This window comes from Giesbergeria anulus, assembly GCF_900111115.1.
GTDB classification, from domain to species: Bacteria; Pseudomonadota; Gammaproteobacteria; order Burkholderiales; family Burkholderiaceae_C; genus Simplicispira; species Simplicispira anulus.
Window position 1 is genome coordinate 1 of the sequence record NZ_FOGD01000015.1, and the last position, 44,820, is coordinate 44,820.

The following is a 44,820-nucleotide window of genomic DNA, read 5'->3' on the forward strand; positions in this document are numbered from 1 at the left end:
CACGGCTACCGCATCAAGGACTTGGTGGAGCAGTTCAACGCCAAGCCGGCTGAAATCAAAGCCCTGTTCGCCAACCAGCTCGATCCCACACGCACAGCCGAGCTGCGTGCAGAGCTTCAGATGGCTGGACTGCCGATTTAAAGGAGGCGTTCAAGGCGGGTTGGTGAAGGCTCGGTAGTTGCACTTAATGTTGGCCGGCGGCCATGCAATGCAGGCCTGCACCGTCAAACGCAAGTTCAGTTGCACTTAATGCTGGCCTGAGGGCGCTGATAGACGCAGTTAATGTTGGCCCAGAAATGCGCTGAATGCAGGCCTGACGCTTTTCAAATGCAAGTCCCTACACCTACCCGTTGATAGAGGCCCCAGCCTTTACCACTAACCCCGTAGAAATGGAACGGCTGTGGAATGTGCGTAAAGGCACCTTTCCGGCGGTGGGGGCAGTGCGCAAGCCGGGCACCACGGTCATCATTGAAGATGTGGCCGTGGCGGTGGCCGATTTGGCCGCCTGCTGTTTGGATTTGCAGCAACTCTTTGCACGGCATGGCTACCACGAGGCCATCATTTTCGGCCACGCACTCGAAGGCAATGTGCATTTTGTCTTCACGCAAGACTTTGGCATCGAGGCTGAAGTGGCCCGCTATGCCGCTTTCATGGACGACTTGTGCCACACGCTGGTGCGCAAATACGATGCCTCCCTGAAAGCCGAGCACGGCACGGGGCGCAACATGGCCCCGTTTGTGGAGCTGGAATGGGGCACCCAAGCCTATGCCCTGATGCAAGAGATCAAGCAGCTTTTTGATCCGCAAGGGCTGCTCAACCCCGGCGTCATCATCAACAGCGATGCGCAAGCCCACTTGCAGAACCTCAAGCCCATGCCCGCTGCCGGGCAACTTTATGCACCAGTAGACCGCTGCATTGAGTGCGGTTTTTGTGAGCCGCAATGCCCATCGCACGGCCTGACGCTGTCACCGCGCCAGCGCATTGTGGGTTGGCGCGAACTGTCGCGCCGCGAGGCCGCAGGCGAGGCACCCGGTGCATTGGGCCAAGATTACCTTTACATGGGGCTGGATACCTGCGCCACCTGTGGCCTGTGTGCCACGGCCTGCCCGGTGGGCATTGAAACTGGTGCGTTGACCCGTGCCGTGCGCGGCGAGCAGTTGTCTGGGGTGGCCCGCAGCTTGGGCCATGTGGCGGCCAATCACTTTGGGGCTACCCAAGCGCTGGCGCGCACCGCGCTCAAGGCCGGCCATTGGGCCGAAGCCATTGTTGGCACGCAAACCCTGTCGCGCCTGACCGGCGGTGCTTGGAAAGAGGGCATGCCCTCCCCACAGCCGCTGGGCCGGGCCACCCGAACCCAAGGCGACAAGGTGGTGTATTTCCCGACCTGCGCGGGCCGCATGTTCGGTGCCGATAGCCCAGAGCAAGCCCTGTCTACCACCGTGATTCGGGTGTTGGAGCGCGCCGGTTACGCCCCCATCGTGCCCGACAACGTCAATAGCCTGTGCTGCGGCCAGTCTTTTGCCAGCAAGGGCTTGGCGCAAGACGCTGACCACAAAGCCGCCGAGCTAGAAGCCGCCTTGCTCAAGGCCAGCAACAACGGGGCTTACCCGGTCATCTTGGACGCCAGCGCCTGCTCATTGCGCATGAAAACCTTTTTGGCCGAGCGCCTCAAGGTGTATGACTTGGTGGAGTTTGCCCACGACGCGCTGCTGCCCCGCCTGATGCTGCACAAAAAGGCCGAGCCGGTGCTGATCCACCTGAACTGCTCGGCGCGCCGCATGGGCTTTGAGGGCAAGTTGCGCCAATTGGCCGCTGCTTGTGCCCACCAAACCGTGCTGCCCGCTGAAGTCAAGTGCTGCGGCTTTGGCGGCGACCGAGGCTTTGTTGTGCCCGAACTCAATACCCATGCCTTGCGCAAGCTGCACGCCGAGGTGCCTGCTGGTTGCTGCGGTGGCTACTCCAGCAACCAGACCTGCGAGGTTGGCCTGACCAACGCCACCGGATTGCCTTACCGCTCCATCGTTCATTTGCTCGATGAGTGCAGTGCCGAGGCCGCCCGCCTTGCCACCTGCTGATACCGATTACCCCTTCCCCCGTATCCCTACCCTAGGAGAACACACCACCATGCAACCCTGGACGCAAATCTACGACCCCTTGGGCAACCTCTGGTTGTCCTCGCTGATTGCCGCGCTACCCATCATCTTCTTTTTTATCGCGCTGGCTGTGCTGCGCATGAAGGGGCATGTGGCTGGCACCATCACTGTGGCGATTTCGCTGGCGGTGGCTATTTTCTTCTACAAGATGCCAGTGCCCATGGCGCTGGCCTCCGCCGGTTACGGTTTTTTGTATGGGTTGTGGCCCATTGCGTGGATCATCATTGCAGCGGTGTTTTTATACAAAATCACCGTCAAAACCGGGCAGTTTGACGTGATTCGGGCCTCGGTGGTGTCGATCACCGATGACCAGCGCTTGCAAATGCTGTTGGTGGGCTTTTCCTTTGGTGCCTTTTTGGAAGGTGCCGCCGGTTTTGGTGCGCCAGTGGCTATCACCGCCGCCTTGCTGGTGGGGCTGGGCTTTAACCCGCTCTATGCGGCGGGCCTGTGCCTGATTGCCAATACCGCCCCGGTGGCCTTTGGCGCGATGGGTATTCCAATCATTGTCGGCGGCCAAGTCACGGGCATTGACCCGTTCAAGATTGGTCAGATGGCAGGCCGCCAACTGCCCTTGCTGTCAGTGATTGTGCCCTTCTGGCTGGTTGCGATGATGGATGGCTGGCGCGGTATCAAAGAAACCTGGCCTGCCATTTTGGTGGCTGGCCTGAGTTTTGCCGTTACCCAGTATTTCACCGCCAACTTTATTGGCCCTGAGCTGCCAGACATCACCTCGGCCTTGGTCAGCTTGATCTGCCTGACGGTGTTTTTGAAGAACTGGAAGCCCAAGCGCATTTTCCGCTTTGACGACCAGCAACCCACCGCTGCAGACCTGCAAAGCCACCACAGCTTTGGTCAGATTGCCAAGGCGTGGTCGCCGTTTGTGATTTTGACCATCATGGTCACGATTTGGAGCCTCAAGCCCTTCAAGGCGCTGTTTGCCAAGGGTGGGGAGCTGTATTCGCTGGTGTTCCAGTTTCCGGTACCCATGCTCGACCAGTTGGTCATCAAGATGGAGCCTATCGTGGCTAAGGCCACGCCCTATGCGGCGGTATACAAGCTCGATATTTTGTCGGCCACCGGCACCGCCATTTTTATTGCTGCGCTCATCAGCATGATCGTGCTGGGCATGAAAACCAGTGAGGCCGCCAAGGCGCTCAAAGAAACCGTGGTGGAACTCAAGCGCCCCATCTATTCGATTGGCATGGTGCTGGCGTTTGCCTTTGTGGCCAATTATTCTGGCCTGTCGGCCACCTTGGCGTTGCTGCTGGCAGGCACTGGGGTACTGTTTCCGTTCTTCTCGCCCTTCTTGGGCTGGCTGGGCGTGTTCTTGACCGGCTCGGATACTTCGTCCAACGCACTGTTTTGCTCGTTGCAAGCTACCACAGCACACCAAGTGGGCGTTTCTGACACCCTGTTGGTGGCGGCCAACACCACAGGCGGCGTGACTGGCAAGATGATCTCGCCCCAATCGATTGCTGTGGCCTGCGCTGCGGTAGGCTTGGTGGGCAAGGAGTCTGATTTGTTCCGCTTTACCGTCAAGCACAGCCTGATGTTTGCCACGATGGTGGGCATTATCACTACGCTGCAAGCGTATGTGTTTACGTGGATGATTCCGTAAGGTTCATCTAGCTCAGGTGCCGGGCTGCTCGTACAAGCGCCAGCCGTTGCGCCCGGCGTTTTTGGCTTGGTACAGCGCGGCATCGGCACAGGCGATCAAGCCGTCCACATGGTCGGCATGGTCGGGAAACAGTGCAATGCCAATGCTGGTGCCAATCGAGGCAATGCCTGCCGCAAGGGCAAAGGGTTGCGCTAGGTTGTATACCAAGCGCCCCGCCAGCGCTTGGGCATCGGCCACCGTGAGCATATCGGGCAGGATGCACAAAAACTCATCGCCCTCCAATCGGGCCACGGTGTCTACTGCGCGCACAGCATCGCGCAGGCGCTGCGACACTTGGCGCAGCAGCTCGTCACCGGCGGCATGGCCCATGTTGTCGTTGACCCACTTGAAGCGGTCTAAGTCCATGTAGAACACCGCCAGCGGCAAGTTGCTGCGCCGCGACTGCTCCATACCCTGTTGCAGCCGGTCGCGGGCAATGGCCCGGTTGGCCAAGCCCGTCAGTGGATCGTAGTTGGCCAGCTCCAGCTCTTGCTTAGTGCGTTGCAGGTGGTCAATGGTGCATTGCAGTTCAAACTCCTTGACCTCGTGCTGCACCACCAGTTTGGCAAACGCCTCGGCCAGTGCGGCCAGCGTGGGCGATTCGGGGTGCTCAGAGACCATGTCCAGCAGTTCGGGCACGGCTTGCATGTCCCCTTGGTGTGCTATGCGCTCGGCCACCGCCAACAGTTGGGCCAGCAAAACAACATCAGAGGCTGCTGCGTTGGGAGAAGGTAGGTCGGTGGACATAGGTTCCTGAGCTTCATACTGCTAGACGGCGATGCCCCGCCGCAAGAATGTTGCGTGCTGCATTCACATCGCGGTCGTGTACCGCCCCGCAATCGCTGCACGTCCATTCTCTTATTCCAAGTCCTGCTCTACCTTTCGGACTGCTGGCGGGAATACTCCCGCAGCACGAGCAAGCCTGGGTTGTGTAGCTTTCGCCCACTACCTCGAAGACAATACCAGCCTGATGGCCCTTGTATTCCAACATCTTCTTGAGCGATGACCAGCCCGCATCTAGCGTGGACTTGGCCATCTTGGTTTTAACCAGCTTGGCACTGGCTACGTTGCCCACGAAAATGGCGGTGTTTTCTTGCACCAGCTTGCTACTGAACTGGTGCATATCATCTTTGCGCTGGTTTCTGATCTTGGCGTGAATGGCCTTGACACGCTTTTTCTTGTTTGCGCGCTGTGCTTTAGCTAAGACCAGCTCATGCTGGCGATACCAGCGCCCATGCAGTTTTTTCTCGTCTGAAGCGCTCAGGCCCAAGTCGATACCCACGGCGGCGGTACCGGGTGAGGCTTGAACTTCAACTTCTACCGCTACATTGAAATACCAGCGGCCCCGGCTATCCTCGGTGAACGAACCGCCGCACAGCTCATATTTAGACAGACCATAGCTATCCCAAAGACTCAATTTTTGGCCTGCAAAGTGGATTTGTCCGGCTTTGTATTTAGCGTGCCCGCCTTTGAAGGGTATCCAGCCCAGCGAATACTTGGATGATTTTGGATTGGAGACACGCCAGTTCAGTCGCGTTTTTTTGAACTGCTTGCGCCGCGTGGCGTATTCCACGCACACCCGTTGCACCGTGCCACTGCCCACGCTCACATCGTCGCACTTGCTATAGCCAGCGGTGCATTTTTGCAGGTCGTAGCCGGACAAGAATTTGGGCTTGCCGTGGAAAAGGCGCGCAGCTTTGGCTGAGACCTCGTTGATGTGGTTCCACACCTGATTGACCTCACGTGCCATCTGACGCAGCACTTTGGTGTGCTTGTCTTTGAGGCGCAGTTGGAGGGTTTTGGTGCTGGTACTCACGCCAAAGATCATAGGCTATGCTGCAAAAAAAACCACAGGCTGTACCAGCCTGTTCGCTCGAACCCCAAGGCTTGCCACGAAGATTGCGGTCAATCTCTGGGATTATGGCTGCGCTGGCGCAGACCCGAAAGCCATGCTGGCCGCCCCTTCGATTTGGGCGGTCAGGTGCAGGATGTGCTGCACCTGCCGTTGCAATGGCGCAGGCACTGGCAGACGGCCTTGCAGTACCTCTTGGGTGTAGTGGGCTGTGCTGATGGCGTCAATCTCGGTGGGCAGGCCGGGCACCTCGTTGGCCGTGCCTGCTTGCTGCTCCTCTAGCAACTGGTGTTGGCCCTGCACAAAGCCATCGTAGCGCGGCCAGCGGCGTGGGTCGGCGGCCACTTCGCCTTCCAGTCCGCGTGACAGCAGAGCATGGGCATCCAGCAGGCCAAAGGTGGCGCAAAGCCGGTCTAGGTATTCTGGATGGGTGTAGCTGGTCACGATCAAGGCTGGCCCCGCACAAGGATTCATCAGCTTGACCACGCTGTGGCCGGGGTTGCGCAGGCCAATGATTTGGCGCGCCGCCAACAACCGCGCCAAACCGGGGTGCAGGCTGGCGGTGTCGATATGGGCCACGCGGCCCGGTGCAATCGCTTCGGGGGCTGTCAGCGTGGCAATACCCAGTGTCTGCAACACTTCGGAGGCCAATACCCGGCGTGCCTCGGTGCGCATACCGTGCAACAGCACCGGCAAGCCTTCACGGGCCAGCAGCAACGCCAACAACGGCGTGAGCACCGGCAGCTTGCGTGCGCCGTTGTAGCTGGGCAACACCACCAGTGGCCGGGTGCTGGCCGGAAACAGCGCCAGCCGTGCCTGTGTGGCATCTAAAAAACCGGCCAGCTCGTCGGGGGTTTCGCTTTTGATGCGCATGGCCAGACAGAAGGCACCGATTTCTAAATCGCTCACTGTGCCGTCGAGCACTTGGCCGAACAAATCGGCCGCTTGCTCGCGGTTGAGTGGCTTTGCGCCGCGCGGGCCTCGCCCGATCTCTTTGATGTAATGGCCTATGCCCATGAGATGTCCTAGCCCCGCTGGGCGATGTTGAAAAGGGCCATTGTCTTTCAATCCGCATGGCCCAAAAATAGACGAATGCGGATAGCATGGGGCTTGCGCAAACCGGGTGGATTCTCCACACTGCACCGGGCGTTGTTGTGTTTTCTGGAGAATTTTTATGACTACTGTTGCTGATATTCTCAAGACCAAGGCTGACCCGGTGGTACACACCATCACCCCGACAGCATCGGTGTTGGTCGCATTGCAGCTTATGGCCGACAAGGGCATTGGTGCTTTGCTGGTGGTCGATGCCACCGATGCCATCATCGGCATCGTCACTGAGCGCGACTATGCCCGCAAGGTGATGTTGAAGGGGCGCACCTCTGTCGAGACCCGCGTCAATCAGATCATGACCAGTGCAGTGCTGTGCGTGCGCCCAAACCAGACGGTGGCCGAATGTATGGCTATCATGACCGAGCGCCACCTGCGCCACTTGCCGGTGGTTGAAGAAGAGGGTGCGCTGGTTGGGCTGGTGTCGATTGGCGATTTGGTCAAGAGCATCATCTCTGAGCAGCAATTCACGATTGCACAGTTGCAGCATTACATCCACGGCCAAAACGGCTAAAGGCGCAGTATGGGCAACCCCTAGGGGGCTGGCCTACACTTGCACGCATGAGTTCACTGATTTTAGGAATTGAATCTTCGTGCGATGAGACCGGGGTGGCCCTCGTGCGCAGTACCCCCGGCACAGCGGTACCCACGCTGCTGGCCCACGCCCTGCACAGCCAGATCGACATGCACCAAGCCTATGGCGGTGTCGTACCTGAACTGGCCAGCCGCGACCATATCCGCCGCGTTCTGCCTTTAACCAGCACTGTGCTGGCCGAGGCTGGGCACACGCTGGCCGATGTCGATGTGGTGGCCTACACCCGTGGCCCCGGCTTGGCGGGGGCGCTTTTGGTGGGCGCGGGGGTAGCCTGTGCGCTGGGGGCTGCGCTGGGCAAGCCGGTGCTGGGCGTACACCACCTAGAGGGGCACCTGCTGTCGCCATTCTTGAGTGCTGACCCGCCAGAGTTTCCATTTGTTGCACTGCTGGTGTCGGGCGGGCACACGCAATTGATGCGTGTGGATGGCGTCGGCCAGTATGAACTGCTGGGCGAAACCATTGACGACGCCGCTGGCGAAGCCTTTGACAAATCGGCCAAGCTGCTGGGCCTAGGTTACCCCGGTGGGCCAGCGCTGTCGCGCTTGGCCGAGCAGGGCCAGCCCGATGCCTTTAAGCTGCCACGCCCGCTGCTGCACAGTGGCAATTTGGATTTTTCGTTTGCGGGCCTGAAAACCGCTGTGCTCACGCAGGCCAAAAAGCTGGGCGGTGATCTGGAGGCGCGCAAGGCCGATTTGGCCGCCAGCACGCAAGCGGCGATTGTGGATGTGCTGGTCAAAAAATCCCTCACTGCACTCAAAGAGACTGGGCTGCGCCGTTTGGTGGTGGCGGGGGGTGTGGGGGCTAACCGGCTGCTGCGTGAGCAGCTCAATGCCGCCTGCCAGCGCCAGCAAATTCGGGTGCATTACCCAGAACTGCACCTGTGTACCGACAACGGTGCCATGATCGCCTTGGCCGCCGCCATGCGCTTGCAATCGGGCCAGCAACAGGCCACCACCACCTACGCTTTTGACATCAAACCCCGCTGGCCGCTCGATGCCTTGGGAGGAACCACGCCTTGACCGATCCCACCCCGATGCAACTGGTGGGCACAGCACTGTTTGCGCTGGCGGTGCTGCATACCTTTTCTACCAAGTTCTTTGAGCATCTGGCGCACACGCAGCCACGCCATGCCGGCATTTGGCATCTGCTGGGCGAGGTGGAGGTGGTGTTTGGCTTTTGGGCGATGGTGCTGATGGTGTGTATGTTTGCCATGAGCGGCAAACAAGAGGCCACCCATTACCTCGATACGCGCAACTTTACCGAGCCGATGTTTGTGTTTGCCATTATGGTGATTGCGGGCACGCGGCCCATTTTGCAGTGTGCCGCCGTTGTTGTGCAGCGGGCTGCACGCCTGCTGCCCTTGCACCCGCAAATGGCGATGTATTTTTTGCTGCTGGCACTGGTGCCCATGCTTGGCTCGTTGATTACCGAGCCTGCCGCCATGACGCTGGCCGCGCTGATGCTGCGCGATACCGTGTTTGTGCGCAATGTATCAACCCAGCTTCAATATGCCACGGTGGGGGTGCTGTTTGTCAATGTCTCTATCGGCGGCACCCTGACTCCGTTTGCCGCGCCGCCGGTGCTGATGGTGGCTAGCCAGTGGAACTGGGATTTGTGGTTCATCATCAGCCACTTAGGCTGGAAGGCTGCCGTGGCCGTGCTGATCAATGCGGGCTGCGCCATGCTGCTGTTTGGCCGCGAGTTGCGTGGCTTGGGCAAGCTCACTGCATCCACTACACCCCAAGTGCCTTGGCCGGTGATGTTGGTGCATTTGGTCTTTTTGGTGGGCGTGGTGGTGTTCTCGCACCATCCGGCGGTGTTTATCGGGCTGCTGCTGTTTTTTCTGGGTTTTACCACCGCCTACCAGCGCCACCAAGACCCGCTGATTTTGCGTGAGTCTTTGCTGGTAGCCTTCTTTTTGGCTGGGCTGGTGGTGCTGGGCGGCTTGCAACAGTGGTGGCTCAAACCCGTGCTGATGGGTATGGACGCCACGGCGGTGTTTTTTGGTGCCACCGCCCTGACCGCCATTACCGACAATGCCGCCCTGACCTATCTAGGCTCGTTGGTGGATGGTTTGAGCCAAGAGTTTAAGGTGGCGCTGGTGGCCGGTGCGGTGACGGGCGGTGGCTTGACGGTGATTGCCAATGCCCCCAACCCGGCTGGGGTGTCTATTTTGCGTGGCTATTTTGAAGACAATGCCATTCACCCACTGGGTTTGCTGGTGGCCGCCTTGCCGCCGACGCTGGTGGCGGTGTTGGCCTTCCGGGTGCTTTAGTCTGCGTTGGCCTTGGCACGGCTCGTCATAAAGCCGTGCTTTACCACCGGTTTATCTGGCGGTGGTGCAGCCGACAATGCGGCACTGCACAATGGGCGTTCTTGCCACGGCTGCACACACCTCCATGAACTTGTTTTTTTTCAACTCTGTTTCTCGTCCTGTGGTGTGCTGGGCGGGGGCGGCGTTGTTGTCGGCCACGCTGGCAGGTTGCGCTAGCCACCAGACAGCACAACTAAACGGCCTGCCAGATACCAGCGTGCCCGCCGCTTGGAGCGCGGCCCCAGCCAGCACAAGGGCAGACGCCGCTGCTCTGGCTGGGTGGTGGCAGCACTGGGGTGACGCCCCACTGCAAACCCTGATAGAGCAAGCCTTGCAGGCCAACCCCGATCTGCGCCAAGCACAAGCGGCGCTGCAACAAGCTCGCGCCCAAGTAGCAGTGCAAGCGGCCCATTTGGCCCCCACGGTCGATGCCAGCGCTTCGGCACAGCGCAGTCGCGCCAATAACAACACCAGTAACCGTTTTCAGGCCGGGCTAGATGCCAGTTGGGAGTGGGATATTTGGGGCCGACTTGATGCGGGCCTAGGTGCCAGCCAAGCCGATGCCCGTGCCAGCCAAGCCAGTTTGGCCCAAACCCAAGTCACGCTGGCTGCCGAAGTGGCACTGCAATACATCAGCGTGCGCAGCTTGCAGGCGCGGCTCGATATTGCCCAGCGCAACCTGACCAGCCAGCACGAAACTTGGCAACTGACCGATTGGCGCGTGCAGGCGGGCCTGAGCAGCTCGCTGGTGTTAGAGCAAGCCCGTGCCAGCACCGAGCAAACTGCCGCGCAAATCCCGCAACTCCAGACCAGCTTGGCCCAAGCGCGGCACGCGCTGGCGGTACTGACCGGCCAAGCCCCGGCAGCGCTGGATGTCCTGTTGGCACAGACCCGCACAGTGCCGCAACCCGCCGCCGATTTGGCATTGGCCCTGCCCGCCGAAACCCTGCGCCAGCGCCCCGATGTGCGCGTGGCCGAAGAGCGCATCCGCGCTGCTTTGGCGCGGGTGGCACAGGCTGATGCGGCCCGCTACCCCGGCTTTCGCTTGGGCGGCTCGATGGGTTTGAGTGCGCTCACTTTGGGCACGCTGGGCACGGGTGCCGCCGTAGCCAATGCGCTGCTGGCCAGCGTCTCGGTGCCCTTGCTGGATGGCGGCGCGGCCCGCGCCCAAGTGCGGGTGCAAGAGGCCGCTTTAGAGCAGGCCCGCATCGCCTATCAGGCCACGGTGCTCACGGCGCTGCAAGAAGTAGAAGATGCCCTTGTGGCCCTGCGTGGTGACCGCGAGCGCCTGCAACGCCTGCAAGCTGCTGCTGACGCTGCCCAAAACGCCGCCCTGCTGGCGCAGCAGCGCTACCGCAGTGGCCTGATCGACTTCCAATCGGTGCTAGAGACGCAGCGCACGCTGCTATCCACCCAAGACAGTGTGGCCAGCACCACCGCCAGCCTTGCTGCTGACCATGTGCGCTTGTACAAGGCACTGGGTGGCGGCTGGAAGCCCTCTTGATGCGCGCGCTCCAACCGTGCCTTGTCTGCTGCCCTGCACCGCCTCTTTTTGAATGCCGCTATGACCGCCCCTGACGCCCACACTCCCACCACCCCTTCGGCCCCCGCTACTGCCCCTGCGGCGGGCCTGCAAGCCCTGCTCGGCACTGGTGCCAGCCGCCGCTGGTGGCAGCGCGCCCCGCTGTGGCTAGGCTTGATCGCCATCGTATTGGCCGTACTGAGCTACCAATACTGGCAGCAGCGCCAGCAGGCCCAAGCCGCGCCGCGTTTTGTCACAGAAGAGCTGCGCCGGGGTGACATCACCTTGAGCGTAGCGGCCAACGGCACCTTGCAGCCCACGCGCTTGGTCACCATTGGCAGTGAACTGTCGGGCACGGTGCGCCGGGTGCTGGTGGATGTGAACGATCAGGTTAAAAAAGGCCAGTTGCTGGTAGAGTTAGACACCGCCAAGCTGTCGGCCCAAGTGCTGCGTTCACGCGCTTCGCTGGCCTCGGCCCATGCCCGGCTGGCCCAAGCCGCTGCCACGGTGCAAGAGGCCCGCGCCAATCTGGCCCGCCTCGAAGAGGTGGCACGGCTTTCGGGTGGCAAAGTGCCCTCCGAGGCTGAACTGGACACGGGCCGCGCCAACCTGACCCGCGCCCAAGCAGAAGAAACCAGCGCCAAGGCCAGCGTCGAAGATGCCAAAGCCGCCCTCTCTACTGACGAGACCAACTTGGGTAAAGCCTCCATCCGCTCTCCCATTGATGGCGTGGTGCTGTCACGCACCGTAGAGCCGGGCAATGCCGTGGCCGCCTCTTTGCAAGCCGTCACTTTGATGACCGTGGCTGAAGACCTCAAGCAACTCGAATTGCAAGTCAATGTGGATGAGGCCGATGTCGGTGCCGTGCAAGTAGGCCAGAAAGCCAGCTTTACTGTCAGCGCCTACCCCTCGCGTAAATACCCGGCCAAAATCACCCGCGTGGCTTATGGTTCCACCAAAACCGACAACGTTGTCACCTACATCACTTGGCTGGATGTAGACAACCAAGACCTGAGCCTGCGCCCCGGCATGACGGCAGCAGCCACCATCACCGCCACCGAGCGCACCGGGGTGTTGCTGGTGCCCAATACGGCTTTGCGCTTTACCCCCCGCAGCACGGACAGCGCCGACAAGCCCGCTGGTAGTGGTGGCGGTTTGGTGTCGCAACTGATGCCGCGTGCCCCGCGCACCCCAGGTCAAGGCGGGCGCAAAGCAGGCGAGGCGGGCAGCAGCGCGGGCAAGATGCGCCAAATTTGGCTGCTCAAAAACGGCGTGCCCGAAGCGGTGCAGGTGCGCGTGGGCATCAGCGATGGCCGCTTGACGGAAGTCAGCGCCGAGGGCTTAGAACCCGGCCAAGCCGTGATTACCGACCAGCGCAGCACCAAGGCCGCCCCATGAACACCAGCAGCACGGCGGCGCAGCCCCTGATCCGGCTGCGCGGCGTTACCAAAGTCTATGGCGAAGGGGCGCTGGCCTTTCAGGCCCTCAAAGGCGTGGATTTGGACATTGCCCAAGGCGATTTTGTGGCCATCATGGGGCCAAGTGGCTCCGGCAAATCCACCGCCATGAACACCCTAGGCTGTTTAGACCGGCCCACCACTGGCGAGTATCTGTTTCGGGGCGAGCATGTCGAGGCCCTGACCCGCGACCAGCGGGCGCTGCTGCGGCGGCGTTATTTTGGCTTTGTGTTCCAAGGCTTTAATTTGCTGGCGCGTACCTCAGCCCAAGAAAATGTCGAGCTGCCGCTGCTCTACCGGGGCGAAAAGGCCATCACCCGCCATGCCGCTGCACAGCGGGCGCTGGCCTCGGTGGGGCTGACTGGCTGGGAGGGCCACACCCCCGCCGAGTTGTCGGGCGGGCAGCAGCAGCGCGTGGCGATTGCGCGGGCCATCGTCACGCAACCAGCGGTTTTGTTGGCCGACGAGCCTACCGGCAACCTCGACACCCAGCGCAGCCACGAAATCATGGAGCTGCTTTGGCGGCTGAACCACGAGCAGGGCATTACGGTACTGATGGTGACGCACGAGCCAGACATGGCCGCCTATGCCCGGCGCATTGTGCATTTTGTCGATGGTCTGGTCGATAGCGATACGCCCAACGCACACCCGGCGGGGCTGCACGCCACAGAGAGTTCTTAATGCTGTTTAACACCTTGCTGCTGGCGCTGCGCTCCATCCGGCGCAACCTGATGCGCTCTTTTCTGACCATTCTGGGCATCGTGATTGGCGTCAGTGCCGTGATTACGATGGTGACGCTGGGCAATGGTGCCACGCTGGCGGTACAAAACCAAATTGCCGGGCTGGGCACCAATTTGCTGCAAGTGCGCCCCGGCCAGCGCATGGGGCCGGGTGCTGGCTCTGGCGGCGCGCCCTCGTTCAAAGATGTAGATGCCGATGCCATCGCGCAGCAAATTGGCGGCATTTTGGCCGTGGCCCCCGAAGGGCGCACCAACACCACCGTGGTAGCAGGCGGGCGCAACTGGACGAGCAGCGTGATTGGCAGCACCAACGCTTGGCTGCAAACGGGCAATTGGAGCGTGCGCTTGGGCCGAGAGTTTTCTGCCGACGAGCTGCGCGCCGGGGCAGCGGTTTGCCTGATTGGCGAAACCATCCGGCGCGAACTGTTTGGCAGCGGCGACGCTGTGGGCGGGCAATTGCGCGTCAAGCAAATGTCGTGCGAAATTGTCGGCGTGCTAGCCGCCAAAGGCCAAGGCGCTTTTGGCAATGACCAAGACGAGGTGGTGCTGCTGCCACTCAAAACGCTGCAACGGCGCGTCACGGGCAGCACGCGCGTGCAAACCTTGCTGGTCTCTATGCAAGATGACAGCGACCCGGAGCGCGTCAAGGCCAGCCTGACGCAACTGCTGCGTGAGCGGCGCAAGCTGGCCGCCGCCGACGAAAACAACTTCAACATCTTGGACACGCAGCAACTGGCCGAAACCATGTCGGGCACCACCAAGGTCATGACCATGCTGCTGGGCGCAGTGGCCGCCGTCAGTTTGCTGGTGGGGGGCATCGGCATCATGAATATCATGCTGGTGAGCGTGACCGAACGCACCCGCGAGATTGGCCTGCGCCTCGCCATTGGCGCACTGGAGCGCGAGGTGCTGTTGCAATTTTTGATCGAGGCCGTGGTGCTGGCCTGCTTGGGCGGCATCATCGGCATTGTGCTGGCTACCTGTGCTTCGGTGCTGCTGGCCGGGATGATGGATGTGCCCTATGTGTTCAACTTGGGCGTCAATGTGCTGTCGTTTGTGTTCTCGGCGGGCATTGGGGTGATATTTGGCTATTTTCCGGCCCGGCGTGCAGCGCGGCTCGATCCGATTGATGCCCTGCGCCACGAATAGGCACCGTATTGGCACAAAATTGCCCCCGCTGCCGGGCTAACATCGCACCACCTTTCCCCGTGGCCGCTGTAGGGCGGCCCGTCTCTTCTGATTGCCAAGAAAGCCCTTCCCATGCCTGCTTCGGTTCGTGCGCCCTTGTCTTCGTCTGTTGCCGCCTTGCGTGGCACCGTTGCCTCAGTGTTGGCAGCGTTGAGCCTAGCGGTCACTCCTGCCGCCTCTTGGGCGCAAGCAGCCCCCGCTCGCCCCGTGGCCCCGGCCAGCACGGCAGCCCCGATCAAGTTGGCGCTGATCGAAAGCCTCTCTGGCCCCTTTGCCAACACTGGCGAGGCCGTGTTCCGCAACATCGTTTGGGCGACCGAGCGCGTCAATGCGCGCGGTGGCGTGCAACTGCCAGCCAAAGCCGGTGGCCCGCGCCCGTTGGCCGTGCAACGCTATGACAGCAAAGGCCAGAACGAAGAAGCCCTGTCGGCCCTGCGCGCTGCCATTGACGATGGTGCCCGCATCATTTTGCAAGGCAACTCCTCGGCCACCGCTGCCGCGCTGATTGACGCCATCAACAAGCACAACAGCCGCGAGCCAGACAAGCGCGTGCTGTTTCTGAACTACTCTGCCGTCGATCCCGTTCTGACCAACGAAAAATGCAGCTTTTGGCATTTCCGTTTTGATGCCCATGCCGATATGCGCATGGCTGCTTTGATGGATGTGGTGCGTGCCGACACCGCCCTGAAAAGCGTGTACTTGATTGGTCAAGACTACAGCTTTGGTCAAGCCGTGCTGCGCGAGGCCAAACGCCAACTGGCCGCCCAACGCCCCGACGTGGCTATTGCCGGTGACGAGCTACACCCGGTGGGCCGCGTGAAAGATTTTGCCCCCTACGCCGTCAAAATTAAATCCAGCGGTGCCCAAGCGGTGATTACCGGCAACTGGGGCAACGACTTGACCTTGCTGGTCAAGGCGGCGCGCGAAGTCGGTTTTAACGGCAGCTTCTACACCTTTTATGGCAATGCCTTGGGTGCCCCAGCCGCCTTGGGCGATGCCGGTGTGGGCAAAGTGGTAGCCGTGGCCGATTGGCTTCCCAACGTGCCCGGTGCCGCCAGCGAAGGCTTTTACCAATCCTTCCGCCAGCGCTTCCCGCAGCCGCAAGATGATTATGTGCACATGCGGATGCAACTGATGGTCGAGACGCTGGCCCAATCCATTGAGCGTGCCACCAACACCGACACCGTGGCCGTGGCCCGGCAGATGGAAAACGCCAGCGTGCAACTGGCCGGGCGCAGCGGCACCATGCGCGCTGCTGACCACCAATTTCAGCAGTCGCTGGTGGTGGGCCTGATGGACAAGCAAGGCAGCCCCGGCGTTAAGTTTGATGTCGAAGGCTCAGGCTACGGCTTTCGCGTGCTGCGCGACATCCCCGCTGCCCAAACCCAGCAGCCGCACCACTGTACGATGCAGCGTCCCTGATGCCTGCATTTTCTTATAAGGCGGATAGTGATTTCTTATAGTGAAAAAATAAACGTGCTATGGCAGAAAAATTCTTCCATATCACGAAAATGTCATACCACTATGAGAAAAATAAACCCAAGCTATTGATTTTTATTGGCAAATTCTTATGTCTTGTATAAGACATAAGAATTGCGCAAGTCTTCTATAAGACTTAAAGTAAACCCCAATGGCCCAGCAATGCAAGCCAACCCTTTTTAACCCGTTTCAATCAACCCTTGGAGTTCACTCATGTCCCAAAACCTGACCCGCGAACAGCAAATTGCCGCCCTGGAAAAAGACTGGGCCGAAAACCCCCGTTGGAAGGGTGTCAAGCGTGGCTACAGCGCCGCTGACGTCGTGCGCCTGCGCGGCAGCCTGCAACCAGAATACACACTGGCCCAACGCGGTGCCAAGGTTCTCTGGGACAAGGTCAACGGCGGTGCCAAGAAGGGTTACGTCAACGCTTTTGGCGCTATCTCTGCTGGTCAAGCCATGCAGCAAGCCAAGGCTGGCCTCGAAGCCGTGTACCTGTCGGGCTGGCAAGTCGCCGCTGACGGCAACACCTCTGAGACCATGTACCCCGACCAGTCGCTGTACGCTTACGACTCGGTGCCCACCATGGTGCGTCGCATCAACAACACCTTCAAGCGCGCTGACGAAATCCAGTGGGGCCGTGGCATTAACCCCGGCGACGAAGGCTTCATCGACTACTTCCTGCCCATCGTGGCCGACGCTGAAGCCGGTTTTGGTGGCGTGCTCAATGCGTTTGAGCTGATGAAGAACATGATCAGCGCTGGTGCTGCTGGCGTTCACTTTGAAGACCAACTGGCTGCCGCCAAGAAGTGCGGCCACATGGGTGGCAAGGTGCTGGTTCCTACCCGTGAAGCCTGCGAAAAGCTCATCGCTGCCCGTTTTGCCGCTGACGTGATGGGCGTGCCCACCCTGATCTTGGCCCGTACCGACGCAGAAGCCGCCAACCTGATCACCTCCGACTACGACGAGAACGACAAGCCCTTCCTGACTGGCGAGCGCACCCAAGAAGGCTTCTTCCGCGTCAAGAACGGTCTGGAGCAATCCATCAGCCGTGGCGTCGCTTACGCTCCCTACGCTGACTTGGTGTGGTGCGAAACCGGTGTGCCAGACATCGGCTTTGCCCGCGAATTTGCCCAAGCTGTGCTGGCCGCCAACCCCGGCAAGCTGCTGTCGTACAACTGCTCGCCTTCCTTCAACTGGAAGAAGAACCTCAACGACAGCCAAATTGCTGCCTTCCAAGAAGAACTGTCGGCTCTGGGCTATAAGTACCAGTTCATCACGCTGGCTGGTATCCACATCAACTGGTACAACACCTTCCAGTTTGCCAAGGCCTACGCTGGCGGCGAAGGCATGAAGCACTACGTTGAAATGGTGCAAGAGCCAGAATTCGCAGCCCGCGAACAAGGTTACACCTTCGTGTCGCACCAACAAGAAGTGGGTACTGGTTACTTCGACGATGTGACCACCGTGATCCAAGGCGGCTCGTCCTCCGTCAAGGCTCTGACCGGTTCTACCGAAGAAGAACAGTTCCACTGATCTGCTAACTTCAAGCCTTCGTAAGGGGGCTTGAAGTGCAATGACAGTCAGCCACCCTGCGGGGTGGTTTTTTTTTGTGGAGTGTGTGTGCCGATATGGGTGGTTTGCAGAGTCCGGGAGTGGCATCGATAACCCCTAGACAGCAGCGGCGGTAGACATTGCTAGCGGTGGGGTAGGCGGGTTTGCGCACATAGCGCAGTTTGGGGGCTACAACAAAAATTTATAATCCCGGCCAATATGGCAGTCTGGGCTTTAGGCATCAACCACACCACCGCACCGCTCGACCTGCGTGGTCGCTTTGCGTTTGCGCTCGATCAGATCGCCCCCACCCTGCACGGCCTGCGTCAAGCGCTGGCCCCCGACAACCCCCAGCAGGGCATTGAGTCGGCCATTTTGTCCACCTGCAACCGCACTGAAATCTACTGCGCGGGTGATGCTCGCGTTTTAGATCGCACGTTTGGCTGGCTGGCCCACAGTGGTGGTGTCAGTCCAGATGTGCTGCGCTCACACTCCTATGTGCTGCAAAACGGCCCAGCGGCCCGCCATGCCTTCCGCGTGGCTAGCGGATTGGATTCGATGGTGCTGGGCGAGCCGCAAATTTTGGGCCAAATGAAAAGCGCCGTGCGCGCTGCTGAAGATGCAGGTGCTTTGGGCTCGACGCTCAACCAATTGTTCCAGCGCAGCTTTGCTGTGGCCAAAGAGGTACGCACCTCTACCGAAATTGGTGCCCATTCCATCAGCATGGCTGCTGCCGCTGTGCGGCTGGCTAGCCAGTTGTTTGAGGATTTGGCCCGCACCAAGGTGCTGTTTGTCGGCGCTGGTGAGATGATTGAACTCACGGCTACGCACTTTGCTGCCCGCAGCCCGCAAGCCATCGCCATTGCCAACCGTACGCTAGAGCGTGGTGAAAAACTCGCCACCCGCTTTGGTGGCGAGGTGATGCGGCTGGCTGACCTGCCTGAGCGCCTGCACGAGTTTGATATTGTCGTCAGTTGCACCGCAAGCAGCTTGCCCATTGTCGGTTTGGGTGCAGTAGAGCGGGCCTTAAAAAAGCGCCGCCATCGCCCGATGTTCATGGTCGATTTGGCAGTGCCACGCGACATTGAACCCGAAGTCAAAGCGCTGGAAGATGTGTACCTCTACACCGTCGATGATTTAGCTACCGTGGTGCAAACCGCCCAAGCCAACCGCCAAGCGGCGGTAGCCCAAGCCGAAGCCATCATTGATGCGGGGGTGCTTAGTTTCATGCACTGGCTCGATGAGCGCGACCCGCAGCATGGCGTGGTGCCCTTGATCCAGCAAATCCAAGCCCAAACCGAAGCGTGGCAGGCGGCTGAGATTGCCCGCGCCCAAAAGCGCCTAGCGCAGGGCGAAGATGTCCAAACAGTGCTTGATGCCTTGGCGCGCGGTCTGACTAACAAGATGCTGCACGGCACCTTGGCCGAACTGCACGCCGGAGATGCCGCTACCCGCGAGCAAACGGCGCGCACCGTCTCGCGTCTGTTTCTGCGCCAACAGCAAGGCCCTAGCCGCCGTTAGCGGCGTTGCTTGCGCCACCGTGGCGGCACTTTCTGTTGGTGTTGGCGGCCACCCTTTCCTGATACTGCAAGCGTCCTCGATGGCGCTGCCCCTTCAAATTTTCCCATGAAACCTTTTCTGAGAAGCCAGTTGGAGCGTTATGCCCAGCGCCTAGGCGAGCTGGACTTTTTGCTCTCGCGCGATGACATCATGGCCGATATGGCCCAATACCGCGTGCTCTCGCGTGAACACGCCGAAGTGACAGCCATTGCCGGACGTTACCGGCGCTACCAGCAGCGCGAAAACGATCTGGCCGGGGCGCAAGAGATGCTCTCTGACCCGGATATGGCCGAGATGGCGCAAGAAGAAATCACCAGCGCCCAAGCCGAGTTGGTGCAACTTGAAGACGAATTGCAACGCCTGCTGCTGCCCAAAGACCCGGACGATGCCCGCAACGCCTTTTTAGAAATCCGCGCCGGTACCGGCGGCGACGAGTCGGCGCTGTTTGCCGGGGATTTGGCCCGCATGTACATGCGCTATGCCGCCAATGTCGGTTGGAAAGTCGAGACCGTGAGCGAAAACGCCGCCGAACTGGGCGGCTACAAAGAAATTGTGTTGCGCATGGTGGGCGATAACGTCTATGGCGCGCTCAAGTTTGAATCGGGCGGCCACCGCGTGCAACGTGTGCCTGCCACCGAAACCCAAGGCCGCATCCACACCAGCGCCTGCACCGTGGCGGTAATGCCTGAGCCAGATGAGACCGAAGCCATCAAGCTCAACCCGGCTGATTTGCGCATCGATACCTTTCGCGCCAGTGGTGCGGGCGGCCAACACATCAACAAAACCGATTCTGCCGTGCGTGTGGTTCACTTGCCCACCGGCATCGTTGCTGAATGCCAAGATGGCCGCAGCCAGCACAGCAACAAAGCCAAAGCCTTGCAAGTGCTGCAAGCGCGTATCCAAGAAAAAGAACGCAGTGAGCGTGCCGCCAAAGAAGCCGCCTTGCGCAAGGGCCTGATTGGCAGCGGCGACCGCAGCGACCGCATCCGCACTTACAACTTTCCACAAGGCCGCCTGACCGACCACCGCATCAACCTGACGCTGTACAAGCTGCTCTATGTGATGGAAGGCGACTTGGGCGATGTGCTGCAAGCCCTGCAACATGCCCACGAGGCCGAGCAGTTGGCCGAATTAGAAGCTGCTCATTTGGGCTGAAATGGTAGCCGTAGCCATGTCTGCTTTGCCGCTGCCAACTCTGGTCGATGCCCTGAACTATGCCCGCACCCAAGGGCTGGCGCGCATTGATGCCCAAATGCTGCTATTGCACACGCTGGGCCGCCCGGTGCATGATCGGGCTTGGCTGCTGGCCCACGACACCGACGTTTTGCCAGCAGCCGTTAGTGCTGCGTTTCAGGCCCTGTGCCAGCGCCGCGCTGCGGGGGAGCCGGTGGCCTACCTGACTGGCATCAAAGAGTTTTACGGCCTGCCTTTGCAAGTGGATGCGCGCGTGCTCGATCCGCGCCCCGATACCGAAATTTTGGTCGATTGGGCCTTGGAAGTGTTGCCGACCAGCACCGTCGCCCCCCAAGTGCTGGATTTGGGCACTGGCAGCGGTGCCATTGCCTTGGCGCTGCAACACCAGCGCCCTGATGCCCAAGTGCTGGCGCTGGATGCCAGCCAAGACGCCTTAACCGTGGCCCAAGCCAATGCCCAGCGCTTGGGGTTGGCGGTGCAGTTTCAGCAGGGCCACTGGCTGCAAGGGGTGAGCGGCCTGTTTGATGCCATCGTTTCTAACCCGCCCTATATTGCCAGTGCTGATCCGCATTTAGCGGCCTTACAGCACGAGCCGCTGCAAGCCTTGGCCAGTGGCCCCGATGGGCTGGACGACATCCGGCAGATTGTGGCCCAAGCACCTGTACACCTGCTCCCCGGTGGCTGGCTGCTGCTAGAGCATGGTTGGGATCAGGCCGCCAGCGTGCGTGCCTTGTTGGCGGCAGTGGGGCTGTGTGAGGTGCAAACGCGCTGCGATTTGGCAGGCACCGAGCGTTGCACTGGCGCACGGCGTGCTTTGGCCTAGTAGACAAAAGAGTCACCGTTGCCAGCGGCTGGCTTGATCTGGCCGTGATTCTCGATTGGTGCGTGCCAGCCCTAGCCAGGCCTGTTCATTGCCGACTACATCGTGAACGTCTACAACGCCCAGCGGTTGCATTCGAGTCTGGGCTACGTTGCACCCAGCGAGTTTGAAAAACTTCGCACTACAAGTTTCCTGCAAACACACTGGTCCACTTTTTTTCTTATCCGTTTGATCTAAGAAACTCGACCCTGACAATGTGTGGTGGCCCAAGGTAAAAAGCCATATTGGCTCCGAACAGATAATGGGAGCGCGCTCTAATGAGCCGGTTTCCGATACGATTTTCCACCTTTTGTTCCATGCCACCTCCTGTTTTGCCTTCGTCGGTGCCTTCTCTTGTCACTGCGGTAACGACCATGGCACGTTGGCATCAGGCATGGACTGGCTCCTTGCGCTTTCGGTTGTGGGTGCTGGGATTGGTGCCGCTGCTGGTGGTGTTTCCGATTGTGATTGGTGTGCTGGTGTGGGTGGGCGGTGCACAGGCCAACCACTTGCTGCTGTTAACTTTGCGTGGCAATTTGGCGGGTAGCCACAATTATCTCAACCAAGTGAAAACCGATGTCGGCTGGCGCGTAGAGCAACTGGTCAAGACAGAGCGGCTCAACCAGCTCATCCGCGATCATGCACCGCAAAAAGACATCAACGAAGCCTTGACCACGGCAGCCAAGGGCGGCAGGTTGGATTTTTTACTCATTGCCAGTGCTGATGGCACGGTACTTGGCTCCAGTAGCGGGGTAGCCAGAGGCAGCGTGCTGCCACCATCGTATGTGGTGCGTCAGGCCCAGATGGGGGTGGCCAGTGCAGCTTATGAGCACTTTAAATGGGCGGCATTGGCCGCTTTTTCCACCGAATTTTCTGACCGATTGTTCTTGCCTGCACCATCACCGGAGCGAGCACCGGCCCTGCTGCAAGGCTTGCTTATCAATGCGGCAGCCCATTTTCCGCTGGCCGTCAATGACCCAGACGTGATACTAGTAGGCGGCATTTTGCTCAACCAGAACGCAGCGTTGATGGAGCATATGCGCGAGTTGATTTTCCCGGTAGGGATGTTGCCCGACGACACCCAAGGCATAGTTACCCTTTTTATGGATGGGGTGCGTATTGCCGCTAGTGCGCACCGTGGTGCCGATGCCGCCGGGGCCGTAGTCCAACCCGAAGTGCTAGAACGGGTGCTCCAGCAAGGCGAGACTTGGCTGGGCCAAGTAGTGTTAGCCGACCAATCGTATTTGGCCGGATATGACGCCATCCTCGATGGCCACGGCCAACGCATTGGCCTGATTGGTGTGGGCTTTCCCTATCACCCCTACCAGCGGGTGATGAGCGTGTTACTGATGCTCGTCGCTGGCCTGCTGGCGCTAGCCATGTTGGTGTTGTCTGTGCTGTTTTTGCGTGCGGGTCGGATGCTGACGACGCGCTTGCGCGCCATCACTAGCACGATGGTGGCTGTGGGTCAGGGAGATCGCACTGCCCGGGTCGGAGTGCCCCAGTACGACGATGAACTGGGTCAGCTCATGCGCCATTTTGATGCCTTATTGGACACCATCGCCCGCCAAGCGGCCGAGCAAGAGGTGGCCCAGCACCATATTGCCGAAGAAGCCTCGCGCCGCCGGGCGCTGTTTGAGCATGAGCGCGATGGCGTGCTGGTGCTCAACCCCGATGGCAGCGTATTTGAGGCCAACCCACGGGCAGCGGCCTTGCTGGGCTGTAACACTGCCATGATGCAGCAGATGCACCTGCACGACTGGGATGCCCATTACAGCCGTGCAGAAGTAACAGCCTTGCTCAATGAGGTCGGTGAGGATGGCCGGTTTCTTGAAACCTTGCTGCGTCGCAGTGATGACAGCACCTTTCCGGCAGAGTTGAGCATCAGCCGAGTGCGTTGGAGTGATCGCACCTTTGTGCTGGTGCTGCTGCGTGATATTACCGAGCGCCACGCCATCCAGACAGAACTAGAACTGTACCGGCTCGATCTAGAGCGGCTGGTGGTGCATCGCACCAAGGAGCTACAAGACCGCTCTGAGCAGCTCAATACCATTTTTGCCCTCAGTCCCGATGGCTTTGTGCTGTTCAACCGGCGGCGCAAGGTGGCTTTTGCCAATCGGGCTTTTTTGCATATGCTGGGTTTAGAGTCAGAGCAGGTCATTGGCTTGGATGAAGACGATTTTTCTACCTTACTGGCGCAAAAATCATTGGCCCAAGCGCGTTTTCCGACCGTGGCTGCGCTGCGGGCAGCATACAAGAGCCGTCGCCAGTCGGAGGCACAGCACCAAACCAGTAACGACCACGAACTGCACCGATTGTTTGAGCTGGCCGCTCCAGCCCACCGGATGATTGAGGTGCTCATTCGCTTGTCAGAGACCGCCACAGTCTCGCAAATTTTGTATTTCCGTGATGTCACCCATGAGACTGAGGTGGATCGCATGAAAAGTGAGTTTCTGTCTACGGCGGCCCATGAGTTGCGCACGCCCATGACCAGCGTTTATGGCTATGTTGAATTGCTGCGCATGCGTGAGTTTGACGCGCCCAAGCGCAACCAGCTACTAGAGACTGTTTCGCGTCAGTCCGAGCTGATGTCTTCCATCATCAATGAGTTGTTGGATTTGGCACGCATTGAATCGCGCCGAGGCAAAGACTTTGTGGTGGAGCGGGTGGCCTTGCAGGAGGTGCTGGCCGAAGTGGTGGCAGGCTACAAGCCACCAGCAGAACGCCATGCCCCGGTATTGCCCCAGAGCGATGTGCCCTTGTGGGTGCAGGTTGACCGCAAAAAACTACAGCAAGCCCTGCTCAATATCTTGTCCAATGCCTACAAGTACTCGCCACAAGGGGGTCAAGTGCAACTGCACTACTGCCATGCCCATACCGAGGCGCAGGGGGCTCAGGTGGGTGTGCAGGTGCAAGACGACGGTATCGGCATGACCCCAGAACAACTTAACCGAGTTTGTGAGCGTTTTTACCGCGCTGATTCCTCCGGGCAGATTCAGGGCACCGGGCTGGGCATGAGCATTGTGAAAGAAATTGTCGAGCTGAGTGGTGGCCATTTGCAAATAGACAGCACCTTGGGGGCGGGCACCACTGTTACGCTGTGGCTGCCTGCGGCACCACCGCTGCTGGGCACTGAAACCACACCGCCAGCATGACCAGCCTGTGGCTTTGGCCCTCTGGGTGGGGCAACAGTGAAATAATCGCGCATCTTTTAGCAGACACAGAGAAACTTTTCCCATGAGCGACACCCAACAACGCATTGATACCTTGGTCAAGTCCAGCAACGTTTTGCTGTTCATGAAAGGCACCGCCAGCTTTCCGCAGTGCGGCTTTTCGGGCCGTGCCATCCAGATTTTGAAGGCTTGCGGCGTAGACCCCAAAGCGGTGGTTACCGTCAACGTGCTCGAAGATGACGCCATCCGCCAAGGCATTAAAGAATATAGCCAGTGGCCCACTATTCCGCAGCTCTACATCAAGGGCGAGTTTATTGGTGGCTCCGACATCATGATGGAGATGTACGAGTCGGGCGAGTTGCAGCAGGTTCTGAACCCAGCCTAAGCTGCGCTAGCCGCAGCCCGGCTACACTGGCGTGGTGGCATACGGCCCGGCACATCCTGTGTTTCTGCCCCGATCATGCTTTACCACTTTCTGTTTATTGCTGCGCTGGTGGCTACCAGCGCATTCTTCTCTGCCGCCGAGATTTCTCTGGCGGCTTCGCGGCGCTTGCGCCTGCGCCAAATGGCCGACGATGGTGATACCCGTGCGGCACGGGTATTGCGCACCCAAGAGCAGCCGGGGGATTATTTCACCGTGGTGCAAATTGGCCAGAACGCCGTGGCTATTTTGGGCGGTATTGTGGGTGAAGGGGCCCTTAGCCCCTACCTGACGGCTTTTTTTGGCTGGTGGTTGCCAGTCGCGGCAGCAGAAACGGCCGGTTTTTTGGTGTCGTTCCTGCTCATCACCTCGCTGTTTATCTTGTTGTCGGACTTGCTGCCCAAGCGCTTGGGCATGGCCGAGCCCGAACGGCTGGCCTTGCGCTTGCACGCACCCATGCTGCTGTGCATGACTTTGCTGCGCCCGCTGGTGTGGTTTTACAGCCGCTGTGCTGATGCCCTGTTTCGGCTGCTGGGTTTGTCGTCCTTGCGTGATGAGCGCATCACCTCCGACGACATTTTGGCGATGATGGAGGCGGGCACCCAAGCAGGGGTGCTGGCGGCCAGCGAGCAGCAGGTGATTACCAATGTGTTTGAGCTCGATACGCGCATGGTCAGCAGCGCGATGTCGCAGCGTGAGCGCATTTCGTTTTTTCGTCGTGATGAATCTGATGCCGTGATTCGGCTGCGCATTGCCGCCGAGCCTTTCTCAACCTACCCAGTTTGCGAGGGCGATATCGACCACGTGGTGGGCTATGTCGATGCCAAAGACCTGTTTCAGCGTGTGCTCAATAACCAGCCCATTTCTTTGCAAGACGATAGCCTCGTGCGCAAGGTGCTGGTCATGCCCGACCGCCTGACCTTGGCCGAGGTGCTGACCCAGTTTCGCCAAGCCCACGAAGATTTTGCCATCCTCGTTAATGAATACAGTTTGGTGGTGGGGCTGGTCACGCTCAATGATGTGATGAGTACGGTGATGGGCGATTTGGTCTCGCCCTTTGATGAGGAGCAAATTATTCGGCGCGATGCCGATTCTTGGCTCATTGACGGGGTCACGCCTATTGGCGATGTGCTGCGCGCACTCAACTTAGACGAGTTGCCCCACGCCGGAGATTATGAAACCTTGGCCGGGTTTTTGATGGTGATGCTGCGCCGCGTGCCCCGGCGCACCGACAGCGTCAGTTGGGGCGGCTACAAGTTTGAAGTGTTGGACGTGGACAGCTACCGCATTGACCAAGTGATGGTGTCGCGCGCGTTGTCGGTTCATTCGTCAGAACCGGTTAAGTAAAAAGCCGACCAGAAAAATGGATGTAGGTAGCGCGCCCGTAGCCGGTTTTGTGCCTCGCGCAGGGCTTTGGGTTTACTAACCCCTGCGGCCAGCTATCAGCATTCGACTGGCACATACCACCACTGTGGCGGTATGTTTGTGCATCTCGTCATTCCCTTGTATCGCGTCCACAAAAGATATTTATCAAAGTGCATTTTTTGCAAATATTTTATAAGCAGGCTAAACATCAAGAAGAACGTAGAAATTTTTTCTTGCTTAAGCTCCTAGGTTACCTGCGCCGTTAAAAATCCAGTTGCGCTGTGCGGTAAACACCGCATTAGGATAGGGGTCGCGGCCCCGGCTGCCGTTGTAACGGCCCAGCGCCATGAACACATCGCCGCGCTCGCGTTCTAGGTAGTGGCGCAAAATCACGCAGCCAAAGCGCAGATTGGTCTGCATATGAAACAGCTTGCCGGGGTCTCCATCGCCAATCACCCGTGTCCAAAAGGGCATGACCTGCATATAGCCGCGCGCCCCAACGCTGGAGATGGCAAATTTGCGAAAGGCGCTTTCTACTTGGATCAGCCCCAGCACCAGCGATACATCCAGCCCGGCCCGTTTGCTTTCGTACCATGCCGTTTGCAGAAAATCGCGGCGTACTTCCAGATCGGGTTTGCGGCTGCGCAGGCGCTCGCTCATAGCGGTCATCCAGTGCAGATAGCCCAAGCGGGCCTCAGTGGAGGGAAACTCCGGCTCCGGCGGCGCTTGGTTGAGCACGGCAGAACTCAGGGCGGTGCGCACTGAGTCCATCAGCGGCTCTTCCATTTGCCCGCCAGCGTGGGCTGGCGTAGGGCTGCCCAGCCACAGCGCTGGTGCCGCCACCAGCGCCCCCAAAGAGGCCAAGCTGGCGCGGCGCGACACCCCGCCGACACTAGCAGTGTCCCAGCGGGTGCTCATACGCCCAGTTGGCCTTTGAGGTGGGCCAAAACGTCAGTGGTGGCAATTTTGGTGGCAGTGGTGTCGCGGCGGTGTTGGTACTCCACCACGCCTTCTTTCAGGCCCCGATCCCCAATAGTGATGCGGTGCGGCACGCCAATCAGCTCCCAGTCGGCAAACATCGCGCCAGGACGCTCGCCCCGGTCGTCCAGCATCACGTCGATACCTTCGGCCAGCAATTGGGCGTAGAGGGCCTCGGCAGCCTCCTTGACGGCTGGAAAGCGGTCTGGGGTGATGGGGCACAGCACCACGGTGAACGGGGCGATGGCATCGGGCCAGATGATGCCGCGCTCGTCGTGGTTTTGTTCGATGGCAGCGGCGGGCAGGCGCGTGATGCCGATACCGTAGCAGCCCATCTCAAAAAAGGCGGGCTTGCCATCTTCGGCCAGAAAGGTGGCGTTCATGGCCTTGGAGTATTTGGTGCCGAGGTAGAACACATGGCCCACTTCAATGCCACGTTCAATTGCCAGTTCGCCTTGGCCGTCAGGAGACTTGTCTCCGGCCACCACATTGCGCAAGTCCATTACCAACTCAGGTTCGGGCAGGTCGCGGCCCCAGTTGACGCCGGTGGTATGAAGATCGACCACATTGGCACCGCAAATCCAGTCGGCCAGCACCGCCACTTCGCGGTCTACCACCAGCTTGACCGGTTTTTGCAGCGTCAGTGGCCCCAGATAACCCGGCTCACAACCAAAATGCTCAACGATCTCGGCGGTAGAGGCAAAACGGAAGCCTTGGTCTAAACCGGGCACCTTGGCCACTTTGATCTCGTTCATCTCGTGGTCGCCGCGCAGCAGCAGCAGCCAAACTTGGCTCTTCACGATCTCGCCCTGCTCGTTGAGCTGATCGGTAGCCAAGACGATGGACTTGACGGTTTGTTGCAGAGGCACACCCAGCAAAATGGCGACATCGGCACAGGCTGTCTTGCTGGGGGTGGGCACTTGGGTCAGGGGTTGGCTGGCGGCTGGGCGCGATTGGGTGGGGGCCAGCGCTTCAGCCTTTTCGATGTTGGCGGCGTAGTCGCTGTTGGGGCAGTAGACGATGGCGTCTTCGCCGGTGGCGGCAATCACTTGGAATTCTTCGCTCAGGTCGCCACCGATGGCACCGCTGTCGGCGGCCACGGCGCGGTAGGTCAGGCCAAAGCGGTCGAAAATACGGCGGTAGGCGGCAGCCATCACTTGGTAGCTGGCTTTGGCGCTGGTTTGGTCGCGGTCAAAGCTGTAGGCATCCTTCATGACAAATTCGCGCCCGCGCATCAGGCCAAAGCGGGGGCGGCGCTCGTCGCGGAACTTGGTTTGAATTTGGTACAGGTTTTTAGGCAACTGCTTGTAGCTGCGCAGCTCTTGGCGGGCGATGTCGGTTACTACCTCCTCGCTGGTGGGCTGAATGACGAAATCGCGGCCATGCCGGTCGCGGATACGCATCATCTCTGGCCCCATTTTGTCAAAGCGGCCTGTTTCTTGCCACAACTCGGCGGGTTGCACCACTGGCATGGTCAGTTCGACGGCCCCGGCGCGGTTCATTTCTTCGCGCACGATGGCCTCGACCTTGCGCACTACGCGCAGGCCCATGGGCATGTAGTTGTAAATGCCAGCGCCGAGCTTTTTGATCATGCCCGCACGGGTCATGAGCTGGTGGCTTACCACTTCAGCATCGGCGGGGGCTTCTTTGAGGGTGGAAATGAGGAACTGGGAGGCTTTCATTGCAATGCGGCTGGCCCATAGGACAAGCTCCCCTTGTGGCGTGCAAGGGGCCGTGCATAATGGGCTCAGTTTAAAAATTTGGGGTTTGATTATGCTTGACCGGGACGGCTTTCGGCCCAACGTCGGCATCATCCTGCTCAACCAGAGAAACCAGGTGTTCTGGGGCAAGCGCATACGCACCCACAGCTGGCAGTTTCCGCAAGGTGGTATTGATCGGGGAGAGACACCCGAGCAGGCCATGTTCCGAGAACTCCACGAAGAGGTGGGCTTGCAGCCTAGCCATGTGCGCGTGGTTGCCCGCACCCGGGACTGGTTGCGCTACGAGGTGCCTGAACGGTACGTCCGCCGCGATGCACGCGGCCACTACAGAGGCCAAAAACAGATTTGGTACCTGCTGCAACTGATCGGCTACGACACCGATTTGAACCTGCGCGCCACCAATCATCCAGAATTTGATGCTTGGCGCTGGAACGATTATTGGGTGCCGCTGGATGTGGTGGTGGAGTTCAAAAGGGGCGTCTACCGTATGGCGCTGACCGAGCTGGCGCGTTTTTTGCCCCGGCACGAGCAGCGCAACCGCTACTTGCGTGGCAGCTTTCGTGCGCGTGAGCCAGAGCAGGGCAGTGGCACCATGCTGCTGCGCCACGGCCATTTGCTGCTGCACCGCGATATTGAATTGCCGCCTGGAGCCACGTTTGACCCCGACCCCGGCACCAATTTTGTGGCCGAGCCGCAGCCCAGCCCAGCCACTGCGGCAGTGGACTGAAAGGGCTTTAGCCGCCCATCAGCACCAAATTGTCGCGGTGTACCATTTCGGGTTCTGCAGCATAGCCTAGCAGTGGCTCAAACTCCAGCGAGGGCTTGCGGCACAACAGGCGGGCCTCGGCGCTGGCATAGTTGGCCAAGCCACGGGCAATTTCTGCACCGCTGGCATCGCGCACGGCAATGACGTCGCCACGGGCAAACTCGCCCTCTACCGCCGTCATGCCAATAGGCAGCAGGCTTTTGCCCTCGTGGCGCAGCTTGGTGGCGGCACCGTCGTCTACCACCACGGCACCGCGCAGTTGCAGGTGATCGGCCATCCACTGCTTGCGTGCTTGGGTTTTGGCAGTTTGCGCTACCAGCAGCGTGCCAATGCTTTGGCCTTGCACTAGGCGCAACAGCACATCGGGTTCACGACCCCACGCAATGACAGTAGATGCGCCCGAACCCGCTGCACGCTTGGCCGCCAAAATTTTGGTAATCATGCCGCCCCGGCCAATGCTGGAGCCTGCGCCACCGGCCATCGCTTCTAGGGCGGGGTCACCGGCCTTGGCCTCGTGGACAAACTGTGCCGCTGGGTCGCGGCGCGGGTCGGCGGTGTAGAGGCCCTTTTGGTCGGTGAGGATGACCAAGGCATCGGCCTCGACCAAATTAGCCACCAGCGCGCCCAAGGTGTCGTTGTCGCCAAACTTGATCTCATCGTTGACGACGGTATCGTTTTCGTTGATGACCGGCACCACGCCCAAGCCCAGCAGGGTGAGCAGGGTAGAGCGGGCGTTGAGGTAGCGCTCGCGGTCGGCCAAGTCGGCATGGGTGAGCAGCACCTGCGCACTGCCAATGCCGTTTTCGCGCAGCTTGGTTTCGTACATCTGCGCCAAACCCATCTGGCCCACGGCAGCCGCTGCCTGCAATTCGTGGATTTCTTTGGGGCGGCTTGTCCAGCCTAGGCGTTTCATGCCTTCGGCAATGGCCCCGCTAGAGACCATGATGACCTCGCGTGGCACCCCATCGGCACCGCCACGCACCAGCGCCGCCAACTGGCGGCTCCATTCACCAATGGCGACTTCATCGAGCCCCCGGCCCTCGTTGGTGACCAGACTGGAACCCACTTTGACCACCAAGCGGCGCGCATGGCGCAACACATCCGAAACTTGATTTGCGTTCATGTTCATCGTGAAGAAAAACAGGCTCAGGTGGGATCGACAAAGCGGGGATCGACTTCTTCGCCCTTATCCTTAAAGCGTGGATCGACCTCCGCCACGGGGGCTTGTTCGGCGATCTGTTGCGCCTTGACATGGCGGTAAATGGCGTGGATCAGGCCCTCGCAGCCCTCGCGGGTCAGGGCGGAGATTTCAAACACCGGCCCCTTCCATTTGAAGCGCTTGACAAAATCAGCCACCAAAGCGGCGCGCTCATCTTGCGGCACCATGTCCAGCTTGTTGAGCACTAGCCAGCGCGGTTTGTCGTGCAGGGCTTTGTCGTATTTTTTCAACTCGCCGACAATGGCCTTGGCTTGCGCCACGGGATCGACGGCATCGTCAAACGGGGCCATGTCGATGATGTGCAGCAGCAAGCGGGTGCGTTGCAGATGGCGCAAAAATTGGTGGCCTAGGCCCGCACCTTCGGAAGCGCCTTCAATCAGCCCCGGAATATCGGCAATGACAAAGCTTTGCTCTGGCCCAACACGCACCACGCCCAAATTGGGGTGCAGGGTGGTGAAGGGGTAATCGGCAATTTTGGGCCGGGCGTTGGATACCGCCGCGATAAAAGTGGATTTGCCCGCGTTGGGCATCCCCAGCAGGCCCACATCGGCCAGCACCTTGAGTTCTAGCTTGAGGTTTTTGCGTTCACCGGGCCAGCCGGGTGTTTTTTGCCGGGGTGCGCGGTTGATCGCGCTTTTGAAGCGCAGGTTGCCAAAACCGCCATCGCCGCCTTTGGCAATGGTGATGACTTCGCCCGACTCCAGCAATTCGTACAGCACTTCGCCAGTTTCGGCGTCGGTGATGATGGTGCCTACAGGCATTTTGAGCGTGATGTCGTCTCCGGCGGCACCGAACATATCGGAGCCCATGCCGTGCTCACCGCGCTTGGCTTCGTGGCGGCGTGAGTAGCGGTAATCGACCAGCGTGTTCAGGTTGGGGTCGGCTATGGCAAAGACATGGCCGCCGCGACCGCCATCGCCGCCGTTGGGGCCACCGAATTCCTTGTATTTTTCGTGCCGGAACGACACGCAACCATTGCCACCATCACCGGCGGCAATGTCTATGTAGGCTTCGTCAACGAATTTCATCAGGATTCCCAGTGTACAAAACGGCAGCTTGTCTGGCGACCTTTGTCAGCCAGAAAGCACAAAGCCCCGACCAGGCGGGGCTTGGTATGCAGTGAGAGCGTAAAGCCTCAGGCTGCGGCAGTCACGGTGACTGTGTGCTTGGACAGCGCGCCCTTGGTCGAGAACGACACGTGGCCATCTACCAGCGCAAACAGTGTGTGATCCTTGCCCAGACCGACATTGGGGCCGGGGTGGAACTTGGTGCCACGTTGGCGAACGATGATCGAGCCAGCGCTGATCAGTTCACCGCCGAAAGCCTTCACGCCGAGCATTTTGGGCTTGGAATCGCGCCCGTTTCGCGTAGAGCCGCCGCCTTTTTTCTGTGCCATGACTAAAGCTCCTGTTTAAGCAGCGATGTCGCCGATTTGCAGTTCAGTGAACTGTTGACGGTGACCTTGGCGTTTTTGATAGTGCTTGCGACGGCGCATCTTGAAGATGTGCACTTTGTCGTGCTTGCCGTGGGCAACAACGGTTGCCTTGACGGTTGCGCCGGACACCAGGGGGGTGCCAACCTTGATTTCAGCGCCGTTGCCGACTGCCAAAACTTGGTCGATCACGATTTCCTGGCCTACGTCCGCAGCAATCTGTTCTACTTTGATTTTTTCGCCGGAAGCAACGCGATACTGCTTGCCGCCGGTTTTTATGACCGCGTACATGTGAACCTCTTGGATTGTGAGTTTCCATGAAAGAATCTTCACGGAACCGGAAATTATACCAGTCCAACCGCGTGGTTGCCTAGTGCCCACAGGCCGCTATCGTGCCAGCCTAGGTTCCTATAATTTCGCCCACCGTTAGCGACCATCACCTTGACAGCATCAGCCCCCCCATCCTCTGGTATCACCGCCTCTCCGCTCGCCCTGATTCAGGACGATATGCGTGCGGTCGATCAGGTCATTGCCGACCGCCTTGCCTCTGGCGTGCCCCTGGTGGGCCAGATTTCGCACTACATCATTGCTGCCGGTGGCAAGCGTCTGCGCCCTGCTTTGCTGCTGATGGTCAGCGGTGCGCTGGGTTACCAGCAGGCGCACCGTTTCGCGTTAGCGGCAGTGGTGGAGTTCATCCACACCGCCACCTTGCTGCACGACGATGTGGTGGACGATTCCACCCTGCGCCGGGGCCGCCCCACAGCCAATGAGACCTTTGGCAACCCGGCCAGCGTGTTGGTGGGTGACTTTTTGTATTCCCGCGCCTTCCAGATGATGGTGGAGGTGGGCCAGATGCGGATCATGGAGATCCTAGCCGAGGCCACCAACATCATCTCCGAAGGCGAGGTGCTGCAATTGATGAATATGCACGATGCCTCGCTCAGTGCCGAGGGTTATCTGCTGGTGATTCGCTCCAAGACGGCCAAGCTGTTTGAGGCCAGCGCTCGGCTGGCGGCGGTGCTGGCGGGCAGTTCCCCTGAGGTAGAAGAAGCGTGCGCCACCTACGGCCAAGCCTTGGGCACGGCCTTTCAGATCATTGACGACGTCCTTGACTACGACGGCGACCCTGCCGAGTTGGGCAAGAACTTGGGCGATGATTTGCGCGAGGGCAAGGCTACATTGCCGTTGATTATTGCCATGCAGCGCGGCACGCCAGAGCAGGCGGCTATTGTGCGCCAGGCCATTGAAAATGGCAGTGCCGATCAGTTAGACCAGATTGTGGCGATTGTGCGTGAAACGGGTGCTTTGTCGGCAGCCCGCGACGCTGCTGCTGCTGAAGCGCAACGGGCCATCACCGCTTTGGCGCAACTTCCAGCCAATGATTATTCGACCAATTTGCTACAATTAGCGGCTCAGCTTTTGCAGCGGCGCACCTGAGTTTCCAGCGCGATGGTGCCACGCAAGCAGCAAAATATCGGGGTGTAGCTTAGCCTGGTAGAGCGCTACGTTCGGGACGTAGAGGCCGGAGGTTCGAATCCTCTCACCCCGACCACAAAATTCAATAAAACCCGCCAGCTCAGCGCAGTTGGCGGGTTTTTTCATGCAGCCAACAGATTAACTACTGTGTAGCTCGGGCATAGGTGGTACATAGCCATGACAGGCACACAACTTGGAACATCTTTGGAGCTGCAATCGCTACGTTGGAGGCGGGTGAGAGGGTAAAAACACGCTACGATGGCAAATTGTTTCTCGGGCGGCGCACCGGGCGTCTGCCACTTACTCCTGCGTTCCATAGGTGTCCATGCAGCAATTCAGCGCCGAATCTGTTCTCGCCCTGGCCCCCGATGCGGCCTCGGCCAAAGCCGCCAATGGGCTGACCAAACCAGGGCAATGGCCTTTGCTTGGTGCCAGCGATGCCGCCGTCTGGGGCGAGTGCCAAGGCAGCAGCCGCTACCAAACGCAGGTCGATTTGTCTGGCCCCTCGTTTCGCTGCTCCTGCCCCAGCCGCAAGTTTCCGTGCAAGCATGGTCTGGCGCTGCTGCTGCTCTGGGCTAAGAATCCCACCCAGTTTCAGCAGGGTCAGCCACCGGCTTGGGTAAGTGAATGGCTGGCCTCGCGCACCGAGCGCAGCCAGAAAAAAGAAGAAAAACAGCAACAAAAAGCAGCAGAGAAAGCGGCTGACCCCAAGGCCGAAGAAACGGCCCTCAAAACGGCGCAAAAGCGCTGGAGCCGCATTGACAAGGGCGTGGCCGAATTGCAGCAGTGGCTGCTCGACCAAGTTGCCCAAGGGCTGGGCCATCTCACTCCCGCCAGCCGTGATGCTTGGGAGAGCATGGCCGCCCGGTTGGTGGATGCACAGGCTCCCGGCTTGGCCCAACGCCTGCGCTACGCTGCCGCCGCCCTGCTTGATGGCCCCCAATGGCCTGAAAACGTGCTGCGCCGCTTGGGCCTGCTGCAACTGGCTTGCAACGCCATCCAGCGCCGCGACGCCTTGGATGAAGGAGCCAGTGCCGACCTGCGCGTGTTGATGGGTTGGCCCATCGACAAAGACACCGTGCTGGCGCAAGCCACCAAAGCGACCGACCAATGGCAAGTATTGGGCGTGATTCAAGAAGAACGCGACAACAACCTGATTGAGCGCCGGGTCTGGCTGCATGGCGTGCAAACCGGGCAGCGGGCTTTGGTGCTAGACCATATCTTTCCGGGCCGGGTGTTTGAGCAATCATGGATGGCCCTGAGCAGCGTGCAGGCCACGCTGGCTTTTTACCCCAGCGCTGCGCCGCTGCGCGCCTTGGTGGTGCAAACGCAGGCTATCACTCCCCCAGACGATCAGCAGCCCCCGCTCACCAGCACCCCAGCGCAAGAATGGCAAGCCGTAGCGCAGCGCGTGGCTGCCAACCCTTGGGGCAGCCTGCACCCGCTGCGTTGCCAAGATGCCATCCTGACTTATGACGGCGAGCGGTTTCACCTGCACTGGGGCGATGTCGCCCTGCCACTGCAACTGCACCTCAGCGATGGCTGGGCCTTGCTAGCTCTCAGCGGCGGCCACCCCATGACGGTACACGGCGAATGGGACGGCAGCAGCTTGCGCCCGCTCACCGCCCGCAGCCCCGAAGGTTTCTGGATATGGAGTCCCGTCTGACATGAGTACACCGCAAGCCTCCAGCCTCTGGAAAAACCTGCTGCCCCCAGCCATGGTGGGTACCGACAAAAAGCCCCTAGAGTTGCCCGTGCTAGAGGGCGCGGTAGGTCAATTACTGGCGCAGCTACAAGCACAAGCCAGCACCCCGGCACAGGCCCTGTTGCAAGCGGCAGGCGTGCTGACCGTCTGCGAGCGCGCAGGCCAGCGCCCCACCGCAATGCCCAACCCCGCCAGCCACGGTGTGGCTCCCGCTGATGCCCTGCAACAAGCACTGCAAGACAAGGCACTGAAAGACACCCTGCGTTGGCTGTTCACCGATGCCCCGCAGCGTTTGCAGATAGATTGGCTCCAGCAGATGGCCGTTGCGGGCTGGCGTTTGCCCGCTACCTTGCTGCCCCTAGCGCTAGACACTGCCCAACGTGCCAGCGCCTTGCGCCCCGCCGTGGCCGCTGTGCTGGGTGAGCGGGGCCGCTGGCTAGCGCGGCACCACAGCACTTGGCGCTATGCCGCAGGCAGTGCCGACAGCGCACCGCTTGAAACCCGCTGGCAAGAAGGCACCTTGGCGCAACGTATACAACTGCTGCGCGAAGAGCGCCAAAACCACCCAGCGCAGGGCCGCGAGCGCTTGCAAGCCAGCCTGTCCGATCTGCCCGCCAAAGAGCGCGCCGAATTGCTGGCTGTGTTGCAAACCGGCTTGTCTGCCGACGATGAAACCCTGCTCACCACGCTGGCCGCCCAAGACCGCAGCCGCGAGGTGCGCCAAACTGCCCGCACCTTGCTGGTGCAGTTGCCCGAAAGCGCCATCACCCAAGCGGCCATCGCCCGCCTGCAACCCTGCATTGTGCTGAAAACCGGGCTGCGCGGGGTCTCGGGCCAGCGCTGGATGGTGCAGCCCCCAGAAGCCGCTGATCCCGACTGGAAAAACCACGGCATTGACGCCGAGCGCCCCACCCACGAGCGCTTGGGTGAACGCGCTTGGTGGCTGTACCAACTGGCTCGGCAGGTGCCGCTGGCGTGGTGGGAGCAACACACCGGCATGACCCCCGAAGCCCTCCTGCAATGGGCACGCAAGAGCGACTGGACAGAAGCTCTGGTGCGTGCTTGGTGGGAAGTGCTGCGCCCGGCCCCTGTGGTGGCGTGGTGCCTGGCTTTTCTGGAGCACTGGCCCGGCAAAGCAATGCAAGAATCTCCCGCTGCCGTGTTGGCCCTGCTATCGGCCACTGAGCGCGAACCCTACTGGCAACGCACCCTCGAATCCATCGATAAGCCGAAACAAGGCACCCTCGAAGAAGTGGTGCAACAAATCGTGGCTGCCTATGCGCCCGGACAGTACCTGTCGGAGCCGCTGTCGCAATTGCTGGTGAGTAAATTGCCACTCTACCAGCCACGCTACTACTACCAGTTACCGCTGGCCGATTTGTGTTGCGTGCTCCACGACAATGCCTTGCCGCAGCTGTCGGCCTTGGCCCAACACGCTAGCCAGCACGAAGGCCAACCCACCGAAGCCTTGGCGCAAGCCCTGCGCCAACAAATGCCGGTGCTGGCAGCCCGCCAAGCCATCGCCCGCCTGCCCTCACCCTCATCCGTCGCCCCCCAAGGAAATCCATGAGCACTGCTAACGCCCTGCGCCAACACGCTGAACACCAATTTGCCCACGAACTCGAAGAGCTGAAAAAAGTGGACAAACACCCGCGCCCGGCCAACTGGGAACTGTCGCCGTGGGCCGTGGTGTCGTACTTGATGGGTGACAAGCTCGACAACGGTTTTGAACTCAGCGCCAAATACATCGGCAGCCGCCGCCTGATGGAAATTGCCGTATCTACGCTGGCCACCGACCGGGCGCTGCTGCTCTATGGCGTGCCAGGCACCGCCAAATCGTGGGTGTCGGAGCATCTGGCCGCTGCTGTCAGTGGCAACTCTACCCTGCTAATTCAAGGCACCGCAGGCACCAGTGAAGAACAATTGCGTTACGGCTGGAACTACGCCCAGTTGCTGGCTCACGGCCCGTCTGAAAAGGCGCTGGTACCCAGCCCACTGATGAACGCCATGCGCGACGGCAAAATCGCCCGCGTGGAAGAGCTGACCCGCATCCCCGCCGATGTGCAAGATTCGCTCATCACCGTGCTGTCAGAAAAAACCCTGCCTATCCCAGAACTAGGTTCGGAAGTGCAAGCCGTGCGCGGCTTTAGCGTGATTGCCACCGCCAACAACCGCGACAAGGGTGTGAACGAACTGTCTGCTGCGCTCAAGCGCCGCTTTAACACCGTGGTGTTGCCCGTGCCCTCCAGCGAGGATGAAGAAGTCTCCATCGTCGTCAAGCGCGTGCATGAAATGGGCCAAGCCCTGCAATTGCCCGCCGAACCACCCGCGCTGAAAGAAGTGCGCCGCATTGTGCAGATTTTCCGCGAGTTGCGCAGTGGCCGCACGCTGGATGGCAAAACGCAGCTCAAGTCCCCCAGCTCCTCCTTGTCCACCGCCGAGGCCATTTCGGTGATTAACAACGGCATGGCGCTGGCCGGGCATTTTGGTGATGGCGTGCTGCACCCGCACGACGTAGCGGCAGGCTTGATTGGCGCGGTGGTCAAAGACCCGGTGCAAGATGCTGTAGTCTGGAAAGAGTACCTCGACATTGTCGTTAAAGAGCGCGAAGACTGGAAGAGCCTGTACCGCGCCTGCAAGGAACTCGAATAACAACAGGCCGCCGCTGTGAGCAAAGTCCACTATTTTGGTATCCGACACCACGGGCCGGGCTGCGCGCGCAGTCTGCTCCATGCCTTTGAGGCTCTGCAACCCGACTGCGTGCTGGTAGAAGGCCCGCCCGAAGGCGAAGGCGTGCTGGCGGCCCTGCTGTCTGAACAGATGCAGCCCCCGGTGGCGCTGCTCAGTTACTGCCCGGATGAACCCCGGCGGGCGGTGTACCACCCGTTTGCTGTGTTCTCGCCCGAATGGCAGGCGCTGCGCTGGGCCTTGCAACGGCAAGTACCTGCCTCGTTCATCGACCTGCCCCTGATACACCAATTGGCCCTCGCCAAAGCCCGCGAAGAAGAGGCTGCAGCCCAAGAAGCCGCCCAAGCCGCTGCCGAGGATGCTCCAGCCACCGAAGCTGCTGCAACCGATACCAATACGGGCACCGAACCCAGCGCGGATGCTGCCGCCCCCGCTGCTGCGACAGAACCCGAACCCAGTTACCGCAGCGATCCACTCAACTGGCTGGCCCAAGCCGCAGGCCATGCCGATGGGGAAACTTGGTGGAACCACACCGTCGAAGAGCGCGGCGACGGCGAAGAACTGTTTGCTGCCATTGCCGAAGCCATGACTACGCTGCGCGCCGACTTGGGCGAGCAAGCGCAAGAATCTTGCCCCTACCGCGCCCGCCGTGAACTGCTGCGCGAAGCCTATATGCGCCAGCGCATCCGCGAGGCTGTCAAAAAAGGCCATGAACGCATCGCCGTGGTCTGCGGGGCTTGGCATTTGGGCGGCTTGCAAGCCACCGTCAAGGCCAGCGCCGATAACGCCTTGCTCAAAGGCTTGCCCAAGCTCAAGGTGCAATCGACGTGGGTGCCTTGGACGTATCGCCACCTCAGCCGCGACAGCGGTTATGGTGCGGGCATTGAAGCGCCCGGCTGGTATGAGCACCTGTGGTTACACGGTCAAGCCGCTGATGCCAACCCCGCCACCGTGCCCCCGCGCACCGTGGGTTGGCTGGCACGGGTTGCCAAGCTGATGCGCGAGCGCGATTTAGACTGCTCTAGCGCCCACCTGATTGAAGCCACCCGTCTGGCCGATACCTTGGCCGCGTTGCGCCAGCGCCCACAGGCCGGACTGGAAGAACTGCACGAAGCCACGCGTACCGTGCTGACGATGGGCGACGATGCGGCTCTCGACTTCATTGCCGACGCCCTGCTGGTAGGCCAGCGCATGGGCCAAGTGCCGCCCGATGTGCCCACCGTGCCGTTGCAAAAGGACGTGGAGCAGCAACAAAAATCGCTGCGCCTTAAACCCGAAGCCACGCACCGCACCCTCGACTTGGATTTGCGCCAGCCCAACGATTTGGCACGCAGCCACCTGCTGCACCGCCTGCGCCTGATTGATCTGCCGTGGGGCCATCCCAGCCGCACGGGTGGCTCGGCCAAAGGCACCTTCCATGAAATTTGGGCGCTGCAATGGCAGCCCGAATTTGCTGTGCGCCTGATTGAAGCCAGCCAGTGGGGCCAGACCTTGGTGGCGGCGGCCAGTACAGCCAGCCTAGAGCGCGCCCACAAGGCCGAGACCCTGAGCGCCCTGTCCCAACTGGTGCAGGAAGTGCTGCTGGCCGACCTAGAGCCAGCGGTGCAGGCCATCACGCGCATCTTAGAAAACCGCGCCGCCGTCAATGGCGACACCGTGCAACTGCTCGAAGCGCTGCCGCCGTTGGCCAATGTTTTTCGCTATGGCAATGTGCGCCAAACCGACACCGGCATGGTGGCGCATATGCTCGATGGCTTGATCGTGCGCGCCGCTATTGGCCTGCCACTCGCCTGTAGCGGCATTGACGACGACAGCGCCCACGAACTGCGCGGCACCATTTTGGCCGCCCACAGTGCCGTGGCTTTGCGCGATGCCGAAGAACAAACCCAAGCGTGGCAACGCGCTTTGCGCCTGATGACCGACAGCAGCACCGCCCACGAACTGCTGCAAGGCTTGGCCGGACGCCTGCTGCTCGATGAAGGCATCTGGCAAGGCACAGATGCGGCGGTGGCCTTGTCGCTGCACCTATCAAGCAGCACACCACCGCTGCAAGCAGCCGCATGGCTAGAAGGCTTTTTAAACCGCAATGCGATGGTGCTGCTGCACGATAACCAACTGTGGCAACTGGTCAATGACTGGCTGTGTAGTTTGGGCGAGACCCACTTCACGAACATCTTGCCATTGGTGCGGCGCACCTTCTCGGCCTTTAGCGCCAGCGAGCGCCAAGACCTCGGCCAGCGCGCCCGCCAAGGAACGATAAACCCACAAGCCGTGACCACTGCGCTAAATTGGGATGAAACACAGGCAGTTTTGCCACTGCCACTGTTGAGATTGTTTTTTGGAATGAATAAGTAACCATTTGAAACCGATTTGGAATTTGGAGCTGCCCCACTAGCGGGCTGTATTTCTCTTTCTAACGGCCATTAGTTCCAAATTCCATATTTGGTTACACGTGGTTACTTATGAGGAGTTTTTGCAAGAAACTTCGTATTGATTGTCGCGCGGTACAGTGGTATTTTCGTTTTATGAGAAAACTTACTTTCTCATATGTATATCGGAGATACGCCTTAATGCTTCATATCAAAGCCAAAGCGCTGTTCGGTGCCGTCGCGCTCGCCGCCATGATCATCCCCACGCATGCCGCTGCGTGTGCTGCAGACCCCTACATCGGCTCCGTTTGCTTCATGGCAAACTATGCCCGCGGTGGTCCGTGTCCGCAGGGTTATCTGCCGGCGGATGGTCGGATTCTGCCGGTCGCTCAATACCAGGCCGTCTATGCGATTATCGGCAACCTTTTTGGCGGGAGTAAAGACCAGACCTTCGCGCTCCCTGATCTGCGGGGGCGCAACATCATCGGTGCTGGTCAGGGCCCCGAGCTGCCCAACGTGCCGGTTGCTCAGAAAGGGGGGGCGCCAACAGTTCCGTTGGTTGCGAACAATCTGCCGCAGCATAATCACTCGGCGACGTTCGCTGGCGGCCCGATCAGTGGCATCAACGTCAGCGTGGCGATCCCCGCAGTGGGAAATGCCTCTGCAAACACGGATGTCCCCGGCAACACGGTCAATCTGGCCAAGCCCAACTATGAGGATCCGGGCACATTGAGTGAGGTACCGGTGAAGGCATTCAGTAACGCCACCACCAACACCACCCTCCAGCCCTTCAACGCCACAGTCAGTGGCACAGGAGCCTTGAGCGGCACGGTGACTGTGGGGGCAAACCCGACCACGAACACCCCGGTCTCGGTCCTCGACCCCTACCTCGGCCTCGTCGCCTGTTTTGCCGTTACTGGGCTATACCCCATCGCTGCCGAATAACCCTTGTCGAAGGCAGACGCGCCACAAGGTGTGCGCCACCAAGCCTTTACAGGCAGAGCTGCAAAGCCCAGCGCAGGTGAAAGGCCGCGCCACTTCTTTTTGTCAACCGGGCCATTAAACGGACGTGAGCAGGTAACGGCCCAAAGCAAGGAGCGCCGTTGTTCATTCCGTGCTCTACCTCCCCGGCATAAATGCCGAGGTTTCACGCGCAAACCTGATGAATTCGATGCGCGAAGCGACTAGCGTCCATGAATTGACTGGGATGGCCGCATGGCCACAAGTTCTGCGTGAGGCCGACCCGGTAGCCAACGCGGGTCGCAAGGAGGTAGTGTTCATCGACACCAGCGTGGCTCATTACCAGACGCTGGTAGACGGCGTGAAGGCTGGCGTTGAGGTGGTGCTGCTCGATGGCAGTGCCGATGGTCTGGCTCAGATGGCGGCGTGGGCGCAGGGCAAGTCCGGGTACGACGCGATTCATCTACTGAGCCACGGTGCGCCGGGCATGGTGCGGCTGGGCGCTTTTGACTTGAATCAGGCAACGCAGGATGAACGGGCCGGAGAACTGGCGGCTTTGGGTGCAGCGTTGAATGAAGAAGGCGATTTACTGCTTTATGGCTGCGCTATCGCGGCAGGTGACAACGGCCAACAATTCATCAGCGGTTTGGCCAGCATCACCGGAGCCACGGTCACTGCCTCGATGGATCAGACTGGCGGAGCAAGCCTTGGGGGCAACTGGAATCTAGAGCGCAGCACAGGTGCGCTTGGTGCTGCTCTCTTCGGAACTGCGATCAGCTTTGCCGATTATGACGCATTGTTGACGGCTAGTTATAGCAAGCCCTCCACCACCGGCTTTCCGGCTCCCGCTGCCTCTGCTCGAGTGTTGGTCGGGGACTTTGATGGAGATGGGTACACGGATATCTTGTATCAACATGGCGGCGCTGGAACGACCATCTACTATAGCCATAACAATCAGAACAGCACTTTCACCACGGTAGTCGCGAACACCGCTGGATCGCCTTTTTCGGGACTCACGATTCCCGACTTCACAACAGCGACCACCTTCGTTGGCGACTATAACAATGATGGCAAATCAGACCTCTGGATAGCGGCGAATAACACAACTGGAACCTTGGTTCTGAGCGGAAGCAACGGCTATAGCATGCCATCGACAGCCGGATTTCCGACTCCGGCTGCTGCTGGTCGTATTGTGGCCGGCGACTTTGATGCGGATGGTTACACCGACTTCATTTATCAGAATGGCGCTGCTGGATCGAGCTTCTATTACAGTCACAATAATCATGACAACACCTTCACCACGGTAGCTGCGAGCGCTGTTGGGTCGCCTTTTTCTGGAGTGACGTTTCCCGATATTTTAACAAGTACCTCATATATCGGTGACTTCAATGGAGATGGCAAGGCAGATATGTTGCTTGCCACGTCGAACAACCAGGCGAAGATCGTTTTGAGCGGGACTAGCGGATACACGATTCCAACAATCGCCAGTGCGCCAACCATCGGTGCCTCAGCGCGAATTGCCGTGGTCGATTTCAGCGGAGGCGGGTATTCGGATATTTTGTATCAAACAGGGGGTTCTGGCACAGCTATCAATTATGTGAAGAACAATGCTGATGGCACATTTGCGGCTCCTATTGCCAGCACTGCTGGTGGCTCCCCATTCTCTGCGATCACGCTTCCGGACTTGCTCAGTGCTGGAACATTCGTGGGGGATTACAACAATGATGGCGTTCTGGATTTTTGGGAAACCGTCAATAACTCAACAGGTGTTTTGGTGTCGTCCACCGGTACCGTGCCGCACCTGACTAGTTCGACCCCGACTGCTGGCAATGCCACGTTCGCGGTAGGAGGCGATATCGTCTTGAATTTCGATCAGGCGATCTTTTTTGGCAACGGTGATATCAAGATCAAGGAGTTCAACACTGGCAATACGGTTGAGACGATCAACTCCAGCACAACCTCGCTGTTCTCTGGAAATGGGACTACATCCCTCACGATCCACACCAATGGGAACCTGTCGGCTGAAACAAAATATTACATCGAGTTTGGGAAAAACTCCCTGCATGCTGGCGATGGCACGATTTTCGGTTTGGTTGATCTTTCGCTGAAAACAAGAACGGGTATCTACAATCCGTCTTTCCTTTCCTTCACGACATCCACAGGGCCCACCGCCCCCACCGTCACCCTCTCCGTCGACAACGCTAGCGTCGCTGAGGCCGCTGGCACCTCCACCATCACCGCGACCTTGAGCGCCGTCGCCGCCGCCGACACCACGGTGACCATCGGTCGCAAAAGCACCAGCACCGCGACGCAAGCCGACGACTTCACTTTGTCCTCGGCCACGATCACCATCCTTGCTGGCAACACTACCGGCACGGCAACCTTGAGCGCCGTGCAAGACGCACTGGATGAGGCGGACGAGACCGCTATCATCGAGATCACCGGCGTGTCGGGTGGCGGCGGAGCCACCGAAAGCGGCACCCAAGAAGCGACGGTGACGATCACCGACGATGATGCTACGCCCACCCTGTCGATCGCCGATGTCAGTCAGGCTGAAGGCAACAGCGGCACCTCCACCATGACCTTTACGGTCAGCCTGAGCGCCGCGTCAGGTCGGGCGGTTACGCTCGATTACACGACCTCCAACGGTACGGCCACTGCTAGCAGCGATTACACCGCCGCCAGTGGCACGCTCTCCTTCGCCGCCGGGGAAACCACCAAGACCTTTACTGTCGATATCGCTGGCGACACTACAACCGAAAGCGACGAAGCTTTCACCGTCACCCTATCCAACGCCAGTAACGCGACGATTTCTGACGCTACGGCTACCGGCACCATTACCAATGACGAGGCACCCACCAGCGCTGCTATCACCAGCGCCACTTACGATGCCAGCACTGGCGTGCTCACCATCACCGGCACCGACCTGACCAATGGTGGCTCAGTCGATGAAAGCAAGCTCACGCTCACGGGTGAAGGCGGGGCCACCTACACCCTGACCGAAACCGGGGCCATTAGTGCCAGCAGTGCCACCAGCATCTCTATCACCCTCAACGCCACAGACCAAGCGGCCATCCACCAGATTTTGAACAAGGCGGGCACAGCCTCTACTGGGGGCACTGCCTTCAATATTGCTGCTGCCGCCGACTGGCATGGCACGGGCAATGCCGACCTCACGGGCAATGTTCTGAACGTCAGCAATGTAGCGGTTCCCACCCTGACCAGCGCCACCTACAACGCCAGCACCGGGGTGCTGGCCGTCACGGGCACGGGCCTGCTCAAGCGCAGTGGGGCCACCAACGACATTGATGTCAGCAAA

At 59.9% G+C, this 44,820-nt stretch carries 34 protein-coding genes and 1 tRNA gene; 26 read left to right on the forward strand and 9 right to left on the reverse strand.

Annotated elements, in window-relative coordinates; translation table 11 throughout:
* Positions 1–350: 350 nt before the first annotated feature.
* Complete coding sequence (locus BMX55_RS14740; protein ID WP_281242849.1) at positions 351–2,075, forward strand: FAD-binding and (Fe-S)-binding domain-containing protein; 1,725 nt, start codon at positions 351–353, stop codon at positions 2,073–2,075.
* A gap of 49 nt (positions 2,076–2,124) precedes the next feature.
* On the forward strand, positions 2,125–3,771 hold the full coding sequence (lldP, locus tag BMX55_RS14745) for an L-lactate permease (protein ID WP_091459071.1): 1,647 nt from the start codon (positions 2,125–2,127) through the stop codon (positions 3,769–3,771).
* Positions 3,772–3,783: 12 nt separating this feature from the next.
* On the opposite strand, the gene BMX55_RS14750 is transcribed toward lldP, so the two are convergent.
* The 3 genes from BMX55_RS14750 to ybiB form a co-directional block, all read right to left on the reverse strand.
* Complete coding sequence (locus BMX55_RS14750) at positions 3,784–4,557, reverse strand: GGDEF domain-containing protein (RefSeq protein ID WP_091459017.1); 774 nt, start codon at positions 4,555–4,557, stop codon at positions 3,784–3,786.
* A gap of 13 nt (positions 4,558–4,570) precedes the next feature.
* On the reverse strand, positions 4,571–5,626 hold the full coding sequence (locus BMX55_RS14755) for an RNA-guided endonuclease InsQ/TnpB family protein (protein ID WP_245751503.1): 1,056 nt from the start codon (positions 5,624–5,626) through the stop codon (positions 4,571–4,573).
* Positions 5,627–5,728: 102 nt separating this feature from the next.
* On the reverse strand, positions 5,729–6,679 hold the full coding sequence (gene ybiB, locus BMX55_RS14760) for a DNA-binding protein YbiB (RefSeq protein WP_091459020.1): 951 nt from the start codon (positions 6,677–6,679) through the stop codon (positions 5,729–5,731).
* Positions 6,680–6,836: 157 nt separating this feature from the next.
* Between ybiB and BMX55_RS14765 the strand changes: the two genes are divergently transcribed.
* The 15 genes from BMX55_RS14765 to paeA all read left to right on the forward strand — a co-directional run bounded on the left by BMX55_RS14765 (position 6,837) and on the right by paeA (position 26,169).
* Positions 6,837–7,283: a CBS domain-containing protein gene (locus BMX55_RS14765; RefSeq protein WP_091459022.1), complete on the forward strand. Its 447-nt coding sequence runs from the start codon at positions 6,837–6,839 to the stop codon at positions 7,281–7,283.
* A gap of 47 nt (positions 7,284–7,330) precedes the next feature.
* On the forward strand, positions 7,331–8,383 hold the full coding sequence (gene tsaD / locus BMX55_RS14770) for a tRNA (adenosine(37)-N6)-threonylcarbamoyltransferase complex transferase subunit TsaD (protein ID WP_091459024.1): 1,053 nt from the start codon (positions 7,331–7,333) through the stop codon (positions 8,381–8,383).
* Positions 8,380–9,639 carry a putative Na+/H+ antiporter gene (locus BMX55_RS14775; protein WP_091459026.1) on the forward strand — a complete coding sequence of 420 codons (1,260 nt, stop codon included), beginning with the start codon at positions 8,380–8,382 and terminating at the stop codon, positions 9,637–9,639. Before tsaD ends, BMX55_RS14775 begins: the two co-directional genes overlap by 4 nt.
* Positions 9,640–9,763: 124 nt before the next feature.
* Positions 9,764–11,182, forward strand: coding sequence for an efflux transporter outer membrane subunit (locus tag BMX55_RS14780; protein ID WP_091459027.1), 1,419 nt, complete (start codon positions 9,764–9,766; stop codon positions 11,180–11,182).
* Between the two features lie 60 nt (positions 11,183–11,242).
* Positions 11,243–12,598 carry an efflux RND transporter periplasmic adaptor subunit gene (locus tag BMX55_RS14785; RefSeq protein ID WP_091459029.1) on the forward strand — a complete coding sequence of 452 codons (1,356 nt, stop codon included), beginning with the start codon at positions 11,243–11,245 and terminating at the stop codon, positions 12,596–12,598.
* The gene (locus tag BMX55_RS14790) at positions 12,595–13,338 is read left to right on the forward strand and encodes an ABC transporter ATP-binding protein (RefSeq protein ID WP_091459031.1); all 744 of its coding nucleotides are present in this window, start codon (positions 12,595–12,597) and stop codon (positions 13,336–13,338) included. Before BMX55_RS14785 ends, BMX55_RS14790 begins: the two co-directional genes overlap by 4 nt.
* A complete protein-coding gene (locus BMX55_RS14795; RefSeq protein ID WP_091459033.1) occupies positions 13,338–14,546 on the forward strand; it encodes an ABC transporter permease in 1,209 nt (402 codons plus the stop codon). The genes BMX55_RS14790 and BMX55_RS14795 overlap by 1 nt, the downstream gene beginning before the upstream one ends.
* Before the next feature lie 111 nt (positions 14,547–14,657).
* Complete coding sequence (locus BMX55_RS14800) at positions 14,658–16,007, forward strand: branched-chain amino acid ABC transporter substrate-binding protein (RefSeq protein ID WP_091459035.1); 1,350 nt, start codon at positions 14,658–14,660, stop codon at positions 16,005–16,007.
* A gap of 270 nt (positions 16,008–16,277) precedes the next feature.
* Positions 16,278–17,597 carry an isocitrate lyase gene (gene aceA / locus BMX55_RS14805; protein ID WP_091459038.1) on the forward strand — a complete coding sequence of 440 codons (1,320 nt, stop codon included), beginning with the start codon at positions 16,278–16,280 and terminating at the stop codon, positions 17,595–17,597.
* 237 nt (positions 17,598–17,834) lie between these two features.
* The gene (hemA, locus tag BMX55_RS14810) at positions 17,835–19,136 is read left to right on the forward strand and encodes a glutamyl-tRNA reductase (RefSeq protein ID WP_091459040.1); all 1,302 of its coding nucleotides are present in this window, start codon (positions 17,835–17,837) and stop codon (positions 19,134–19,136) included.
* A 105-nt stretch (positions 19,137–19,241) separates the two neighbouring features.
* Positions 19,242–20,330 (forward strand): peptide chain release factor 1, encoded by a 1,089-nt coding sequence (prfA, locus tag BMX55_RS14815; RefSeq protein WP_091459042.1) that lies wholly within the window; start codon positions 19,242–19,244, stop codon positions 20,328–20,330.
* Between the two features lie 16 nt (positions 20,331–20,346).
* On the forward strand, positions 20,347–21,192 hold the full coding sequence (gene prmC / locus BMX55_RS14820) for a peptide chain release factor N(5)-glutamine methyltransferase (RefSeq protein WP_091459072.1): 846 nt from the start codon (positions 20,347–20,349) through the stop codon (positions 21,190–21,192).
* 353 nt (positions 21,193–21,545) lie between these two features.
* Entirely contained in the window at positions 21,546–24,383 is a 2,838-nt protein-coding gene (locus BMX55_RS14825; RefSeq protein ID WP_177172925.1) for an ATP-binding protein, read from the forward strand.
* A gap of 82 nt (positions 24,384–24,465) precedes the next feature.
* A complete protein-coding gene (gene grxD / locus BMX55_RS14830) occupies positions 24,466–24,786 on the forward strand; it encodes a Grx4 family monothiol glutaredoxin (protein ID WP_091459046.1) in 321 nt (106 codons plus the stop codon).
* Between the two features lie 75 nt (positions 24,787–24,861).
* Positions 24,862–26,169: a polyamine export protein PaeA gene (paeA, locus tag BMX55_RS14835; protein WP_091459048.1), complete on the forward strand. Its 1,308-nt coding sequence runs from the start codon at positions 24,862–24,864 to the stop codon at positions 26,167–26,169.
* A gap of 255 nt (positions 26,170–26,424) precedes the next feature.
* On the opposite strand, the gene BMX55_RS14840 is transcribed toward paeA, so the two are convergent.
* Both BMX55_RS14840 and BMX55_RS14845 read right to left on the reverse strand, forming a co-directional pair.
* Complete coding sequence (locus tag BMX55_RS14840; protein WP_091459050.1) at positions 26,425–27,105, reverse strand: lytic transglycosylase domain-containing protein; 681 nt, start codon at positions 27,103–27,105, stop codon at positions 26,425–26,427.
* Entirely contained in the window at positions 27,102–28,847 is a 1,746-nt protein-coding gene (locus BMX55_RS14845) for a proline--tRNA ligase (protein ID WP_091459052.1), read from the reverse strand. Before BMX55_RS14845 ends, BMX55_RS14840 begins: the two co-directional genes overlap by 4 nt.
* Positions 28,848–28,938: 91 nt before the next feature.
* Here BMX55_RS14845 and BMX55_RS14850 point away from each other — a divergent pair, with 91 nt between their 5' ends.
* Entirely contained in the window at positions 28,939–29,613 is a 675-nt protein-coding gene (locus BMX55_RS14850; protein WP_091459074.1) for an RNA pyrophosphohydrolase, read from the forward strand.
* A gap of 7 nt (positions 29,614–29,620) precedes the next feature.
* Here BMX55_RS14850 and proB read toward each other — a convergent pair whose 3' ends face one another.
* From proB to rplU, 4 genes are all read right to left on the reverse strand, one after another.
* Positions 29,621–30,775, reverse strand: coding sequence for a glutamate 5-kinase (gene proB / locus BMX55_RS14855; protein WP_091459054.1), 1,155 nt, complete (start codon positions 30,773–30,775; stop codon positions 29,621–29,623).
* Between the two features lie 23 nt (positions 30,776–30,798).
* Positions 30,799–31,899, reverse strand: coding sequence for an Obg family GTPase CgtA (gene cgtA, locus BMX55_RS14860; protein ID WP_091459056.1), 1,101 nt, complete (start codon positions 31,897–31,899; stop codon positions 30,799–30,801).
* Between the two features lie 107 nt (positions 31,900–32,006).
* Entirely contained in the window at positions 32,007–32,267 is a 261-nt protein-coding gene (gene rpmA, locus BMX55_RS14865) for a 50S ribosomal protein L27 (protein ID WP_091459058.1), read from the reverse strand.
* 15 nt (positions 32,268–32,282) lie between these two features.
* Complete coding sequence (gene rplU, locus BMX55_RS14870) at positions 32,283–32,594, reverse strand: 50S ribosomal protein L21 (RefSeq protein ID WP_091459059.1); 312 nt, start codon at positions 32,592–32,594, stop codon at positions 32,283–32,285.
* 216 nt (positions 32,595–32,810) lie between these two features.
* Here rplU and BMX55_RS14875 point away from each other — a divergent pair, with 216 nt between their 5' ends.
* From BMX55_RS14875 to BMX55_RS14910, 8 genes are all read left to right on the forward strand, one after another.
* On the forward strand, positions 32,811–33,740 hold the full coding sequence (locus BMX55_RS14875; RefSeq protein WP_091459061.1) for a polyprenyl synthetase family protein: 930 nt from the start codon (positions 32,811–32,813) through the stop codon (positions 33,738–33,740).
* A gap of 38 nt (positions 33,741–33,778) precedes the next feature.
* Positions 33,779–33,855, forward strand: a tRNA-Pro gene (locus BMX55_RS14880).
* A gap of 249 nt (positions 33,856–34,104) precedes the next feature.
* The gene (locus BMX55_RS14885) at positions 34,105–35,445 is read left to right on the forward strand and encodes an SWIM zinc finger family protein (protein WP_091459062.1); all 1,341 of its coding nucleotides are present in this window, start codon (positions 34,105–34,107) and stop codon (positions 35,443–35,445) included.
* A 1-nt stretch (position 35,446) separates the two neighbouring features.
* A complete protein-coding gene (locus BMX55_RS14890; protein WP_091459064.1) occupies positions 35,447–37,054 on the forward strand; it encodes a DUF5691 domain-containing protein in 1,608 nt (535 codons plus the stop codon).
* The gene (locus tag BMX55_RS14895) at positions 37,051–38,136 is read left to right on the forward strand and encodes an ATP-binding protein (RefSeq protein WP_091459066.1); all 1,086 of its coding nucleotides are present in this window, start codon (positions 37,051–37,053) and stop codon (positions 38,134–38,136) included. The genes BMX55_RS14890 and BMX55_RS14895 overlap by 4 nt, the downstream gene beginning before the upstream one ends.
* Positions 38,137–38,151: 15 nt before the next feature.
* Complete coding sequence (locus BMX55_RS14900; RefSeq protein ID WP_091459068.1) at positions 38,152–40,527, forward strand: DUF5682 family protein; 2,376 nt, start codon at positions 38,152–38,154, stop codon at positions 40,525–40,527.
* A 215-nt stretch (positions 40,528–40,742) separates the two neighbouring features.
* Positions 40,743–41,486: a phage tail protein gene (locus tag BMX55_RS14905; protein WP_177172926.1), complete on the forward strand. Its 744-nt coding sequence runs from the start codon at positions 40,743–40,745 to the stop codon at positions 41,484–41,486.
* A gap of 217 nt (positions 41,487–41,703) precedes the next feature.
* On the forward strand, positions 41,704–44,820 hold a 3,117-nt coding region (locus tag BMX55_RS14910; RefSeq protein ID WP_143059696.1), incomplete at its 3' end, for a DUF4347 domain-containing protein.

What these genes read in the sequence shown, in the direction of transcription:
- ybiB (WP_091459020.1), bottom strand. Translation starts at nt 6,679, where the DNA reads ATGGGCATAGGCCATTACATCAAAGAGATCGGGCGAGGCCCGCGCGGC.
- paeA (WP_091459048.1), top strand. Translation starts at nt 24,862, where the DNA reads ATGCTTTACCACTTTCTGTTTATTGCTGCGCTGGTGGCTACCAGCGCA.
- BMX55_RS14825 (WP_177172925.1), top strand. Translation starts at nt 21,546, where the DNA reads ATGCCACCTCCTGTTTTGCCTTCGTCGGTGCCTTCTCTTGTCACTGCG.
- BMX55_RS14765 (WP_091459022.1), top strand. Translation starts at nt 6,837, where the DNA reads ATGACTACTGTTGCTGATATTCTCAAGACCAAGGCTGACCCGGTGGTA.
- proB (WP_091459054.1), bottom strand. Translation starts at nt 30,775, where the DNA reads ATGAACGCAAATCAAGTTTCGGATGTGTTGCGCCATGCGCGCCGCTTG.
- BMX55_RS14875 (WP_091459061.1), top strand. Translation starts at nt 32,811, where the DNA reads ATGCGTGCGGTCGATCAGGTCATTGCCGACCGCCTTGCCTCTGGCGTG.
- BMX55_RS14780 (WP_091459027.1), top strand. Translation starts at nt 9,764, where the DNA reads ATGAACTTGTTTTTTTTCAACTCTGTTTCTCGTCCTGTGGTGTGCTGG.
- rpmA (WP_091459058.1), bottom strand. Translation starts at nt 32,267, where the DNA reads ATGGCACAGAAAAAAGGCGGCGGCTCTACGCGAAACGGGCGCGATTCC.
- BMX55_RS14840 (WP_091459050.1), bottom strand. Translation starts at nt 27,105, where the DNA reads ATGAGCACCCGCTGGGACACTGCTAGTGTCGGCGGGGTGTCGCGCCGC.
- lldP (WP_091459071.1), top strand. Translation starts at nt 2,125, where the DNA reads ATGCAACCCTGGACGCAAATCTACGACCCCTTGGGCAACCTCTGGTTG.
- cgtA (WP_091459056.1), bottom strand. Translation starts at nt 31,899, where the DNA reads ATGAAATTCGTTGACGAAGCCTACATAGACATTGCCGCCGGTGATGGT.
- BMX55_RS14890 (WP_091459064.1), top strand. Translation starts at nt 35,447, where the DNA reads ATGAGTACACCGCAAGCCTCCAGCCTCTGGAAAAACCTGCTGCCCCCA.
- BMX55_RS14885 (WP_091459062.1), top strand. Translation starts at nt 34,105, where the DNA reads ATGCAGCAATTCAGCGCCGAATCTGTTCTCGCCCTGGCCCCCGATGCG.
- BMX55_RS14800 (WP_091459035.1), top strand. Translation starts at nt 14,658, where the DNA reads ATGCCTGCTTCGGTTCGTGCGCCCTTGTCTTCGTCTGTTGCCGCCTTG.
- prmC (WP_091459072.1), top strand. Translation starts at nt 20,347, where the DNA reads ATGTCTGCTTTGCCGCTGCCAACTCTGGTCGATGCCCTGAACTATGCC.
- BMX55_RS14905 (WP_177172926.1), top strand. Translation starts at nt 40,743, where the DNA reads ATGCTTCATATCAAAGCCAAAGCGCTGTTCGGTGCCGTCGCGCTCGCC.
- BMX55_RS14845 (WP_091459052.1), bottom strand. Translation starts at nt 28,847, where the DNA reads ATGAAAGCCTCCCAGTTCCTCATTTCCACCCTCAAAGAAGCCCCCGCC.
- BMX55_RS14795 (WP_091459033.1), top strand. Translation starts at nt 13,338, where the DNA reads ATGCTGTTTAACACCTTGCTGCTGGCGCTGCGCTCCATCCGGCGCAAC.
- BMX55_RS14790 (WP_091459031.1), top strand. Translation starts at nt 12,595, where the DNA reads ATGAACACCAGCAGCACGGCGGCGCAGCCCCTGATCCGGCTGCGCGGC.
- aceA (WP_091459038.1), top strand. Translation starts at nt 16,278, where the DNA reads ATGTCCCAAAACCTGACCCGCGAACAGCAAATTGCCGCCCTGGAAAAA.
- BMX55_RS14895 (WP_091459066.1), top strand. Translation starts at nt 37,051, where the DNA reads ATGAGCACTGCTAACGCCCTGCGCCAACACGCTGAACACCAATTTGCC.
- BMX55_RS14785 (WP_091459029.1), top strand. Translation starts at nt 11,243, where the DNA reads ATGACCGCCCCTGACGCCCACACTCCCACCACCCCTTCGGCCCCCGCT.
- BMX55_RS14850 (WP_091459074.1), top strand. Translation starts at nt 28,939, where the DNA reads ATGCTTGACCGGGACGGCTTTCGGCCCAACGTCGGCATCATCCTGCTC.
- tsaD (WP_091459024.1), top strand. Translation starts at nt 7,331, where the DNA reads ATGAGTTCACTGATTTTAGGAATTGAATCTTCGTGCGATGAGACCGGG.
- grxD (WP_091459046.1), top strand. Translation starts at nt 24,466, where the DNA reads ATGAGCGACACCCAACAACGCATTGATACCTTGGTCAAGTCCAGCAAC.
- rplU (WP_091459059.1), bottom strand. Translation starts at nt 32,594, where the DNA reads ATGTACGCGGTCATAAAAACCGGCGGCAAGCAGTATCGCGTTGCTTCC.
- BMX55_RS14750 (WP_091459017.1), bottom strand. Translation starts at nt 4,557, where the DNA reads ATGTCCACCGACCTACCTTCTCCCAACGCAGCAGCCTCTGATGTTGTT.
- prfA (WP_091459042.1), top strand. Translation starts at nt 19,242, where the DNA reads ATGAAACCTTTTCTGAGAAGCCAGTTGGAGCGTTATGCCCAGCGCCTA.
- hemA (WP_091459040.1), top strand. Translation starts at nt 17,835, where the DNA reads ATGGCAGTCTGGGCTTTAGGCATCAACCACACCACCGCACCGCTCGAC.